Below are 56,349 nucleotides of genomic sequence, written 5' to 3'. Positions count from 1 at the left end.
CGGATTGGGCTTCAGGATCACCTGGTATTGGTAATAGTGCTGCAGCCGGTTCGGGTTCTCGCCATAGCGGCCGTCCTTGGGGCGGCGCGAGGGCTGGACATAGGCCGCGTTCCAGCGTTTTGGGCCGAGCGCGCGCAATGTCGTTGCCGGATGGAATGTGCCGGCGCCGACTTCCATGTCGTAAGGCTGGAGGACGACGCAGCCATAGTCCGCCCAATAATTATGCAACGTCAGGATCAGCCCCTGGAACGAGCGGCTGGGGTGCATGTGGGCAGGAATGGTCACGGCGGCCTCGGCGGGAAAGGCGGGATGCCGGCACGTCCTAGATGCCTGGCCAGCAAGCGTCAAGGCAGAGGGGGTCAGGCCTTTGAAGGTGTTCCCTTCTCCCCTTGTGGGAGAAGGTGGCCGAGCGAAGCTCGGTCGGATGAGGGGTGTTCCAGCTTGGCACCGACGGCAATCCGTCCGACACCCCTCAACCGTCTCGGCGCTGCGCGCCGATCCACCTTCTCCCACAAGGGGAGAAGGAAAGAAGGGTCACCCCTTAGGGGCGGGCGCCGGCAAGGGCTTTACGTTCGGGGTTTCCTGCGCCGTGTTGGATTCGATCGGCGGCAGGCCTTTCATCAGCTTTTGCTGCAAGGCGGCAAGCACATCCGGGTCCGGCTTCAGGTCGCGCGCCTGGTTCCACTGGAAGGTGGCTTCCAGCTTGCGGCCGACGCGCCAGTAAGCGTCGCCGAGGTGATCGTTGAGCACCGGATCCTCCGGCTTCAACGAAACGGCGCGTTCCATTTCGCGCACTGCATCGTCGAACTGGCCAAGGCGGTAATAGGCCCAGCCCAGCGAATCGACGATGTAGCCGTCGCTCGGCCTCAGGTCGACGGCCTTCTGGATCATCGCGAGGCCTTCCTTGAGGTTCATGTTCTTGTCGACCCAGGAATAGCCGAGATAGTTCAGAACCTGCGGCTGGTCGGGGTAGAGCTCCAGCGCCTTGCGGAAATTCGGCTCGGCCTTCGGCCATTCCTTCAGCCGCTCATAGGCGATGCCGCGCTGGTAGAAAATGTTCCAGTTGGCGGCGGTCGGCGTCTTCAGCACCTCGACCGCCTTGTCGTAAAGATTGGCGGCGGAGCGGAAATCGTCCTTCGAGGAATAGACGCCGCCGAGCGCCAGGTAGGCGCGCATGTCGTCTGGATGCGCATCGACGATGGCCTTGAGGTGAGCGATCGCCTCGTCGTTGCGGTCGAGATCGGCAAGGTTGAGGCCAAGCTGCAGGTCCGAAAGCTGCTTCAGCGGCGAGCCGGCGGGAATGCGGCGATAGAGCGCGATGGCGCCCTCGCCGTCTTTCAACTGCTCGGCAACGGCGGCAAGCTGAACGAGCGCCGCGTCGTTGTCGGGCCGCAGCGCCAGGGCATATTGCAGATAAAGCCGCACGAACGGCTCGCCGCCGCCGCGGTTGAGCGCGGTGGCGAGATCGAGCAGGATTTCCGAGGCGCCGTCCGACGGACCGGCAACGAAGGGCTCGATCTTTTCGCCCTTGTTGATCTTGTCGCGAAGGGCCGCAATCTCGACCTTGCCGGGCGCAAACGCCTCGGCCTTGTCGAGCACCGACAGCGCCTTGGCCTTGTCGCCTTTGCGGGCGAGGAAAGAGGCGTAGGCCTGCGCGTTGCGCATCCATGTTTCGGGGGCCGCACCGCCGGCGGCCGTGTCCTGCACGGTGGCGGTGTAGAGCGCATCCGCCCTGTCGGGCAGGCCGGAGGCGTCGGCAATCAAGGCGCGGTGGAAGGACTTGAACAGGCTGAACCAGTCGGGGCCTTGCAGCTTGTCGATGGAAGCCATGGCCTCGCCGGCGTCACCCGCACCCTGCTTGGCCCAGCCGGTCATGACGCCGGAGATCAGCCGGTCGAGATCGGACTCGAGCGACAGCTTGAGCCAGTATTCGGCCTTGGAGAAATCCTTCTTGTGGAAGGAATCGATGGCCAGCGCCAGGCGCGAGAAGCGCTCGACATCGGGAACCGCCTTGAGCTTGTCGGCATAGACCAGGGATTCGTCGAAGCGCCCCTGCGCGATCAGCGACAGCATCAGGCTCTGCTGCAGTCCCTTATCGTTCGGATCGAACGCAAGCGCCTGCTTGTAATAGGAAATGGCGCTGTCGAGGTCGTTGTCGCCGTCGGCAATCCTGGCGGCGAGATAGGCCCCCGAGAAGGATGTGATCCTGACCGGCTCGGCGGTCTGTTTGGCATGCGCCGGCAAAGCCGAGATCGCCATGCCCGTCGCGATTGCCAGCCCCGTCAGCCAGCGCGCATATCCTTGCCGCATCATATCCCTTTCAGCCAAACGCCATCTCCGCGTCAGCGGGATCGCCGTAGACTCGATTTTTACAGGTAAAGCATGGCCTTTTTGGGGTCGTGCTTCAACCCGGCCCGAATTCACAATCGGGTCAAGCAATTAATAAACCATGCCGAAAGGGCCTGAACTGCGACTCTTGACCGCGTGGCGTCCGCTTTGGCGGTGCCTGCGCGGTGCTATTTCCCGACGCCGTAAGCGATCCCTAAGCGCCAGCGGTTGAAAGCTTCCGCCATGCAACTTTGCGTGGCAGGATGAGATTTCAATTCTTGCTTCGCCAGCCATGGGGGCGCCGATGCTGGAAGTGCCGCGCGACGAAGAAGCCTTCGCCATCGTCGATCGTATCTACGAAGCAGCGTTCGCCGCCGAGCAGTGGCCGGGAGCGTTAGAAGCGACCAGTGCGATCACGCGCTCGGCAAGCGGCTCGATTTTCATGATCAGCGATCATTCCCCGCTTCGCGCCATCGGCGAGGCGCAGGCCGAGCCCTTGATCGACGCTTTCATGGCAGATTGGAAATTTTCCGAGAGCGTGCAGCGCATGTGCAGCACCCAGCCGGCAAGCTTTGTGCGGGTCGACGACTTCATGACCGGCGATGAGATCGAGCGGGACCCGATCTACGCATGGGCAAGAAATTTCGGCGTCGGATCGCCCGTCTGCACGTCGATTCCCATGCCGAGCGGAGAGCTGGTGCTGTTCGTCTTCCAGCGCTGGCTGAAGGACGGCAAGTACGATCAAGCGGCGATCGACCTGCTGAACGGACTGCGTCCGCATCTGGCGCGGGCCGGCCTTGTTGCCGCGCGTCTTGGCATGGAACGCGCCAGGACCGCCGCATCGGCGCTGGGCGAAATCGGACTGCCGGCCGCTGTCATGAGCGGATCAGGCCGTGTGCTGACGGTCAACCGCCTGCTGGAAGATATGAAGGACGTGTTCATCCCCCAGGCCGGCGGCGGCATGGTGCTTGCGGACCTATCTGCAAACGCGCTTTTCCGGCAAGCCATCATGCACAACGACGACCATCGCGTTGTGCGGTCCATCCCTGTCCCAGCCGTTGAGGGGCGGCCTGCGCTGATCGTTCACCTTTTGCCGTTGCGCCGTGCCGCACATGACATCTTTTCGGGCGCGGATATCCTTGTCGCGGCAACTGCCGTCAGCATCAGCGCGACGGTGCCGTCGCCCGATATCCTTTCGGGCCTGTTCGACTTGACGCCGGCGGAAGCCCGGCTCGCCGTCGTGCTTGCCTCAGGCCGTTCCGTACAGGAAGCCGCCCTCGAAATCGGTATCGCCGTCAAATCGGCCCGTACTTATCTCGAGCGAATTTTTCGGAAAACCGGAACCAGTCGCCAAAGCCAGTTCGTGGCGCTGCTGACGAGCGCGCGGCCGTTTTCGTGATTTCGGTCAGTCAACCGGCCCGACGTTGCAAGATTGCAACAGCCAGGACTGAAAACGCTGCAAGAACAGGGGGAATGCCGCGAAGTGTAGGCATTTGCCGACTGTCCGGCCGTTGCCGGCTTCATGCATGGTCCATCTCATCGGGGGCTTTGCGATCGGCCGGCGCCGTTCTGGAAAGAAGGGGATAATTCGATGAAGAGCCGTGTTGTAGAAGGCTTTGAGTGGTCGGCTGCATTGGGGGCTGCCGGCATCCTGATGTCGTCCCGCGTGCCGGTTCGCGGGGCCGGAGCTTTGGTGATAGCCGCGGCAGCCGGCCTGGTGGCCCTCGCGCCGACTCCGGCGGCTGCGTTTGTGTGTGAAGATATAAATTATGGCGCAGATGGCGCCGGGGCTTCGCCCACCGGTATGGCATGCGGAACTATCGCCCAAGCTGCGGGCGGATCCTCGACGGCGGTCGGCGGTAGAGCCGTTTCTGATGGAGACCTCAGTACCGCTCTTGGCGATGATGCGTGGGCCGGGGGAATCTCGGGTCCCATCAACCATAACAATGCAAGCACGACGGCTATCGGCGCCCGTGCTCAGGCTGGTGCGGGAGGCCCTAACCAGGCCAACGCTACCGCTCTTGGCGCCTCGGCCAAGGCGAATGCGGTGAATGCCACCGCCCTCGGCACCGGTGCGACGGCCAATTTTGCCGATTCAGTCGCCGTAGGCCAAGGTGTGACCACGACACGCGCCAATCAGGTGGCTATCGGCAACAGCAGCGCCACCTACACTCTGTCGGGCATCAACAGCGCAGCCAGCAGGGAGGCCCAGAGCGGACCGAAATACCTGGTGACGTCCGACGCCGCGGGCAATCTGGCGACCGCTTCCGTGAACATCGACGAACTCGAAGGACTGGCCGACGACGTTGCAGCCCATACCACCCAGATCGCCTCGCTCAACACCACGGTAAGCAGCCACACGATGCAGCTTGCCGATCACGAGACGCGCATTGTCAACAACACCAACCAGATCAACGCGCTCAACACGACGGTCGGCAATCATACGATCCAGCTTGCCGATCACGAGGCGCGTATCACCAACAATACCAACACGCTCAACCTGCACACCGCGCAGATTTTCAGCCTCGACAGTCGCACCACGATCAACGAGGCTAACATCGCCCTGCTCGACGGCCGCGTCAGCGCGCTGGAGGGCGGGTTGCAGAACCTTGGCGAGCAGGTCAGCGAAAACCGCTCGGAAGCCCGCGCCGGAACGGCGCTTGCGCTGGCGACGGCGGGATTGCGTTACGACGACAGGCCCGGCAAATTGTCGCTGGCCGGCGGCTTTGGCCATTTCAAGGGCCAGTCGGGCCTGGCGCTCGGCCTTGGCTATAGCACGAGCCTGGATTTCCGCCTCAACGCCGCCGTGTCGGCCTCCACCAACCGTGGCGATGTCGGCGTCAGCGTCGGCGCATCGTGGACACTCAACTGATGCAGCGGGCATGACCTCAATCTTGCCGGGATCGGTGCGGCCGACGGGCAGAATGTTGCTGGCCGCCTTGGTGCTGACGGCAGCCGTTCCGCAGCTTGTCCAGCCTGCCCTGGCGCAAACGTCGAAAATCCAGAAATCGGCCAAGCCCCAGGCGCCGAAGCCGGCCAATATCGACCGCAACGGCGTGCTGATCCTGGTGCGCGGCTCGCTGCTGGCGCTCGACCATGCCAACAAGACGGGGAATTACACGGTGCTGCGCGATCTCGGCGCGCCGGGCTTCCAGACCAACAATGCGGCCAAGCTTGCCGAGATCTTCGCCAGCCACCGCAATGACGGCTTCGACCTCGGCGGCGTCGCGGTGCTGGAGCCGCAATTGACGCTGCTGCCGCAGATCGAGTCCAACGGCATGTTGCATATGGCCGGTTTCTTTCCCTCGGTGCCGATGCAGGTCAATTTCGAGCTGTTGTTTGCGCCGGTCGAACGGCAATGGAAGGTGTTCGGCATCTCGGTCGCGCTCAGCAAGGCCGGCCCCGAAGCGCCGGCGACGGAGCCGCAACCGCCAAAGCCTGTCGCCACCGAAATACCCGACCCGCCGACGCCGGCGGTCAATCCCAGAAGGGCCGCCGAACAAGCCGGCAAGTGAGCATCACGGCCCTGAAACTCAGGACGTTTGCGAAAGGCTTGCGTCAAGCGCCTGCATGGCGACGGTGACAAGATCGTGCAGCCGCTTTTTCGGCACGCCGTCGCGTGCCTGCACCGAAAGGCCGTGCAGCAGCGTGGCGTAATAATCCCCCAACGTCTCGGCGTCGGTGTCCGGCTTCAATTCGCCATCGCGCACCGCCTGCTTCAACCGCTCGATGATCGATGCGGTACGCGCCAGCCGATGCTCCACCAGCCATTGCAGCACGGCGTCATTTTCGACGGCGCAATTGGTCGCGGCCGTCACCACCATGCAGCCCTGCGGCCGCCCGGGCCGCGTATAGATTTCGACGGCGTCGCGAAGCATGCGCTCGATGACGCGCCGGACATTTGGTTCTTCCTGCAGTGCGCGTGTGGCGAAGCCGCCCTCATTGGCCTCGTAAAGTGCCACCGCTTCGCGAAACAGATCCTCCTTCGAGCCGAAGGCGGCATAGATGCGCGCCGATGCGAGACCAAGCGCCGATACGAGATCGGCCATCGAGGTGCCCTCGTAGCCGCGTCTCCAGAAAGCGTCGCGGGCTTTCTCCAGCGCCTGGTCGCGGTCGAACTCCCTTGGCCTTCCCGCCATGGCGGTCTCCAATTTTTGTCGATCAACAAATAATCCGCTTGACTTCGGATTGCAAATCTCAATTCTTTGTCGATCATTAAATAATTGTCGACAAGGAGACCGGCATGAGTTCACTGGATCAAGGCGCGCCGCTCGGGGCGATAACGCAGGGAGCAAGCAGGGCGAAACATGGCGCAACGCTGGCGCTGCTCGCCTTCGCGCAGCTCATCATCTCGCTCGACCTCAACATAGTCTTCGTGGCGTTGCCGAAGATCGGCACCGGCCTCGGATTTTCAGGCCAGACCCTGCAGTGGGTGGTCAGCGCCTACACCGTCTTCACCGGCGGCTTCCTGCTGTTCGGCGGCCGGGCCGCCGACCTGATCGGCCAGCGCCGCGTCTTCATCTTCGCGCTCTGGCTCTACGCGCTCTCATCTCTGGTCGGCGGCCTCGCCTGGTCGCCGGAAATCATCATCGCGGCCCGCGCCGTACAAGGCATCGGCGCCGCGTTCCTGTTTCCTGCGACGTTGTCGCTGATCAACCGCCTGTTCGCCGAGGGACCGGAACGCAACCGGGCGCTCGCCGTCTGGGGCGGCGCGGGCGCCAGCGGCCTGACGCTCGGTTCGCTTGCCGGCGGGTTTCTGACCAGCGCCTTCGGCTGGCCGTCGGTCTTCTACGTCAACGTGCTGTTGGCCGGGATCGCCATCATCGCGGCTTTCGCCATCATCCCGCGCGATCGCAAGCGGCACGAGCAGCGCAGCTTCGATCTGCCGGGCGCGCTGACCGTCACCGCCGGCGCGACGCTGCTTGTCTTCACCCTGGTTCAGGGGCCCGAATATGGCTGGGGCTCTGGCGCAATCATCGCCAGCGCAGCACTGGCGGCATTCTTCCTGATCGCCTTCACCGTGATCGAGGCCAACAGCGCCGACCCGCTGATGCCGCCGCGCCTGTTCCACAACCGCAGCCTCGTCGCCGGCATGACGATAACCTTCCTCTACATGGGCACTTTCGGCGCGCTGCCCTACTTCCTCACCGTGCTGCTGCAGAACGTGCACGGCTTCACTGCCTTGCAGACGGGCCTCGCCTTTCTCGTGCCGTCGGTCGCCATCGCCACCGGCACGCAACTCGGCGAGCGTCTGGCAACGCACTTTTCGACGCGCCGAACCCTGGTCGGCGGCATGATCGTCGGCGCGGTCGGCACAGCATTGATGGTATCAGGCGCGACTGCCGACAGCAGCTATCTGCCCCTCGTACCCGGCCTGATCGTCTCCGGCGTCGGACAAGGCATCGTCTGGACCGCAATGTGGATTGCCGCCGGTTCCGGCGTTGCCCATGACCAGCAAGGCGTCGCCTCGGGGATGGCTTCGACGACGCTCAATGTCGGCAACGCCATCGGCATGGCCGTGCTGATTGCGATTGCGAACAGCCAAATCGGCGAATTGTCCGGCGATGCGTTGAAAATTGCCGTCGCCGACGGCATCCAGGTTGCCTTCCGGCTCGCGGCGGCGGGCATCGTCGTCAGTTTGCTGGCAGCAATAGTGCTTCCGGCAAAGGCTCGATGAGAGCAGGCGGCGTCCCGGCCTCGCGCCGCGACGCCTGTCAATTCACCCGGCTGATGCAGAAATCGATGACGTCGATCAGTGCAGACTTCTGCGGCGTCGCCTCGAGCGGCGCCAGCGCGTCGCGGGCTATCTCGCCGAAATGGCGGGCGCGCCCGATGGTGTCGGCAATCGCCCCGTGGCGGAGCATCAGGCCGATGGCCTTTTCCAGCCCGGCATCGTCGGCGGCATTGTCCTCGATGGCGCGTTTCCAGAAGCTGCGCTCGGCCTTGGTGCCGCGCCGATAGGCGAGGATCACCGGCAGCGTCACCTTGCCCTCGCGGAAATCGTCGCCGACATTCTTGCCGAGATCCTTGCTGGTGCCGCCGTAATCCAGCGCGTCATCGATCAGCTGGAAGGCAAGGCCGAGATTCATGCCGTAGGAGCGAAGTGCCGCGCGATCATTGCGCGTCGCCTGGGCGATGACCGGGCCGACCTCGGCGGCAGCCGAGAACAGCGCCGCGGTCTTGGCCTTGATCACCGCGAAATGTTCGTCCTCGGTGGTCTCGAGGTTTTTGGCGGCGGCAAGCTGCATCACCTCGCCTTCGGCGATGATCGAAGCAGCGCTCGACAGGATATCGAGCGCTTCCAGCGAGCCGACATCGACCATCATCCGGAACGCCTGGCCGAGCAGGAAATCGCCGACCAGAACACTGGCCTGGTTGCCCCAGATCATACGCGCCGTCTTCTTGCCGCGCCGCATGCCGCTTTCGTCGACGACGTCGTCGTGGAGAAGTGTCGCGGTATGCATGAATTCGACCGATGTGGCGAGCTTGACATGGCCGTCGCCGGAATAGCCGAACATCTGGGCGGCGGCGAGCGTCAGCATCGGCCGCAGCCGTTTGCCGCCGGACGAGATCAGATGGTTGGCAATCTCCGGGATCATCTCGACATCGGAGCCGGCCTTCGACAGGATCAATTTGTTGACGCGCCCCATGTCGGCCGCGGTCAGGTCGATGAGGTCCTTTATCGAGGCGGCTTCGCGCTTCCCGTTTTCAATGTTGAGAACGACACCCACGGCAAAACTCCCAACCTCGATATGCACGACGGCAACATGGTCCCTGGACAGACTCTAGGGTGTCACCCACTGCTGCGGCAAGAGGCGAATTGGCGCGCCGGCTCTGGTACATGATCACGCCTACGTTTACATCAACGCCGCAAACTGCGAGTTTAGGGCCATGATCTATCGATATGATCGAAATGGTGTGAGGCCATCTGTCCGGATACGCGGAGCGAAGGCGCAGGAAGCCATTCGGCTTTCAAGTCCTTCGCGACAAAGTAGCCGGGCAGATGGACCACATCCTCCGGACGCCGAAACGGCTGCAAGCTGCGTCGTCGAACCGCTCGGCCGGGGGAAAGACCCCGACCTTCACGCTTCTCCTCGCATCTTCTTGCCGTTTCAGGCGCCATTTCGACCATATCGATAGATCATGGCCCTAATCCGATGATAGAGCTCATCCGCACCAACGACGCCGTCATCATTTCGTTTGTCGAATCGCTCATGCGCGATGCCGGCATCGGCTGTTTCGTCGCCGACCAGAACATGAGCGTCCTCGACGGCTCGATCGGCATCCTGCCCCGCCGTGTCATGGTGGACGCCGACAAGGCCGATGCGGCGCGGCGCATCCTGACGGATGCCGGCATCGCTAACGAGATCCGCCAAAAATAATGTCCGCGTCGCCCGCTGCCCTTGTCCCGGACATGCCGGCTCATACGGTCGATGCCTTTCATCGCGGTCGCTTCTGGCTGGTGCAGCCGAGAAAGGCGGGCCACCGCGCCGGCATGGATGCGATGATGCTGGCGGCTGCCGTGCCGTCCTCCTTCGCCGGGCGGCTTGCCGATTTTGGCGCGGGCGCTGGTGCGGCCGGCCTGGCGGTCCTGTCGCGCTGCCCCGGGGCCGCGGCCGTGCTCGTCGAGCGTTCCCCGGAAATGGCGGCCTTCGCCACCACCACGCTTGCCCACCCCGGCAATGCGCATCTCAGCGACCGCGCCTCGGTGCTCGTCGCCGATGTCGCGCTGTCGGGCCGGGCGCGAACGGCCGCCGGACTTGAGGACAACAGCTTCGATTTCGTCATCATGAACCCGCCGTTCAATGCCGCCGAGGATCGCGCGACGCCCGATCCGCTGAGAAAGGCCGCGCATGTCTCGGAGGACGGGCTGTTCGACAGCTGGATCCGCAGCGCGGCCGCGGTGGTCAGGCCGGGCGGCGGGCTGGCCGTCATCGCCCGGCCGGAACAGCTCGGCGCCATCCTCGATGCCATCGCCGGCCGCTTCGGCGATGCCGAGATGCTGGCCGTCCATCCTCGCCCCGAAGCGGCGGCGATCCGCATCGTCGTCCGGGCAGCACTCGGCGCACGCGGCAAACTGTCGATCCAACCACCGCTGATGCTGCATGCCTATTCAGGCAATGGCCCTTCGGAGCGGGCAGAGCTGATCAATAACGGGCTGGCGTCGCTTTTCGGAGACTGATCCATTCTGATTGCCGGGGTGACGGCATTGCCGTTGGCCGGCGAATTCCTACATGCGTCAAGCAAATCGACCGGAGACCGCCCCCTCGTGAAACGCCTTTTCAACCGCCTGCTGCCGAAATCCTGGCGCTCCGCCGTCGTCACCATTCCGGTCATCCGGCTGCACGGCACGATCATGCCCGGCGGCGGCCAGTTCCGGCCGAGCCTGTCGCTCGCTTCCACCGCCGGCCTTCTCGAAAAGCTGTTTTCCTTCGACGCGCCGGCGGTCGCCATCTCGATCAATTCGCCAGGCGGCTCGCCGGTGCAGTCGCGGCTGATCTTCAGGCGCATCCGCGACCTGGCGAGCGAGAAGAACAAGAAGGTCCTGGTTTTCGTCGAGGACGTGGCGGCATCGGGCGGCTACATGATCGCGGTCGCCGGCGACGAGATCTTTGCCGACCCGTCCTCCATCGTCGGCTCGATCGGCGTGGTGTCTGCCTCGTTCGGCTTTCCGGAGCTGTTGAAGAAGATCGGCATCGAGCGCCGCGTCCACACCGCCGGCCAGAACAAGGCGGTGCTCGACCCGTTCAAACCGGAAAAGAAGGAGGACGTCGAGCGCCTGAAGGCGCTGCAGCTGGAGGTCCACGAGACCTTCATCGACCTCGTCAAGGACAGGCGCGGCAGCAAGCTCAAGGACGATCCCGACCTGTTCACCGGCCTGTTCTGGACGGCCAAGAAGGGGCTTGAACTCGGGCTGGTCGATGCGCTCGGCGACATGCGCAGCGTGCTGAAGAGCCGTTTCGGGCCAAAAACCCAGCTCAAGCTGATCACCGCGCCGCGCGGCCTGTTCGGCCGCTTCGGCCTGTTCGGCTCGAGCTTTTCGGCGCCCGATATCGCCGCCGCCGCGGCAAGCGGCGTCATCGATGCGGCGGAAGAGCGCGCGCTGTGGGCGCGCTTCGGGCTTTGAAAAGCCGGTGAAAGCGTCTAGCATAAATCATCAACCGACCCGACCGGCGGCCTTGCCGGCCTTGCGAGGGAGGAGTTTGACATGCCGCAGATCATTTTCTTCGCCGTCGTCGGCATTGCCGCCTATTTCGGCTACCGCTCCTTCGTCAGGGAAGCCGAGCGTGTGACCGCCAAGGTGCGGCGTACCGAAAAGCAGGCCGCCAACGGTACAATGGGAACATTGGTCAAGGACCCGAAGACCGGCGAATACCGTCTGGCCAAGGATTGACCGTCGTCCCCCTCGCGGCCGAGCCAGTGAACGCCGAGGCCAGCATCCGCGCGTCGCATGCGCACGCCAAGATAAATCTCGCGCTGCACGTCACCGGCCAGCGCGCCGACGGCTATCACACGATCGAAAGCCTGGCTGTGTTCACGCGCTTCGGCGACCGCATCGAAACGGAGCTTGCCGACAGCGATGGGTTTTCCGTGTCCGGCAAATACGCCTCCGCGGTGCCGGTCGACGACAATAATCTGGTGGTGAGAGCGCGCGACGCACTGCGGCGCGAGGCCGGTCCCCAGCACGCACCGGCTGTCGCCATCAGGCTCGAAAAGAACCTGCCGGTCGCGTCCGGTGTCGGCGGCGGGTCGAGCGATGCGGCGGCTGTGCTGCGCGCCTTGGTCCAGACCTGGAGCCTCGACATCGGCGATGCCGAACTGGCGCGGATCGGCCTGTCGCTCGGCGCCGACGTGCCGATGTGCCTCGCAGCCAGACCGCTGATAGCCCGCGGCATCGGCGACGAGCTGACGCTCGTGCCGGGTTTCCCGGCGCTGGGTCTGGTGCTCGTCAATCCCGGCACTGCCGTCTCGACGGCCGACGTGTTCGAGGCGCTTGGCCGCCGCGACAATGCGGGGCTGCCGCCGCTGCCGCGCAGCCTCGACTTCCACAGCATCCGCAACTGGCTGGAGATCACCCGCAACGACCTCGAGCCTGCGGCGCGCGCAATCCAGCCCGCCATCGGCAAGGCGCTTTCCGTGCTCAACAAGGCCGGAGCCGGTTTTGCCAGGATGTCCGGTTCAGGCGCCACCTGCTTCGGGCTGTTCGAGACCGGCAATGTGGCCAAGCGCGCGGCCATCGATATCCGCGGCCGCCATCCCGACTGGTTTGTCGCGGCGACGCGAAGCGTGACATCGGAGGCTGACGCCCATGGCCAGGATTGACGAGAGCCGCCCCTTCGTTCCCGTGCGCATCGCGGTACTGACCGTTTCCGATACGCGCAGCCTCGCCGACGACAAATCCGGGCAGACGCTGGCCGACCGCATTGCCGAGGCCGGCCATGTCCTGGCCGCCCGCGACATCGTTACCGACGACCGCGACAAGATCCGCGACAGGGTCCTGGGCTGGTCGAAGGACGATGCGATCGATGTCGTCATCACCACCGGCGGCACCGGCTTCACCGGCCGCGACGTGACGCCGGAAGCGCTGGAGCCGATCTTCGAAAAGCGCATGGACGGCTTTTCCGAAGTGTTCCACCGCATCTCCTACGACAAGATCGGCACTTCGACGATCCAGAGCCGGGCAACCGGCGGCGTCGTCAATGCCACCTTCGTCTTCGTGCTGCCGGGCTCGCCCGGCGCCTGCAAGGACGCCTGGGACGGCATCTTGAAGCCGCAGCTCGACTATCGGCACATGCCCTGCAACTTCGTCGAGATCATGCCGCGGCTGGACGAGCATTTGCGGCGCGGCTGAGAACCGAGGTATCAGCCAAGCGACGTCGGTTTAGCGAATGACCGGCTCGCCGTGAAAACGCCGGCGCGACGGCGGCGAGACGCCAAAGCCGACTTCCATCATCAGTCGTGGCGTGCGCGTCGGCACGGTGCCCATATGGAAGCCGAACGGATCCTCGACAAAGCCGAGGCCGGCCGGCCCAGTCAGCGTGACCGGGCTCTGCTCGCCGTAGACGCCCAGCACCTCTTCCGCCGAATGGCCGACCAGCAGCGTCAGCTGATGCTTCAGGATGCGGCGGTTGTGGGAGCCGCGGACATAGACATGCGGCCCAGTGTCGGCGTCGACCGGCACCAGGTAGAAAAAGAACTTCAGCATGCGCCAGTCGTCGAGGTCGAAATGGTATTTGCCGAGCGAGGCCATGTTCTTGTCGGCGTCCGAGACGCCACCGGTCGGAAAGCTCCACCAGACGCGGGTCGTGATCAGCTTGGCCTGGCTGCCGAGATAGTGCGCTGCGATATCGAGAAGCAGCGGATCGCGCTGCACGGCGACCGCAGCGTTGCAGTCGAGGACCCGTTCGAAATAGTGACCGCTGAGCAGCGGGCGGCCGAAATGCTTTTCGGCATCGGCGTGTTTTTCGGGCAGGAATTCCAGCCGGCGGTCGAAATTGCCGAAGCATGGCGTGAGCTCGGCGAAGCGGGCGATCTCGTCATGGATGGCGACCGGCAGCATCAGGCCCGAACAGAGCCCCTCGGTGCGCAGCGCGCCGACGACGGCATCGCGGTCAACGCCGGCGAACATCGTTTCACCGACATTGCGCGCCGGCGGAACGGGCTTTGCACCGCGCCAGTGCAGGCGCCGCGCCGGCATGGTGCGGGCCAGCATGAACATCGGCAGCCATGCCGGATTCTCGCGAAGGTCGGAAAGATAGGTCGGGATGCGGGCGGCGATGCGGCGCAGCGTGCCGCCGTTTCGTGCGATCGCCTCGAGGCTTGCAGCGCCGGACTTGTCAGGGCTTGAAAGGGTCATCGGGGTCCTCAAAATGTCGATGGAACAGCATCGACGTTAGTCGTCGCCGCTCCGGCACACCCCAAACCCTATTCGCCCATATCGCCGGGAATGGTAACCCCCGGCCAGATTTTGTGCAACGCACAATAAACGACGACCCGCCAGAAAATGTGCTTGGGCGGAGTTCCCATAACCGGGACGGTAAGCCGTCACTTGCGCGGCGCGACCCAGATCTCGGCGTGGAGCCTCCTGGTCGCCAGGCCGCGGGCGATCGCTTCGGCGCTGCGGGCGTTCTTCGACAGCGCCGCGGCCTGACGCTTGCTGATCACCAAGCCTTCGGCGAGAGCGCGATTTCCGGCAAAGACGCGCGACAGGAACGGCGCGCGGCTGCCGCGTGCCCGCGAGAACCGCGCCGCCATGGTTTGCCTGGCGGTATGGGCGACGACCTCGTCGATCCAGCCCTCTCCCAGCCGCGCGCCCGGTTCCAGCAAGAGCAGCCAGTCGCCCTTGGCCTGCCTGATGCCGGCGGCGATGCCGCCGCTGACATAGTGGCAGCCGGCATGTTCGGCGACGCGGTGCGTCTGATCGGTCGAGCCGGTGTCGCAGACGAGAACGTCGCGCACCACGCCTTCGACCGCGCCGCCGATCAGCGAGGCGAGCGTGCGGGCAAGGCCCTCCTCGTCATTCAGGGTTTCGATCAGGACGCTGAGCATGTTTAGCCGAATAGCGGAAAGCGGTGGGCAGCGCCAGTTTTTGCGGCGCGCCGCGAGAAAGTTCTTGCTTTGTTCTCATCAATGCGATAGGAATACATTCATGAGCAGAGCGATTCGACAGCGGGCGGACAGTCCCTGGGAAAGGGCCAAAATGGAACAGATCGTGCGTGCCGATATTGCAGCCTTCGGCGCTGGCAGGGCCGAGATGGCGAATGCGATGATCGAGCAGAGCGGCATGCGCGTTCGTCCCGACCGCAATCGCGGCAGGTCGGCGGGCATCAATCCGTCCGGCCGTTTCGAGCCGGTCAGCCGACACGTGTTTGACGATGGCTGGAATTCGCTGGAGGAGCTGCCGCCGTTCAGGACCGAGGTACAGGTCGAGAAGCCGCGCACCATCATCACGCGCAACGAATCGCCCGACATCTCCTTCGACCGCTCGATCAATCCCTATCGCGGCTGCGAACATGGCTGCGTCTATTGTTTCGCGCGGCCGACGCACAGCTTCATGGGCCTGTCGCCGGGGCTGGATTTCGAATCGAAGCTGTTTGCCAAGCCGGATGCGGCGCGGCTGCTCGACAAGGAATTGTCCAGGGATAATTACCAGCCGCGCACCATTGCCATCGGCACCAATACCGATCCTTATCAGCCGATCGAGAAGCAATACCGGATCATGCGCGAGATCCTCGAAGTGCTGGAGGCGCGCGGGCATCCGGTCGGCATCGTCACCAAATCGGCGCTGGTGACCCGCGATATCGACATTCTGTCACGCATGGCCGAACGCGGGCTGGCCAAGGTGGCATTGTCGGTGACGACATTGGACAGGATGCTGGCCAGAACGATGGAGCCGCGAGCGTCGACGCCGACCAAGCGGCTGGAGGCGATCAGGCAGCTTTCGGATGCCGGCATTCCGGCCTCGGTGATGGTCGCGCCGATCATCCCCGGACTGACCGACCCGGAGATGGAGCGCATCCTCGATTCGGCGCAGGCAGCGGGCGCGCGCGAGGCCGGCTATGTGCTGCTGCGCCTGCCGCTGGAGGTCGCGCCGATCTTCAAGGACTGGCTGCTGCGCCACTATCCCGACCGCTATCGCCACGTCATGTCGCTGATCCGTTCGATGCGCGACGGCAAGGACTACGATTCGGAATGGGGCAAGCGCATGAAAGGCTCCGGTCCCTATGCCTGGCAGATCGGCCGGCGTTTCGAGATAGCTGCCAAACGGCTCGGCCTCAACGCCGAGCGGCGCTCGCTCAGGACCGACCAGTTCGTCCCCGCCGCCAAGGCTACCGAGCAGCTGATGCTGCTGTGACAAAGCGTCTCGCGCCAGCCGCTTGAAGCGGCCGCAGCAGGCGAAAAATCCCGTCCGGCCTGTCCTGTCCCCGGGCTTGCAGACGGTAGCCCCCTCCTGGTCCGGTGCCCCGCCCGACCCGGAGGGGACTTGCGGAGAATCGGAGCCGATGCGAACCTCGCCGCACCATGGCTCGCCCGCGTTCCGATTCTCCGCTTCTCTTCGAAATCGTCGAGAAACCCGACTTCTCGTTCGAGACGAGGGCGATGGCCGAAGGCCTTTGGCCGGTGGCGGGGATGGACGAGGCCGGCCGCGGCCCGCTCGCCGGGCCGGTGGTGGCGGCAGCGGTGGTGCTCGATCCCGCCAACATCCCCGACGGCCTCGACGATTCCAAGCGGCTGACGCATTTGCAGCGTGAGGCGCTGTTCCTGAAAATCCTCGGCTCCGCGCTCGCCGTATCGATGGCCTCGGTCAGCGCCGAAGGCATCGATGCCTCCAACATCCTCAAGGCCAGCCTGGAGGCGATGCGCCGTGCCGTGGCCGCCCTGTCAATCCGGCCGAAGCTGGCACTGGCCGACGGCCGCGACGTGCCGCCCGGGCTGCCCTGCGAGGGCAAAGCACTGATCAAGGGCGACCAGCGCTCGCAGTCGATCGCCGCAGCCTCGATCGTCGCCAAGGTGATGCGCGACCGCATGATGTGCGGCTGCGGCAGCCATCATGCGCGTTACGGCTTCGAACTGCATATGGGCTACGCCACTGTGCGCCATCGCACGGCGATCGATCTGCACGGGCCAGTGGCACGGCTGCACCGCGCCTCCTTCGCGCCGTTCCGGTTCGGCGGCACCGAGGTGCTGGAGGAAGAGGGTTTTTCGGATTTGGATTGACATTGCGAAGGCGGCTAGGCGCGGATCTCCTCCCTCGAGGGGAGATGGCCGGCAGGCCAGAGGGGGTCGCCTCGCGTGAAGCGCCAACGTTCTCTTTCGTTCCATAGGGCGTCGCGCCAGGACGTGCCGACCCCCTCTGTCGCCTTTGGCGACATCTCCCCCTCGAGGGGGGAGATTACGCGCTCAGTCGCTTTCGCCAACAAAAAAGCCGCCAGGTTTCCCGGGCGACTTTCGATGAATTTCTCGTCGAAGTCGCTTAATTCAGCTTCGACTTCAAATCCTGCAGCGAGGCGTTGAACAGGTCGGCGCCGGCCTTGGCGTCGATCTTGCCGGCCAGCAGCGCCCGCGCGGCTTCGACCGCGATGTCGACAGCGCTGGCACGCACTTCGCCGATCGCTTCGCGTTCGGCCTGGCCGATCTTCTGCTCGGCCAAGGCGGTGCGCCGGGCGACATAGTCCTCGGTCTTCTTGTGCGCCTCGGCGGCAAGCATGTCGGCTTCACGCTTGGCGGCGGCGACGATGGCCGCCGCCTCCTGCTCGGCTTCCTTGCGCTTGCGCTGGTATTGGCCAAGCAGCTGCTGGGCTTCTTCGCGCAACCGGCGCGCTTCCTCGAGCTCGGAGCTGATCTTGTCGGCACGCGCATCAAGCGCCTTGGCGATCATGCCCGGCACCTTGATGTAGATGGCGATGCCGAGGAAGATTACGAGGGCAACAGTTGCCCAAAGCGTCGCGAGAGATGTGGCGTCCATGATGCGCTCCTCACCCGGCCACGGATTTGACCGCGGCCGCGATTTCGGCCTTGCTGGCCTTGCCGCCGACAAGCGCCTCGACGATGGCCGAAGCAGTGTCCTCGGCGATCGTGCCGACTTCCTTCATGGCATTGGCCTTGATAGAAGATATACGCGCCTCGGCCTCGCCAAGCTTCTGGTCAAGCGCTGCCTCGATCGTCTTGCGGGCAGCCTCGGCTTCCGCCTTGGCCGCATCGTTGGCCTGCTGGCCGATCGCATTGGCCTTGCCCTTGGCTTCCGCCAATTCCTGCTCATAGGCGGCAACGGCGGCATCGGCCTCGCTTTTCAGCCGGGCAGCATGGTCGAGATCCTGGGTAATGCGGTCGTTGCGCACGTCGATGATGCCGCCAACGCGCGGCATCACCACCCGTTTCAAGAAGAGATAAAACAGCCCGAAGGTGATTGCCAGCCATAGAAGCTGCGAGGGGTACGTCGCCGGATTGAATGGCGGGAACGTGCCGTGCGCCTCGGCAGGCACGCCGGTGCTAGCGCTGCCGCCTTCGACGGCGGGCGCGGACTCTTGCGCAAAGGCAGATGTCACGAACATGGACTATCCCCGAAATTCAGGCCCGCCGCAGGATCGCGGCCGACCTGTTCAATTCTTCCCAATGTTCAGCCGAACAAGCATTCAGCCGAACAAAGCGAGAAGCGCGATGAGAAGCGAGAAAATACCCAGCGCTTCGGTCACGGCGAAGCCGAAGATCAGGCGGCCGAACTGGCCGTCGGCTGCCGACGGGTTGCGCAGCGCGCCCGCCAGATAGCTGCCGAAAATGTTGCCGAGGCCAATGCCCGCGCCGCCCATGCCGAGGCATGCGATGCCGGCACCGATGTACTTTGCTGCTTCTGCGTCCATTTGTTCAACTCCTTTGGATCTAAAATTCCGTTGCAAAATCGATCCGGCGGCAATGCCGGAAACCTTGTCAGTGCCCGGGATGCAGGGCGTCGTTGAGATACATGCAGGTCAGCACCGCAAAGACGTAGGCCTGCAGGAACGCGACCAGCAGCTCCAGCGCCGTCAGCGCCACGGCCATCGCCAGCGGCAGAACCGAACCAGCCACGCCGACCGCGCCGAGCGCGCTCAGGCTGACGACAAACCCCGAGAACACCTTCAGCGTGATGTGACCGGCGAGCATGTTGGCGAACAGACGAACCGACAGGCTGACCGGACGCGAGACGAAGGAAATCACCTCGATCAGCACCACCAGCGGCAGCAGGTAGACCGGCACGCCATGCGGGACGAACAGCTTCAGGAAGCCAAGGCCGTGCTTGGTGAAGCCGTAGACGAGGACCGTTCCGATCACCAGCGCAGCGAGGCCGAAAGTGACGATGATGTGGCTGGTGATGGTGAAGAAATACGGGAACAGGCCAAGCAGGTTGGCGACAAGCACGAACATAAACAGCGAGAACACGAAGGGGAAGAACTTCATGCCTTGCGTGCCCGCGGCGTCCCTCAGCATATTGCCGACAAATTCATAGGCCATTTCCGAGACCGACTGAAGGCGGCCCGGAACCAGGCTGCGGCTCGACGTACTGAGGTAGAGAAACGCCGATGCGACAGCGACCGTCGCAAGCATGAACAGAGCCGAATTGGTGAAGGACAGGTCGTAGCCGCCGATGTGAATCGGAATGATCGGATGGATCTGGAACTGGTGGATCGGATCGACCTTGTCAGCAGCCACTTTAAATCCCCATCAAAGCCGCAGACGGCTTCAGCATTCTGTTCAATGCGCCGGCATGCGGCGCCTCAATTCATTCTTTCGGATCGCGCGGTTTGTCGCCCGTTCCGAATTCCGACACAAGCCCGGCTGAACGCAGGACGTTGAGCACGCCGGCGACAAAACCCAGCAGCAGACCGACTATCAGACCCCATGGCGATGTCCCCGCCACGCGATCGATAAACCAGCCGAGAGCCGCACCGACCACTATCCCGGCGATGAACTCGCTGGACAGCTTGAGCGCCTGGCCGTACCCGGCCACACTGCCCGTTTTCGCGTCGTCTTTCCCCTCGAGCCGGTCCGGCCGCCTTGTCGCAAGTGATGCTTCAAGGTCGCGCCGGCGGCGCTCAAGATCGTCGTCGCGGATGTCGGCTTCATGCTGCTTGCCGCGGCCGGTTTTGCCGGTTCCGTCTGGCCCATTCTTGTCGGCCACGCAACCCCCCTGCCCGGTCAGACCGTCACCGTCCGTCCGCTTCTTAAAGTCGCCGGCAACATAGTTAGAGGGTCCGCGCCCGTCAAGCCACGGGCGGACGTTCAAGCTCAAGTATTTTTTCGTTATAAATCAGCCACTTGCTCGGGTGCGACATCGTGCCCGACGCGGTCTCTGGCGGGCTGCGGCCGAATCCCCGCGGCGATGCGTCTTCGATCGGCCGCTCTCGCGCGAAAGACGCAAGGGCTGCCCGAGCGCTCAGCTCCAGCCGCCACCATAGGTGCGGTAGAAGATGTGCAGGCCGATCCTGGTCATTTTCTGCATCGTCCGCGCCCAGCCCGGATGGACGTAGTTGGCGTAATAATGGGTCGACGAGCCGACTTCCGGAATGAAGATCTTGCCGGCTGTGACTGCCATGGCGACATCCTGGGCGGTCTTGTAGGCAGCGGGGTTGTCGATGCGCTTCTTCCTGCCGTCGCAGGCGAAGGAAAACTGGCAGCGGTTGAACCAGTTGTCGTTCTGGTAGACGACGGCGCAGATCGAGTTCGGATAGGCGGGGTTGCGGACGCGGTTGAGGATGACCTGGGCGACGGCGGCCTGGCCGCGCACGGATTCGCCGCGCGCTTCGAAATAGATGCCGTTGGCGAGACAGGCCTGCTCCGGCTTGGAAAAGACGCTCGCCGGCAGCGGCGTCTGCATCCAGGAATGATCGCCCTTGCTCAGCGGCGGAATGAAGCGGCCGTCGTTCGGGTCCTCGTCCTGCAGCAAGGCCTCGAAGGGCGACGCCTGTGCATAATCGGGAGCGGACGAGGCGTAGGCGGTCGCCAGCACGTCAGGATGATCATTGTTGACCAGCGCGGCAAGCATCGCCGGTACGCCGGAATCCGGCTTCTTGTCGATGCGCGTGTGGAAGGCGGCGGCGATCTGGATTTCCTTGCCTTTGATCTCGGGCTTGGCGAAGGCCATCCTCAGGCCGCTGTCCATGCTTGGGCGGAGCAGCGAAGAGGTGCGCTCGAAGATCGAGCCGGCGTTGAAGTTCTTCGGCGGCGAGACGGGCGAGACCTGGATGATGCGGCCCTTCTTGTCGGCGCGCGTGATGCGGTCCTCGTCCGGCGTCGTGCCGGCGATGCTGCCCTTGCCGCGAAACGAAACGGCGCCGATGCCGGGCAGTTGAACGCCGGAGCCGGAGAGCGAGCCGGTGCTGCTGGAATCGAGGAAGGGCATTTCGGCGGCGTGAACGGAGCCGGCGACGGATTTCTCGACATAGGCGTTCCAGCGGACGCTCGGCGCCTCCAGGCCGGAGACCAGGCTGGTCATGTCCTGATAGGCAGCGACCGTCGGAAAGCCGATCCAGATGCCAAGGCCAATAACGAGGGGAGACAGGAAGGAACGCTTTTTCTCACCGGCGGCGGCGACAAGCCGCGTCAAAACACGTCGATGCACGGAACTCTCCAGAAACGCAACGGACCCCACTGGAGAGCTACAATGATGCATTAACCTTGATGGGGCGTTAACAGCTTAGAACGTTGTTTTCCCATCTCGTGTCGAAGTCAGGCGCTTTTGCGGCCGTCGCTTGACGGAAGAAAGATCGGCCAGGCGATCAGCGCGCAAATAGCCGCACCCAGCCAGACGCCTGCCCACGAGCAGAGCACGAGAAGCCCGGGAATGGCGATCGGCACCAGGAAGAAGGCGATGAAGACCAGGCTGTTGGCGAGGCCGAGCGCCGTTCCGGCCTGGCTGGCGCCGGCCAGCGTCGCAAGCTCGGTGTAGGCAACGCCGTGCCAGGAGGAGACGCAGACGCCGGCCACGACCAGCATCGCAACGATCGCCGGCGACAGCATCGGCGCTTGGCCTGACAAGAATTGGCCCGAAAACAAGACGAGCGCCGCAAGCACGGTGAAGGCGGCCACGCTCAGCATGCTGCACAGACGCAGGAACGACCGGCGGTTGCCGTGACGGTCGGTGTAGCGGCCGCTCCAGACGCGCATGACCATGGCGCCGACCTGCACGGCAGCGAGGCTGGCGCTGATCACGGCTGTTCCCATGCCGGCGAAATCATGCAGGAACACGGAAGCAAAGGTGAGCACCGCCACCTGCGGAAAGCAAAGCAGGCCAATGGCTGTCGCGATGCGCCAGACGGCCGGGTTGCGCAGCGGCGCCGGGCCGGCCGGCTTTGCCGCGCTGCTCGAACGGGCGTCGTCATGCGCCGGCGGCTGATGCAGCCAGCGCCAGGCGAGCGAGGTCGAGACCGCGGAGGCAGCCGCCAGCAGTCCGAAGACCGCCGTGAAGCCATGGGCCGAAGCGAGCGACGGCAGCACCAGCGCGCCAAGCCCGCCGCCAAGCGGCACCGCCGTCTGCCTGATGCTCATGGCAAAGCCGCGCTCGCCTTCGCCGAACCAGGCCATGATGGCGCGGCCGCTGGAGCCGTTGACGCTGCCGCCGAGCAATCCGGTGACCAGCAGGGCAGCGGCGAGAAGCGCGATGCCGGGAATATGGGCCGGTGACGGCACGACCAGCGCGGCCATGACAAGCAGCCAGACCGCGGTTGCGCCGAGCCCCGTCAGCAGCACGCGGCGGTCGCCCCAGCGATCGGTCAGCAGCCCCCACGGCAATTCGCTCAGCGCCACACCCAGGCCGAGAAGACCAAGCGCCAGGCCGAGCTCGCCATTGGAGAGATGATAGCCCGAGCGCAGGAACACCGCCGTGGCCGGAATGCCGGAGAAGGTCGCGGAAAAGCAGGCATTGGCGGCGACGCCGATGCCCAGCACCTTCCAGCGATGATTGGCTCGAAGCACCGCCGCCTCTGACGGGGTGGTAACGGCGGCCGGGCGAAGCGGTTTGCATTCTGCTCGTGTGGCGACAGCGGACATGGTTCAGCTCCTGCATGGGTCGGCTGCATTCGGTCTTGACGCGCTCTCTCTACCGCCATAGCTTCGTACTGAATATCAGGAAGTTTTTGACGTAATGTCCCGAATATCAGGATTATTGGCATGCGACGCGTGACATTCGATCTCGACGTTCTGCGCAGCTTCGTTACCGGCATGGAGCTGGGCAGCTTCGCCAAGGCCGCCGACCGGCTCGGCCGCTCGACCTCGGCAATCAGTGCGCAATTGAAGAAGCTGGAGGAGCAGGCGGCGATGCCGATCTTCCGCAAATCTGGGCGTGGCCTGGCGCTGACGGACGCGGGCGAGACCATGCTCGGCTACGCGAGGCGGCTGATCGAGCTCAATGACGAGGCCGCCTCCGCCATCCACGATGTCGAGCTGGAGGGTTGGGTGCGGCTTGGGCTACAGGAGGATTTCGGCGAGGCCGTGCTGCCGGAGGTGCTCGGGCGCTTCGCCCGCGCCCATCCCAAGGTCAAGATCGAGGCCAGGATCGCACGCAGCCATGAGCTTGCCGAACGGATCATTTCGGGCAGCCTCGATATCGCGCTTGCCTGGCACAATGGCGCGACGCTGCCCTACAGCCGGCATGTCGCCGACGTCCAGATGCGCTGGATCGGCCCGGCAAAACAGATCGAGATCAGCCTGCGTGATGGCGAGGCGTTGCCGCTGGTGGCGCTCGAAGCGCCGTGCCTGCTGCGCAGCGTGGCGACCGAAACGCTCGACCGCGCCGGCCTGGCATGGCGGATGGCCTTCTCCAGCCCGAGCCTTGGCGGCATCTGGGCAGCCGTCGCCGCCGGGCTCGGACTGACGATCCGCACCGATATCGGCCTGCCGGCCACCGTCAGGGCGATGACGCCGGAGATCGCCGGGCTGCCCGCCTTGCCCAAGATGGCGCTGTTCCTGCACCGCAAGGAGGCCGAGCCCGACCCCGTGGCAGCGCGGCTCGGCGACATCCTGCTGCAGGCAGCGCTCGAAGCGTTGCCGCAGACGCAATCGGCGCCTGTCTTGCGCAAAGTGGCGTAAAGGAGAAGTGGCGCCTAGCGGCGCTTCTTTGCCTTGCCGGCGAAAGGATTGTCCGAGGTGCGCAAGGCGATGCGGATCGGCACGCCGGGCATGTCGAAAGCCTCGCGCAGGCTGTTCGAGAGATAGCGGACGTAGGATTGTGGCATCGCATCCGGCCGTGAGCAGGAGACGACGAAGCCCGGCGGCCGCGTCTTGGCCTGCGTGACATATTTGATCTTCAGCCGACGCCCGGCGACAGCGGGCGGCGGATGATGCGCCAGGATGCCTTCCAGCCAGCGGTTGAGCTTGCCGGTCGACACACGGCTGTTCCAAACTCGATGCGTCCGGATGACGGCATCCATCAGCTTGTCGAGGCCACGCCCGGTCTCGGCCGACACCGGCACCGCCTGCATGCCGCGCGCCTGCGGCAGCAGCCGCTCGGTTTTTTCGCGCAGCTCGGCCAGCAACTCCTGGGGATGATCGACAAGGTCCCATTTGTTGAAGGCGATCACCGGGGCACGGCCTTCGCGGATGATCAGGTCGGCGATCTGCAGATCCTGCTTCTCGAAGGGAATGGTGGCGTCGAACACGATGATGACGATCTCGGCAAAGCGGATGGCGCGCAAGCCGTCCTGCACCGACATCACTTCGAGCTTTTCGTGGATCCTGGCCTTGCGGCGCATGCCGGCGGTGTCGAACAATTTTAAGCGGCGGCCATGCCAGTCCCAGTCGACCGAGATGGAATCGCGAGTGATGCCGGCCTCAGGGCCGGTCAACAGCCGCTCCTCGCCGATCAGCGCGTTGATCAGCGTCGACTTGCCGGCGTTGGGGCGGCCGACGACGGCGATGCGCATCGGCTTGGTGTCGTCATAGCTCGGCTCGGCGTCCGGGTCGGTGATGTCCTCGCCGATCAGCACCTCGCTGGCGGCGACCTCATCCTCGCCGGCCTCTTCGTCCTCGCCGAAGGCGCGCGCCTCGCCAAGCGCTGCGATCACCGCGTCGCGCAAATCGGGCAGGCCCTGGCCGTGTTCGGCCGAGACCGGGATCGGTTCGCCAAGGCCGAGCTCCCAGGCCTCCAGCATGCCGCCCTGGGCGCCGCGCGCCTCGGCTTTGTTGGCGACGACGACAACCGGCTTGCCGGACTTGCGCACGATCTCGGCGAAGGTCTTGTCGTCGGGCATCAGCCCGGACTTGGCATCGATCGTGAAAAAGATCAGGTCGGCCTCGCGGATGGCGATCTCGGTCTGGGCGCGCATGCGGCCGGGCAGCGTCGAGGCAGCCGCATCCTCGAAGCCGGCGGTGTCGATGACGTCGAAATGCAGGTCGTAGAGCTTTGCGGCATGGACGCGGCGATCGCGAGTGACGCCGGGGGTATCATCGACAAGCGCCAGCTTCCTTCCCACCAGCCGATTGAAAAGGGTCGATTTGCCGACGTTAGGCCGGCCGATGATGGCGACTTTGAAGGTCATGGACTATCACGACACGCCGCCCGAGCCGCGGATCAGCTCGGACATCAATGTCGCCCGCTCGCGCGTGTTGCGCGGGGCGCCGTCATCCGCGGCGATCTGGTCGAACAGCTTCAATGCATCCGCCGCCTTGCCTTCCTTCCAGGCGGCAAGGCCAAGCGCCTCGCGCGCCGTATGGCGCAGCGTGTTGGTGTCGGCGGTGAGCGCCTCGACGCGGCTGGAGACATCGGCGAAAGAGCCGTGGTCGACCAGAAGCAGCGCTGCCCTGAGACGCGCCATGTCGCGAATGCCGGAGGGGATCTTGGTATCGGCGGCGACCTCGTCGAAATCCTTGACGGCGGCGTCGACGTCGCCCTTGTCCGCCTTGACGGTTGCCGCGCGCATGCGGGCGAGCAGCGGATAGGCGCCGTAGCCGTCCTTCTCCAACGCCTCCAGAGCGGCAAGCGCCTCGTCGTTCTTCCCGTCATTGGCAAGCTTGAGCGCCTGCGAGAAGGCATCGCCGGAGCGGTTGGCGCGGGTCTCGTCCCAATAGCGGTAGCCAACGACAGCGGCAGTGCCGAGCACCACCAGCACGGCCAGCACAAGCAAGGCGGGACCGAAACGGTCCCACAGCGCATGCGCCTGGTCGCGACGAATCTCTTCGTTGACTTCGCGGATAAAACTGTCGTCCGACATGGATCAAAACCATTCATGCCCCGGCCGGGGCGGTTGATGAGCCCGCGTTTTAGCGAAATTTTGCCGGCATGGAAGGGGTTCGGCAGGAAAATCGCCTATTCACGAGGCAGTCGCCGCCAACGGCGGCCGACAGGTCGATCGTACCCGTGCCATATTTCACCGGTAGGCGTCGCTTCTACATTCCCTAAATCAAGTCAGATGCCTTTGCCCCATTTGTCCCGCGTTATTGCGTTTTCCATTGCCGTGTTTGCTGCCGGCGCGGCTTTTGCCGACCCGCCGGCGCCGCCCGCAAAACCGAAGCAGATCGTCATTATCTCATTCGACAGCGCCCGCGACATTTCGCAGTGGCAGCGCAGCCGGGCGCTGGCCGCACGCACGGGTGCGCATTTCACCTATTTCGTCTCCTGCGTGTTCCTGCTGTCGCCCGAGACACGCAAGGAATACACCGCGCCCGGCAAGACAGAAGGCAAATCGAACATCGGCTTTGCCGCCTCCAAACAGGAAGTCGCCGAGCGGCTCGAGCAGATCAACCTCGCCGCCTCGGAAGGCCACGACATCGGCAGCCATGGCTGCGGTCATTTCGACGGCAAGGACTGGAGCAAGGCCGACTGGCTGAGCGAATTTGGCGCCTTCAGGCATGTTCTCGAAAACGCCTATTCGATCAACGGCATTGCTGCTGAACCGAAGGGCTGGCGCGATTTTGCCCGTAAGTCGGTGGTCGGCTTCCGCGCGCCTTATCTGTCGGCAAACAAGGCGCTTTACGAGGCGCTGCCCGCGGCCGGCTTCCTGCTCGACGCAAGCGGCGTCTCGCGTGGGCCGGTTGAGCCACCGACCGTCAACGGCATCACGCGCTTTTCGCTACCGCAGATCCCGGAAGGGCCGAGCTCAAGGCGGGTGATCGCCATGGATTACAATCTCTATGTCAGGCATTCCGGCGGCTTCGAGCGGCCGAGCATGGCGGAAGAGTTCGCTGACCGGACCTATAACGCGTTCCGCGCCGCCTTCGATGCGCAATATCAGGGCAAGCGCATTCCGCTTGAGCTCGGCTTCCACTTCACGCTGATGAATGACGGCGCCTACTGGAACGCGCTGGAACGCTTTGCCGGCGAGGTCTGCATCAAAGCGGACGTCGAGTGCATCAGTTTTCGCGATTATGTTTCGCGGCGAGGCGAAAGGCGGGCGGCGGTGGGCGGCTGAGCCGCAAGCGCCCGCCGCCCGCCAGGCTTAGCTTGCCGGCTGGTCCTCAGGACGCAGCCCGGCTTGCCCGCGTTCCAGATAGCGCTGGTCGATTTCGGGCAGCGGCTCGCCTTCGAGCGTAGCCTCGAAGGCGCGCAGGCGTTTGTGCACCGACTGCAGCTCAACGATGGTCGACCACGAAGTGAGCAGGAACTGGAGCGATCCTGTTACTCGGCCAAACGCATTGGAAATCTGCTGGAAGGCTCCGAAAGTTATTCTGTGAGCCACAAAGGATGGTCCAAGGATCAGCATTGCGAAGATATTGTCGGCCTGCAGGTAGGTGTAACGTACAACATTGAAATAGATGTAATGAAAATAGAGCCGGAAATAGTTGTGGCGAACCTTTGAAAACAGCTCGGCAGTGGTTGCAGGCTGAGCTCGATCCTCGTGATCTTCGCCATAGACGAGTTCTTTACGATAAGCTGCCTCGACACGCTGGTTCCGGAACTGCAGGCCCGGCAGTTTCAATCCGGCAACCATGACTGAGATTGTTCCGAACAGACACCAGGCCAATGCGGCAACGACCAAAGGCTGAGGGATCGCACCGACGATCGGCAGTTCGCTGATATGGCTCTGCAACTGGATCATCACCGGCAGGAATGCAATCAAGGTCATGATCGACTGGACAAAGCTGGAACCCAGATCTTCCATGATCTGCGAGAACCGCATCGTATCCTCCTGAATACGTTGTGAGGCGCCCTCGATGTGGCGGAGCCTGCTCCAGTTCTCCACGAAGTAATTGTTCATCGCGGTGCGCCAGCGGAATATCCAGTGGCTCACGATGAAGGCATTGACGACCTGTACATTCATTCCTATCAGCGCGAGCCATGAAAAGCTCGCCAATCCGGCATAAAACTCTGCGTCGGTGGATTTAATAGTCCCCGACATCAATCCCTGGATATAGTCAAAGAAAGGCCCATACCAGGCGTTGACCGCGACACTGACCTGTACATTGAAATAGATGAGGAACAGGATGACCGCGCTGATCAATATCGACCAGTTTTGCCACGGATGCGGTGCATACCAACTCCAGAACGCATAGAAGACGGCAACGCAAAAAGCGAAATAGAGATAGAACCACAGAAACGGGTTCGACCAGAGCACGGCAATACCAATAATGGGCGGTGCATCAGCCGCAGCCGGCGGCAAGCCGAACACAGCGCCCAGCTGCTCGCCACCGAAAAACCAGAACAGGATAGCGGCAAGGCTCCAGACGGCCAAGGAACTGAAGAACAGCTTCGGCTGCGGAAAAAACGATACGAACACTGTGGCGAAATCCTCGGTCGGCGCAAATCAGCGGCGTTGGTCAGCGGGCATAAAGTCACACATTAGTGGGAAAGAAAATGCCCGTGCGCGATGCCCGCAACCGAGCAAGACCATAATCATGGCGATTTTGGCGCAGCCGACCAGGCGATCGCGCCGGAAGCGAGCAGGACGGCGGCAGCCACGATCGAGGCAAGGAAAAAGTTGCCCGAGGCCTGCGCAAGCAGCCCGGCGACGATCGGGCCGATGATCTGGCCGAGGCCGAAGGCGGCCGTCATCACCGCCAGCATCCGGCGTGGTGCTTGCGGAGCAAGCTGCCTGCCGGCCTGCAGGCCAAGCGCGGTGATGGCTATGAAGGTGCCGCCGACAAGAAGGCCGCCGAGCAGCGGCCCGGTGCGCCCGCCCATGACGACACTGGCGCTGACGCCGACCACCTCGACCAGGCACCCCAGGGCATAGGTGGCATAGAGCCCGATCCTGGCCGTAAGCTTCTGCCACAGCCAGACCGAGGGGGAACCGGCAAGGCCGGTGACCATCCAGACCACGGCCTCGAAGACGCGGCCGCCGCCGCCCTGGCGGACGATGGCGACCAGGAACGTTGCCGTGACGATGTAGCCGAAGCCGAACAGGCCGTAGGCGACGATGATCTTCACCAGCGACCGGTGCTTCGGCAAGGCCGGCTCGCTCCCGGTGGTGCTGTTCGCGGCCGAGGTGCCGCCGGCCAGCAAGGCGACGGCGGCAAAGCCGCAGGCAGAAATCACCGCCGACCACAGCCAGCCCGCCGCCCAGCCCGCATGTTCGGTGACGAGGAGCGCCAATAGCGCCGAGGACGCCGCGATGCCGAGGCCGACACCGCCGAAATACAGCGCCTGCAGGTCGTTTCGACCGGCCGCGGCGAGATGACCGAAAACGATGCTGGTCATGAAGACCAGGACAAAGGCGCTTGCAACGCCGGCAAGAAAGCGGATGAGGAGAAAGCCGGGCATGGTACCGGTCAGGCCCATCAGGCCGGCGAGGATCGCGGTGGCGGCAAGGCCGGCCAGCATCAGCTGGCGCTCGCGGCCTTGCGCCCAGCCGCCGGTGGCGGCAAGCGCGCCGACGAGGTAGCCGAGATAATTGGCCGATGCGATCCAGCCGGCATCGGCCGGCGACAGGCCGAGCTCTTCCATCATGCCGGGCAGGATCGGCGTATAGACGAAACGGCCGATGCCCATGGCGACGGCCAGGGCGATCATGCCGGCGATTGCCAGGCGCAAGGGCGAAGCGATGTTCATCGCGGTGCACCATAGGTGCGCCTGCCGGCGAGACAATCCGCCTTTTATTGGGCCAGAAGGGCTGCGCAGCCGCGTCGGCGGCCGGCTCACCTGAAGTGCCAGCAAGTCCTTGTTCAGCCGCAGCAGGTCCTTGGCGGGGCCGTCTCGAAGCGGGTACGACGCGCGGTCAGCCTGAACGGTATGTCGGCGAGTTCGCGCTCCGACATGGTGTCGAGCACCGGATGCGACAGCGGATCGGTCACCCAATTGATGGCCTCGCTGTCATGCCGGTGCGGCTGCGTTCCGATCGGGGAAAAGGCGCCGAGCCATGATAAGATCTTCATCGGATTTGCCTCCTCACTCTGCGTAACCCACTTAGAATCCGCCGTTCGTTAGCGTCTGGCAATTGAGATTTCCGCCGCTCCAGTTTAGAAAAACTGTATGGCTACTCTGAACCGCGTCCATCTCAACGGCTTGCGCGCCGTGGAAACCGTTGCCCGCCTGGGCTCGCTTGCGGCGGCGGCCGGCGAGCTCAACGTCTCGGTCAGCGCCGTCAGCCAGCAGATCAACCGGACAGAAAAGCAGCTCGGCCGGGCGCTGTTCGAACGAACGCCAGCTGGCCTGGTGGCGACCGAATTCGGCACCGTCTTTAGCGCCCGGCTCAGCGCAGGCTTCCGCGAACTCGCACAGGCGGTGGCGCTTGCCGACGAAAGCTCGGAGTGCACGCTCGTGGTTTCGGTGGCGCCGGCTTTCGCCTCGAAATGGCTGCTGCCGCGGCTGTCGCGGCATTTTGCCCGCCATCCGAACGTGCTCCTGCGCATCGATGCCTCGGTGCGGCTTGCCGATCTCGATCGTTCGGACATCGACGTCGCCATCCGGCTCGGCGACGGCAAATGGCCGGGCGGGCGGGCCGAATTGCTGCTGGCGCAGGAGGTGTTTCCGGTCTGCGCACCGGTGATCGCCAGCAAGCTGAAATCGATCGAGGACCTTGCTTTGACCTGTGCGATCACGGACGAAAGGTCGATGATCAGTTGGGAGAGCTGGTTCGAAGCGGCCGGAGTGGAGCCGGTCACCTTCATGAACGGCGCGCGCTTCACCGATCCGATGCTGTGCCTGGAATCGGCGATTGCCGGTCACGGCGTCATGCTCGGCTGGCATTTGCTGGCCGCCGACGCACTGGCCGACGGACGTCTCGTCGCGCCGTTCGGCATACGCGCCCAGAGCGGCCTCGGCTATTGGCTGGTGACTTCGGCCAGCAAGGGCGAAAGCCGCAAGGTCAGGGATTTCAAGACCTGGATCCGCGAAGAGATCGAGGCGACGATGGCGCAGTTCAGGTCGCTCGAGAGCGCCAGCTAGACCTGCCGGCGTCATCAGAGTGGAAAGGTCGGCAGCGCCGGTCTATGTAAGAAACAGTCCCCAATCACGGCAGGCAGGATCATGACCACACATTCGCGCGGCGTTTCCGCAAGCATCGACCCGGTGAAGCTCGACAGGCTGGCGGAGGTCGCCGTCAAGGTCGGGCTGCAATTGCAGCCGGGGCAGGATCTGGTGCTGACCTCGTCTATCGCCGCGCTGCCTCTGACGCGGCGGATCATCGAGCACGCCTACAAGGCAGGCGCGGGCCTGGTGACGCCGATCTTCAACGACGATGAGATCACTCTCGCGCGCTTCCGCTACGGCGCCGACGCCGGTTTCGACCGCGCCGCCGGCTGGCTCTACGAAGGCATGGCAAAAGCCTTCGCCAACAATGCGGCTAGGCTCGCCGTGCGCGGCGAGGATCCGTCGCTGCTTTCGGCGCAGGACCCGGCAAAGGTGGCGCGTGCCAACAAGGCGAATTCGATGGCCTACAAGCCGGCGCTGGAGAAGATCACCGGCTTCGACATCAACTGGAACATCGTCGCCTATCCCGATCAGGCCTGGGCCAAGCAGGTATTCCCGGACGACGCCGACGACGTCGCCGTGGCCAAGCTCGCCGACGCTATCTTTGCCGCCTCGCGGGTGGATGTCGAAGACCCGATCGGCAATTGGACGGCGCACAATGCGGCGTTGAAGAGCCGCACCGAATGGCTGAACGGCCACAATTTCCACGCGCTGCATTTCACCGGCCCCGGCACCGACCTGACCGTCGGGCTGGCCGACGGCCACGAGTGGATGGGCGGCGCCTCGACCGCCAAGAACGGCATCACCTGCAACCCCAACATCCCGACCGAAGAGGTTTTCACCACGCCGCATGCAAGGCGAGTCGAAGGCCATGTCACCAGCACCAAGCCGCTGTCCTATCAGGGTACCCTGATCGACGGCATTGCGGTGCGTTTCGAGGCGGGCCGCATTGTCGAGGCCAAGGCCACGAAGGGCGAGGATGTGCTGCAGAAGGTGCTCGACACCGACGAAGGCTCGCGCCGTCTCGGCGAGGTGGCGCTGGTGCCGCATTCCTCGCCGATCGCCAAGAGCGGGCTGCTGTTTTTCAACACGCTGTTCGACGAGAACGCCGCCTGCCACATCGCGCTCGGCCAGTGCTATTCGAAGTGCTTCGTCGACGGCGCCTCGCTCGGCCAGGACGAGATCGCGGCGCGCGGCGGCAACAAGAGTTTCATCCACATCGACTGGATGATCGGCTCGGACAAGATCGACATAGACGGCGTCCATAAGGACGGCAGCCGCGTGCCGGTGATGCGCAAGGGCGAGTGGGTTTAGGCCCGGGATCTCTAAACGAAGGGCAGCAAGCAGCGGCGCCTGCTGGCCCATGCGGAATTGGCAATGGAGCTCGCGGTAAAGCGCATCTATGAGCCGCCGGCGCCCGATGACGGGCAGCGGGTGCTCGTCGACCGCATATGGCCTCGCGGCGTCCGCAAAGAGGAAGCGGCGCTGACGCTATGGCTAAAGGACATCGCGCCAAGCAATGGGTTGCGCAAATGGTTCGGCCATGAGCCGGCGCGCTGGGCGGAGTTCCAGCGGCGATACCGCGATGAGCTCGACCGGAACGGCGAGGCGGTCGGCCAGCTGTGCGCTCTGCTCGACAAAGGCCGGGTGACGCTGCTCTACGGCGCGCATGACAAGAAGCACAATAACGCGGTGGCGCTGGCGAGCTATTTGCGTGGGAAAACCACAAGCGTTTGATACGATCAATATGCAGGCAGGCGGCATGTCGCCGGCTATCGCCAATATCCAAGGTTGCAGTGGTGAGCGGAGCGCCGAAGCTGCCAATCTCCACCCTTGTTGGGGGAGATGTCCGGCAGGACAGAGGGGGACGCGACGGATCATGGCGGGTCGGTCCTATTTCCCACTCACCGCCTGCTGATAAACATCAGGCTTGAAGCCAACGAGAACCCTGTCGCCAAGTTCCAGCACCGGACGCTTGATCATCGTCGGTTTGGCCAGCATAAGCGCCTTGGCCTTGTTCTCGTCCAAGCCCAGTCTGTCCTCGTCCGACAGTTCACGGAACGTTGTGCTCGCCTTGTTGAGCAGGATTTCCCAGCCGACCTTGCCTGACCAGCCGTTCAGCCGATCCGCTTCAAGCCCGTCTGCCCTGTAGTCGTGAAAGCGATAGGCAACATCATGGCTCGCCAGCCAGGAACGCGCCTTCTTGACCGTATCGCAATTGGTAATGCCGTACATGGTGATCGTCAAAACGGATCCTCGGACCGGTCGATTCTAGCGGCACCGTAAAACCGCGCCTCTGACTTTTCCAGCGGCCTCGCCGGCCGTCGGCGATTTTCACGCTTGCCACGAGGAGATGGGCTTTCACGACGGCTGGGGCACGGTGGCGGATCAGTTGGCCGGCTATCTCAAGACGATCTGAGGCGACCCTGCTTCGCACTCACATTGCGGCCACGGAGCCGTCGTGGCCGTTCAACCGAACGCCGGTGCCGAGGCACCAACGCTCGCAACAAACTTGACGGTTGGCGTAATGCCAATGTTGAACGCTCAGGCGCCGTAGCCGATGATGCCCTTGATCTCGAGGAAGTCGTGGATGGCCCAGTCGGCGTATTCGCGGCCGTTGCCGGACTGCTTGTAGCCGCCGAAGGGCGCGAACGTGTCCCATTCCGGATAGTTGATCGAGACCTGCCCGGCGCGTAGCCGGCTGGCAATCTTGCGGGCGTGGTCGATATCCCCGGACTGCACATAGGCAGCCAGGCCATAGACGGTGTCGTTGGCGATCTTCACCGCATCATCATCGTCATCGTAGGAGATGACCGACAGGACCGGCCCGAAAATCTCCTCCTTCTCGATGGTCATGCCAGGCCTGACGTGGCCGAAAACGGTCGGTCGCACATAATAGCCACGGTTGAGGTGTTCCGGCCGGCCGGGGCCGCCGGTGACCAGCGTCGCACCCTCGGCGATACCTGCCTCGATCAACCGCTGGATCTTGTCGAACTGGATGTTGCTGACCACCGGCCCGAGCTTCGTCTCCTCCGAGCGCGGGTCGCCGACCTTGTGCCGTTCGGCGGCCTTCCTGGCGATCGTCAGCGCCTCGTCGTGACGGGCGGCCGGCACCAGCATGCGAGTCGGCGCATCGCAAGACTGGCCGCTATTGCCGAAGCAGGCGTTGACACCCTTGCGCACCGCCGTCTCGAAGTCAGCGTCGGGCAGCACGATGTTGGCCGATTTGCCGCCGAGCTCCTGCGCGACGCGCTTTACCGTCTCGGCCGCCGTCTTGGCGACGATGATGCCGGCCCGGGTCGACCCGGTGAACGAGACCATGTCGACGTCGGGATGGCCAGCCATGACCTGGCCGACATCCGGACCAGTGCCATTCACCATATTGTAGACGCCCTTCGGCGTGCCGGCGGCGTCCATCACCTCGGAAAAGATGATGCCGCTGATCGGCGCGATTTCGGAAGGCTTTAAAACGACGGTGCAGCCGGCGGCGATGGCCGGCGCCACCTTGCAGACTATCTGGTTGAGCGGCCAGTTCCACGGTGTAATCAGCGCGCAGACGCCGATCGGCTCCTTGACCACCATGGTGGTGCCGCGCTTCTCGCTGAATTCGTAATCCTCCAGCGCCTTGATGGTAGCTTCCATGTGCGCCCTGCCCGCCCAGGCCTGCGCCTCGCGCGCCCACCTGATCGGCGCGCCCATTTCCTGGCTGACCGCCTGGGCGATGTCCTCGTAGCGCTCATTGTAGACGTCGAGGATACGCTTCAGCAGCTTCAGGCGCTCGGCCTTGGTCGTTTGCGAAAAGGCCGGGAATGCCGCCTTGGCTGCAGCCACGGCCTTGTCGACATCGGCTTTCGAGCCGACCGAGAGTTTGGTGTAGGCCTCTTCAGTGGACGGATCGATCACATCCAGCGTTGCCGGAACCACCGGGCCGACCCATTTGCCGCCGATGAAAAAATTGAGATGATTGCTCATGGGTCGTGCTCCGGTTTTCTGGAAATGAGTGAGACTAGCTAGGCAGCATAGGGCAGTTGGCACCACGGCGCAGGCTGATATGCGCCACGTCGCCGACGCTGAATTGAAAACCCTCTGTCCGGCGCGGCGCGTCGATCACCACCTGTGTCCCCTGCCCCAACTCTGCATGAAGGCGCAAGGTGCGGCCGTGAAAGACGATGCTGTTCACCCGCACCGGTGCAGTACCGGCCGCCGCCTCGGTCGTGGCCAAAAGGTCCTCCGGACGCACGCCAATGGTGCGCACCGTGCCCTCGCCAGGCAGCTCGCCTTTATCCGAAATCGCTTCCAGCGGCAGAGCGCCGGCGATGAACCGCAAGCGCTCGCCGTCACGGCCGACAAAGCGCGACTGCAGAAGATTCATGGTGCCGATGAAGCTGGCGACGAATTTGGTGGCGGGGCGGTCGTAAAGGGTCGCCGGCGGCGCAATCTGCTCTATGCGGCCCTTGTTCATCACGACAATGCGGTCTGAGATCGACAGCGCCTCGGTCTGGTCGTGCGTGACCATGACGAAAGTGGTGCCAAGCCGCGACTGCAGCCGCTTCAGTTCGACCTGCATCTGCTCGCGCAGATGCGCGTCGAGCGCCGACAGCGGCTCGTCGAGCAGCAGCACACGCGGCTCGCAGACGATGGCGCGGGCAAGCGCGACGCGCTGGCGCTGGCCACCCGACAATTCGGACACGCGGGCGCCGAGCTTCTCGGCAAGGCCGACCATGTCGAGCGCTGCGCCGACGCGCTTTGCCTGTTCGGCACCGGAGAGCTTGCGCAGCGACAGGCCGAAGCCGACATTTTCGGCAACGTTCATGTGTGGGAACAGCGCGTAGTCCTGGAACACGGTATTGACAGGACGGTCGAAGGGCCTGAGCGCCGTGATGTCGCGGCCTTCGAGCAGGACCTTGCCGTTCGACGGGCTCTCGAATCCGGCGATGACCCGCAGGCTGGTGGTCTTGCCGCAGCCGGACGGTCCGAGCAGGGTCAGGAACTCGCCGCGCGAAATATCGAGATCGACGGCGTCGAGCCCGATGATGCCGCCGGGGAAAATCTTGGAGACCTTGTCCAGCCGGACGAGCGGATCAGGCGCCATCGCGAACCTCGGACGGTTTGGTCGTGTTGACCCACAGGATCTGGCAGCGCTCGCTGCCCGGATTGCGGAAGGCATGCAGCAACGTGCTCTTGAAGGCGAAGCTGTCTCCGGCCTTCAGCCCGTATCTGGTCGAATCGACCACCAGCTCGACCTCGCCCGACAGGACGAAGCCGAATTCATGGCCGGCATGAGCATAGGCTTCGGCGGTGCCGCCACCGGCTTCCACGGTCACCAGCATGCCGGTCAGCGTGGCGGCCGGCGGCGACAGCAGCGCCTTGGCGATGCCTTCCGACTTGACCGGGATCTGACGCCGGCTGTTGGCGCGCACGCAATAAAGATCGTTGCCGACATCATTGCCGTCGGCGATCAGCGCCGACGGCTCTATATCGAGGGCGGCCGCAAGCGGCCAGATCACGCGGACCCGCAATGACGACATGCCGCGCTCGATCTGGCTTAGCGCACCTATCGAGACACCGGCTTTGGCGGCAAGTTCGGCCAGCGAGAGATTGCGCTCCAGCCTGAGCGCCCGCACGCGCCGGCCGACCCTGACGTCGGCGTCGTCCTTCGGCTTCTCAGCCGCTTCGTCCAGCATGTCCATTCGTTCGTCCTTGTTTGGTTAGGTTTTCCCTTCTCCCCTTGTGGGAGAAGGTGGATCGGCGCGAGGCGCCGAGACGGATGAGGGGTGTTGGCCGGAGTGCTGTCGGTGCCATCTGGAACACCCCTCATCCGTCGCCTTCGGCGACACCTTCTCCCGCAAGGGGAGAAGGAAGAACCAGGCTCAGCCGCCTGCCTTGACCTTCTCGAACATCTTGGCGAGTTCGTCATTCTGCTTCATCGGTCCGGTGAAGATCGTGGTCTTCAGCATCACCTCGGGATCGGAAGGCAGCTGCAGTTTCTCCAACTCCTCCTTCGGCACAGCGGCGAAAGCCGAGCTGGTCGAGCTGCCATAGCCGTAGGCCTGGATCAGATACTTTCCGGAATCCGTTTCCAGCCGGCTGTTGATGAAGTCATAGGCTAGGTCGACGTTCTTGGCGTCCTTGAGCATGACGAAGCCGCAGGCCCAGGTCAGCATGCCTTCCTTCGGCTTCATGAACTCGACAGGCACGCCCTGCTTCTTCAGCGAGGTGGCCGAGGCGTTCCAGGTCATGGCCGCGACCAGCTGCCCGCTCGCCAGTGCCTGTTCGACCGAGGTCATGTCGGTGGTATAGTTCGAGAGCAGCGGGCGCTGCTCGCGCAGTTTTTCCGCCACCTTGTCCATCTGTTCCGGTGTCATGTCGAATGGATTGACGCCGGCCAGAAGGGCCGCCACCACCGGTGTGTCGTGGACGGCATCGATGGTCGCCATGCGCCCGGCATATTGCTTGTCCCAGAGCAGGTTCCAGCTGGCTTGCGGGTTCTTCACCAGATCGGTGCGGTAGAGGATCGAGGTATTGCCCCAGTCCCACGGCACCATCCAGACCTTGCCGTCGCCGGCCTGCAGGTCGGGCAGGTTCTTGAAGACCGGGAAGATCGAATCCCAGTTCTTGATGCGCTTGGTGTCGATCGGCTGCAGCAGGCCTTCCTTGTTCCAGCGCGCCACCTTGTCATAGCAAGGGTGCGCGACATCGGGGCGGAAGCCGGCCTTGACCTTGGTGAAGGCGTCATCGTCGTCGCCGAACATCGAGGCTTCGACACCATCGGGGTGCGCGGCGAGGAAGCTCTTGTTGAAGTCGGGCAGTTCATAGCCCGACCAGGTGAAATATTGCAGCTTGTCGCCGGCAAAGGCGACAGTCGACGCAAGCGCCAGCGCCAGCGCGAAAGCAGCCAGTCCGGTTTTCGTTGTCTTTGCCGTTATCGATTTCAGGTCGAATGCCATTGCAGTTCTCCTCTTTCGGTTTCTTCTGGTTTTGACAGGCTGGCGGGCGCTGGCCGCCGGGTGGCGGCAAGCCCGCGATGGCGCAGGATTTCGGCGAGTGCGGCGATGACGAACGACACGGCCAGGATCGCCGTGCCGAGCGCCATGACGGTCGGCAGCGATTTCGGGAAGCGCAGCTGGCTCCAGATATAAAGCGGCAGCGTCGGCTCGGTGCCGGCAAGGAAGAAGGCGACGATGAACTCGTCGAACGAGGTCAGGAAGGCCAGCATGAACGCCGAAATAATGGCGGGCAGGCTGAGCGGCAGCATCACCCGTCTGAAGGTCGTCCAGTCCGAGGCGCCGAGGTCGAGCGCTGCCTCACGGACGGTCTTCGGGATGGCGGCGAAGCGGCTGCGCATGACCACCACCGTCGTCGGCAGCGCCACCAATACGTGGCCGAGCACAATGGCAACGCGCGACGGCCCGAAACCGGCGAGATTGACCAGGATCAACAGCGAGATGCCGACGATGACGCCGGGGATCAGGATCGGCAGCCGCGCAATGGCACTGATCGTGGCGGCCAGCGGCGAGCGACCGTAGAGGTCCATATAGGACACGGTGATGCCGCAGAGTGTTGCGCCGGTGGCGGCAATGGCGCCGATGACGAGGCTGGTGGCAAGCGCACCGGACAGCGCCGAATTGCCGACCAGCGTGCCGTACCATTCCAGCGTGAAGCCTTGCAGCGGAAATGCCGCCTGGATCGAATTGTTGAAGGAAAACAGCGGGATCAGCAATATCGGCAGATACAGGAACACCAGATAGGCAAGGACATAGACACCCAGCCAGCCGCCGCCCTGCCTTGCATCGATACGCGCCGTGTTCATGTGCGGCTGCCGTATCGCCGGTCGGCGAAGCGCACCACCAGCACCACGGCGAGAATGACCAGCATGACGGCGACGGCGAGTGCGGCGCCGAACGGCCAGTCATTGGCCTTGCCGAACTCGGCCTGGATCAGTGTGCCGATCATTGTACTGGCAGGGCCGCCGACCAGCGCCGGCGTCACATAATCGCCGACGGTCGGCACGAAGACGACGAGAGCGGCCGCCAGCACGCCCGGCATCGAATTGGGCAGCACGATGCGGCGGAAGCTGGTGAATGGTTTTGCGCCGAGATCGGAAGCGGCCTCGAGCAACGACTTCGGGATGGTGTCCAGCGCCACATAGATGGGCAGGATGGCGAACGGCGCATAAGCGTGGGCGAGCGTGACGACGACCGCTGCCGGCGTATTAAGGAAGGCCAATGTCGGCTCCGACCAGATGCCGCTTTCGATCAGCGCCGAGTTGAGCACGCCATTATAGGCAAGCACGATCTTCCAGGCGAAGACGCGCAGCAGATAGCTGGTCCAGAACGGCAGGGTCAGCAGGAACAGCAGCAGCCCGCGCCGCCGCCCGGCATGGAAAGTCAGATAGTAGGCAACGGGATAGGCGGTGACGACGGTTGCCAGCGTCACCAGGCCGGCGATGCCCAGCGAGCGCAGCGTCACCGTCCAGTACAGCGGATCGGTGGCCACGGTGACGAAATTCGCAAGGGTGAAACCAGCCCCCAGCAGCGAGCCGTCATTGCCGCGAAAGGCGAGAAAGAACACCAGGCCAAGGGCGAAAAGGATCAGCAAGAAGGTGACCAACCCGCCGGGCAGCAGCATGGCGAAGCGAAAACCCGGCGAAGACCGGGTTTCCGGCAGCGACTGCGTTAGGACGATGGTCGACATCGGCTCTCCATCGAAATTTGAAATCGATTAAGCTTTTTTCATGTTTGTGAAATTGTCAAGCTGTTTCATGCTTGGGCATGAACGTCAGCGTTCGAACGCGTCCAGCATCCGGTACCAGGCGATGGTCGCGGCGACGCCGACCTGCCGAAACGCATGAAACGGAATCGGCCGGATCGGCGAGACCGGGAACGGCAATTGCCTGGTGTCGCCGCTCGACAGGTAGGAGGCGATGCGCTCGCCAAGCGCGGTCATCAGGCCGATGCCGCGGCCCTGGCAACCGACGACCGCCAGCAGACCCTTCTCTGGCTCGTGGATATGCGGGAGATGGTCCGGCGTCATTGCCACCCGGCCGAACCACCGCTTTTCAATGGCCACATCGGACAGCGCCGGGTAGAGCCGCAGCAGCGCGCGTTCCAGATGCGCCCAGTCGGCCGGGCCGTTCGGCAAGGCCATGCGGCCGCGTCCGCCGAGCACCAGCCGACCATCGGAACTCTTGCGGTAATAGACGAGGATGCGGCGCGAATCCGACACTGCCTGCCCTTCCGGCAGGATCGCCGCCGCGAGATTGGACGATAGCGGCGCTGTCGCGATCTGGAAGGAATGCAGCGGGACGATCGTCTCGGCGAGGCCGGGAAGCAGGCCGCCGGTATAGGCGTTGGTCGCCAGGACAATCGCCTTGGCCTTGAGTTCGGCGCCGCTTTCCGTAGAAACATGCCAAATGCCGGCATTCTTGCTGATCTGCATCACGTTCTGGCGCTCGGCGATCTTTACGCCCGCCGCTGCAGCGACGCGCGCCAGTTCCGACGTGTAGGCGAGCGGATCGATGGCACCGGCGCGGCGATCGAGCAAGCCGCCGAGATAGCCTTGCGCGCCGGTCATCGTCGCGATCTCCGTCCCGCTCAGCAGCCGGACATCGGCGCCGCGCGCCCGCCACTGCCGATCCCGGTTCGCCGACGCTTTCAGCGCGGTCTCGGTATGCGCGGCCTGGATCCAGCCATTGCGGACGAACGGCACCGCCAGTCTTTCGTCGCGGATCAATTCGAAGACGGTGTCAGCGGTCGAGGCGGCAAAGTTGACGAGCGCTTCGCCGCGTTCGAGACCAAAATGCTCCAGCAGCCAGTCCGGATCGTATTTCAGGCCGGGAATGACCTGACCGCCGTTCAGGCCGGATGCGCCATTGCCAATTTCGCCGGCCTCCAGCACCTGGACGGCAAGGCCGAACCGGGCAGCGTGCAAGGCTGTCGACAGCCCCATGATACCGCCGCCGACGATAACGACATCGACGCATCGGCCGGCTGGAAAAAGCGACTGGAACGCGGTGGCCGTCCGCGGCTTCTGCCAGATTGGATCGGAAAACCGTACGGGCAAGCGTCACCTGGAGATTTCAGTAGGTGAAAACCCTAGCGACGGTTTCATTATTTTGAAAGAGCGTTTTCCGTCGCCGTTGGCGCACGTCAGGCTCGATCAAGGTCCAGCGATGCGAAGACCGCTTGAAAGAATTGACAAAGCTCGTCCTGCAGGCGGGATAGACCTTTGGCGGGAATTTGTTGAAAGTGCCGCAGCCGAAGGACAAGCCAACAGGAAATGTAAGCCATGACGAACGCCACACATTTGCCCGCCGAAGGCCTGTTCGTGGGCCGCGCCCGGGCGAGCGATGCTTCCCATCCGCTGGTGGTCACGGTGCGTGACGGCACGGTCTTCGACATCACGTCAAATGTGGCACCGACCGTGCGCGACGTTTGCGAATTGCCGGATCCGGCGGGGCACGTCCGCTCGGCCAAGGGGCGGCCGATCGGCCCGCTCGATGCCATTGCCGCCAACAGTTTCGAGACAGCGCGCGATCCGGGGAAACCGTACCTGCTGTCTCCTGTCGACCTGCAGGCGATCAAAGCGTCTGGCGTCACCTTTGTCGTCAGTCTGCTCGAACGGGTGATCGAGGAGCAGGCGCGCGGTTCGGCGGAAAAGGCCGACGCCATTCGCGCCGACATCGCCGGGCTGATCGGCCACGATCTGTCGAAGCTCAAACCCGGCTCGCCGGAAGCGATGGAGATCAAGGCCAAGCTGATAGCGCGCGGCGCCTGGTCGCAATATCTGGAAGTCGGCATCGGCCCCGACGCCGAGATCTTCACCAAGTGCCAGCCGATGGCCTCGGTCGGCTTCGGCGCCGATGTCGGCCTGCATCCGGTTTCGACATGGAACAATCCGGAGCCGGAGATCGCCATGATTGCCGCCAGCAGCGGCAGGATTGTCGGGGCGACGATCGGCAACGACGTCAATCTGCGCGACGTCGAGGGGCGCTCGGCGCTGCTGCTCGGCAAAGCCAAGGACAACAACGCTTCGGCAGCACTTGGCCCCTTTATCCGGCTGTTCGATGAGACATTTTCAATTGGCGACGTAAAACAGGCGATCGTACGCCTGAAAGTCGAGGGCGAGGATGGGTTCTCGCTGGAGGGCGCCAGTTCGATGGCCGAGATCAGCCGCTCGCCGGAAGAGTTGGTCGCCGCCGCCATGGGGCCGCATCATCAATACCCCGACGGGCTGGCGCTTTATCTCGGCACCATGTTCGTGCCGTCGAAGGATCGCGGCGAAACAGGCAAGGGCTTTACCCACAAAGTCGGCGACATCGTCACCATCTCGTCGGAGAAATTCGGCGCCTTGGTCAACCGCGTGCGGCTGTCGCCCGACTGCCCACACTGGACCTACGGCGCCAGCCACCTGATGCGCGACCTCGCCAGGGCCGACCTCATCTAGTCCCGCAGCCTAACATCCGATAGTTTCTAGAATTCTCTGATTGGAAATTACCTGCTCGTCGGCATTCGGGAGAGTCCATTGATCGTCGCTCTTGAGGGCAAGACCCTTGTCGTTACCGGCGGAACGCAAGGCCTTGGCGAGACCATCGCCCGGCTGGCCTCAGCCGACGGCGGCGAAGGGATCGCCATTGTCGGCCGCAATGCCGAGCGTGGCAGACGCATCGCCGAAGAGCTTTCACGACCAAGCCGGCCCGTCGTCTTCATCCAGGCCGATCTTGGAGATCCGGCCGCGCCTGCAGCTGTCATGGCGGAAGCGATCAAAAGACTCGGCCGCATCGATTGTCTGGTGAACGCCGCGGCCCTCACCGACCGGGCCTCGCTGGAAACTGGCACAATCAACGACTGGGACAGGTTATTTTCCGTCAATGCGCGCGCGCCGTTCTTCCTCATGCAGGCGGCCGTAGCCGACATGAAGACACGGCGGGCGGCGGGGGCCATCGTCAACATACTGTCGGTGAATGCGCATTGCGGTACGCCGGACCTTGCCATCTATTCCGCAACCAAGGGCGCGCTTTCGACGCTGACCAGAAACATTGCCAACGCGCATCTTTCCGATCGCATCCGCGTCAACGGCATCAACATGGGCTGGGTAGCGACGCCGGCCGAACAAGAGATGCAGGCGCGCACGCTGGGCAAGGGCGAAAACTGGGCAAAGATTGCCGCCGCCGGCCTGCCGCTTGGTCGATTGCTGACCATGGACGAAGTCGCCCAGCTAACGCTGTTCCTGCTCAGCGACGCCTCCGGGCTGATGACCGGGACGCTTATCGACCTAGAGCAATCCGTGCTCGGCGCGCCGCCGCGCAGCATTGCATGACGGTCGCAAGGCCGATCGTCGCCCGCCTGGAAAATATCAGCCAAACTGATGCAATCTGATGGGATTGCTGATGGCGCGGTGCCTTGCGCCAACGTCCATTGGCAATCGAGGCTTGCCATCGATCGAAAAAGGGAATGCTCTAATGCGCCCAGGTCGACGCTGGCAAATGCGATCACGGCTTTGGCCGCGCACGGTTTTTGGCCGCGATCGTCGTCGGAGGAGGAGTTCGGTTCAAATGGGAGGAAATCAAATGCTGACGAGGCTAAGACTGCTTGTACTTGGCTTGGTGGTGGCCCTGGCCATTCCGGCCGCGGCACAGGCCAAGACGTTCTACTGGATTTCGCATGGCGGCCCGGCCGATCCGGTCTGGACCTACTTCCTTGCCGGCGCCAAGCAATGGGCGGCGGACACCGGCAACACCGTCAACACGTCGTTCCACAATGGCGACGTGGCGTCGCAGCAGGAGGCTGTTCGCGCCGCGATTTCCGCCAAGGCCGACGGCATCACCACGACCAGCCCTGATCCGGGCAGCCTTGTGGAGATCGCCAAGGAAGCGCGGGCGGCGAACATCCCGATCATCAACTTCAACACGCCCGACCCGAAGGCGGACTTCAACGCCTATGTCGGCGGCGACAACGTCACCTTCGGCAAACATTGGGCGCAGTATCTGGTCGACAAGGGCCTTGTGAAGAAGGGCGACTTCGTCTGGATGCCGGTCGAGATTCCCGGCGCCACCTATGGCGTCCAGGAAGAGGAAGGCATCAAGAGCGTGTTCGAGCCGCTCGGCATCACCTACGAAATCACCGAAGCGACGCTCGACCAGGCCGAAGTGATCAACCGCATGGTCGATTACCTCACCGCCAACAGGGCCAAGGTCAAGGCGGTTATCGGTCTCGGCGACCTTGTCACGGGTTCGATCAAGCGGGTGTTCGACCAGGTCGGCGTCAAGCCGGGCGAAATCCCGGTCGTCGGCTGGGGTAACTCGCTCGACACCACCCAGGAAGTGCTGAACGGCTACGTCAATGCCGCGCAGTGGCAGGATCCGCAGGCGACCAGCTACGTCGCGCTGTCGCTCGCCAACATGGCGGCGAGCGGTATTCCGCCCGGCTTCGACGTGATCACCGGCGCGCTCTACGAGAAGGACACCGCGGCAGTCTACGACAAGATCCTGTCTGGCAAATAAATCCGCGATCGAGTTGGTCACGGCCGCTTCGGCGGCCGTGACCTTCTCATCATTCCGCCGAAGCCGGTTGCGGTCGCGGCCAAATCCAATCCTATCGCGGGTCCAAGGTGGAAAATCGTTCTGTTATCCAACGCTCGATCGCGCGGCCCGAGTTCGGGCCGTTTGTGCTGCTCGTCGTCGAGATCGCCGTGTTCTGGGGCATCAACCACGACTTCCTGTCGCCGCAAAACATCTCGAACACGCTGGCCTTCACGGTCGAGCTCGGGCTGATCGCGCTGGCGATGACGCTGTTGATGACATCAGGCGAATTCGATCTCTCGGTCGGCTCGGTGTTCGGCTTCTCGCCGGTCCTGATGTGGACGTTGTTCAACAGCGGCGTCGCCTCGCTGGAAGCCGCTTTCGTCGTTGCGCTGGTGGTCGCTGCGTTCATTGGACTGGTCAATGGCTGGTTCGTGACGCAGCTCAAGATCCCGTCCTTCCTGGTGACGCTGGGCATGCTGCTGGTGGTGCGCGGCACCGCTTTGTTCGTCACCAACGGGTTTCCGCAGCGGACCTGGAGCGCCGAGGGCAGCTGGCTGGCGGAAGCGCTGGTCGGCGATTTCTTCATCGGGCCGTTCCGTATCTACATGTCGCTGTTCTGGTTCATCGCCGCCGCAATCGCGCTCGGTTACGTGCTGACGCAGAGCCGGACAGGCAACTGGATCCAGGCAGCCGGCGGCAACCCGAGTGCTGCAAGGGCGCGCGGCGTCAATGTCAGCGGTGTCAAGATCGGCCTGTTCATCCTGTCGTCGATCCTGGCCTCGCTTGCCGGGGTCATCTCCTCGCTGCGCACCTCGGCGGCCAACCCCAACAGCGGCACCGGCTACGAGCTCGAAGTCATCGCCATGGTGGTGATCGGCGGCACGGCGCTGACAGGCGGGCGCGGCACAATCATCGGCACGGTGCTCGGTATCCTGATCCTGCGCGTGATGCGCAACGGCATCGTGCTGATCGGTGTGCCGGGCCTTGCCTATAATATTTTCATCGGTGCCATCATCCTCGGCATGATGGCGCTCCATTCATGGCTGGAACGCCGGCATCAGGCAGGGACTTGAACCATGGCCGAACCGCTTGTCCGAATGGAAAATATCCGCAAGTCCTATGGCCGCGTGCAGGCGCTGGTTGATGCCAATTTCCATGTCAACGAAAGGGAGATCGTCGGCCTGCTCGGCGACAACGGCGCCGGCAAGTCGACGCTGATCAAGGTGCTGTCGGGCGCGGTCCCGCTGACCAGCGGCGACATCTTCATTCGCGGCAAGAAGGTGAATTTGCGCAGTACCAGCGACGCCATCGCGCATGGCATCGAGACGATCTACCAGGATTCGGCGCTGGTGACGCAGCTGTCGATCGCCCGCAACCTGTTTCTCGGGCGCGAGCCGATCAAGCCGCCGCGCTTCCTCAATCGGATGGACCGGGAGGCAATGAACGTGGTTGCCCGCGACCTGCTCAAGCAGGTCGGCATCTCGAAGAACATCCCGCCGACGACGCCGATCGGCTCGCTCTCCGGTGGCGAGCGGCAGGCGGTGGCGATTGCGCGCGCCATGCATTTCGACAGCGACCTCATCATCCTCGACGAGCCGACCAACAATCTCGGCGTCGCCGAAACGCAAGGCGTGCTGAGCTTCGTGCGCAGCGCCCGCGATTCCGGCCATTCGTGCATCTTCATCGCCCACAACATCCATCATGTCTTCCAGGTGGTCGACCGCATCGTCGTCATGCGCCGCGGCAAGGTGGTCGCCGACGATATTGACCCGAAGAAGACCAGCGTCGCCGAAGTCGAACGCGTCATCACCGGCATGTCGGACAAGGAGATCCATGACGCGCTGGTCGAGGGCACGCAACGGCCCGGCTGAGCAGCCGGGGGTCCGCCTGATCGTCGAGGCACTGGATCGCATCGCCACATGGTTGCGACATGAAAGCCACCGTTTCGGATATTGCCAGGAGCTGCGGCCTGTCGACCGCGACGGTCGACCGCGTGCTCAACAACCGGCCGGGGGCCAGTGCCGCCAACCGGCAGCGCGTGATGGAGGCGGCCAAGCAGCTCGGCTATCTGCCGGTCGTCGACCAGGTCGCGTTGCCATCGCGGCCGGCGCATCTCGAATTCTTCCTGCCGATCGGCAGCAATGCCTTCATGGCCGATCTGGCCAGGCACATCGAGGATTATGCGGCGCGCCTGCCGCTGGTCGCCTCCTGCCGCATCCACAAGCTCGCCGGCATCTCGCCGAGCGCCTTGCAGGCGGCCGTCGAAAACCTCTCGCTCAAGGCGAACGGCGTCGGCGTCATCGCCATCGATCATCCGAGAACGCGCAACATCTTGCGCGAGATCGTCGAGGCCGGCATACGCCTGGTCACGCTGGTGTCCGATGTTCCGGGTGCGCCCCGCTCAGCCTATGTCGGCATCGACAACCGGGTGGCCGGCCGCACCGCGGCGCTGCTGATGGGACGGTTCCTCGGCAGCCGCCAGGGCCATCTGGCGATGGTCGTCGGCTCACGCTCCTACCGCGGCCATGAGGAACGCGAGATGGGCTTTCGCTCCGTGCTCGGCGAGGAGTTCCCCAATCTGACGGTCACAAGCGCCGTTGAGATCAACGATGAGCCGGAGGCCAGTTATACCGCGACCATGAAGGCGCTGCACAGCGAGCCGGAGCTGCTCGGCATCTACTGTATCGGCGCCGGGCGCTCGGGCGTGGCAAAAGCATTGCTCGAAGTCAGGCCGCAGACGAAGCCGGTGTTCATCTGCCATGATCTGACGCGCGAGACGCGCGGCTATCTGGTCGACGATCTGCTCGACGTCGTCATCGACCAGAATGCGCGGCTGATCGCCGAACAGTCGGTCATTCGCCTGCTCGGCTCGATCGCCTCGTCGGCGCCCTATCTGACGCGGAAATTCATCGAGCCGCGCCTGATCTTCAAGGAAAATGTCCCGGTGCAGTGATGTCGCGCGAGGGCGATGGTCGCTCGGGCCTCGATGGTTAAAATTCGGTTGATACCGCAAATCTGCACATCACCTATGCAACTTTTGTGGTTGCCGAATCATTGGGCAATCGATAGTTTCGCAGGTGTCGGCCATCTACTCCTCCCAGATGCGATGCCGACGCTGAGTGCGGCACACCTCCTCCCGTGCCGTATTCGAAATCGAGCCCGCTGCCACCTCCTCCCGGCAGCGGGCTTTTTTTGTTCCAGCTCCGGGATAGCGGCCAATGCTTGCGGTCGGGACAGCACCGGACACGTTTGCTGATCCGCGCATCGATGAGCTTCGCTGCGACCGCCGCGGCTTATCGGGCGGAATCCTGTCACACTTGTCACTCTCACCGGTTCGCCGGCGGCCCTATCCTGCCTCACGACCAGCAAACAACGCCGCGCCGGCAATGGTGCGGAGGATCGGCACAGGAGACGCGAGATGGCACATCGCGATGGGACGAGACATCACCCGGCGGCGCGGCGCGCAATCGAAACGCCACGGGTCGCTTCGCCGCTTGCGAGATTATCTTGCCCTGAAAGACGTGATCAGGCCTTCCGCCATGCGGACGAACTGCGCGCTCGGGCCCTCGGCGCCGACGCTTTGCAGGCTGACGCGGGCGCCCTCGAGCAACAGCGACAGCGTGTCCGCAAGAAGCTCGGCCTGTCCGATGCCGGCATCGCGACACAGCGAGACCAGCCGCTCGCGCTGCGCTTCCTTGAGTTCCTTGATCACTTGCCTTGCCGGATGATCCGCCTCGCTCAGCTCGATGGCGGCGTTGGCCATGTCGCAACCGCGACGGTCCGACATCAGGCAATCGGCCGCCATCCGGACCCAGGCATGCAGCTGCGCCAGCTTGTCGCCCGGATTCTCAGCCTCGAACTTTTCCCACATCGCGTTGGCGCTGCAGGCGGTCGCCCGCAGACATTCGATGATCAGGTCGTCCTTGGACTCGAAATGCCGGTAGAGCGTCATCTTGTTGGTGCCGGCGGCCTCGGTGATGGCATCGATGCCGACGCCGCGAATGCCATGCTTGTGAAACATGTCCCGTGCCGTCTCCAGGATCCTGTCCCGGGGGCGAACACGCTCCACAACACCGTCTGTCATCAAAACCTCCGTGATTGCGTTTCCCGAAATTCCCTCGGTGCACCTCTTGACTAGGGTGTTACCGGTCTGTAACGTTAGAGATGTTACTTACCTGTAACACCCGCATTGCATCATGTCAAACTCGCAAGTGCCGGCCACCAGCCCCGCCCCGATCGGCAAGGGGACGAACCGCACCTTACGGCCTCGGCCGGCGAGCAAGAAAACACCCGATCCGCGGCTTGCCGCGGATCACCAATAACCAGGAGCCGCTTCGATGTCGCAGCGCAATGATCTGACGATCGATGAAGTCGTGAGGGATCCGATGATCCGCATGCTGATGAAGGCCGACCGCGTCGACCCGCGGTCTTTCGAGGCGATGCTGCGTGCGCTGGCGGATGAGCAGGCCGAGCGCCGCAATGCGCCGCGCCACCTTGAAGATTTCGGCTTTCTCGAAGATTCCGGCTCAACACGCAGCCGGCGGCTGTCCAGGGTAGCCAGGGCGTTTGGCCGGGCCAGAGCATCGGGCGAGGCGTGCATCTCATGGTAAACTTCTTCATTCATCGTCCGATCTTTGCGTCGGCGATCGCCATCATCATGGTGCTCGCCGGAGGGATCTGTTATTTCCTCCTGCCCGTCTCGCAGTTTCCCGACATCACGCCGCCCCAGGTCGTGGTCAGCGCCCATTACCCGGGCGCCAGCGCGCAGGTCGTCGCCGACACGGTGACGACGCCGCTCGAACAGCAGATCAACGGCGTCCAGGGGATGACCTATATGTCGTCGTCGAGCTCCAATGACGGCTCCTCGACGATCACCATCACCTTCGACGTCGGCTACGACCTGAGCACGGCGGCCGTCGACGTCCAGAACCGCGTTTCGCAGGCGGCTTCCTCGTTGCCGGCCATCGTCAATCAGGGCGGCGTGACGATCAAGAAGCAGAACCCGAACTTCGTCCTGATCGTCGACCTCACCTCGCCGGACGGTTCCGTCAACCCGGTCGCGCTGAGCAATCTCGCCTATCTGCAGGTGGTCGATCCGCTGAAGCGCCTGCCCGGCGTCGGCGACGTGCAGATCTTCGGCGAGCGGCGCTATTCGATGCGCATCTGGCTCGACCCCGACAAGCTCGCCAATCTCGGCATTACTGCCGTCGACGTGCAGAACGCCGTCGCCGAGCAGAACGTCCAGGTAGCGGCCGGCAAGATCGGGCAATCACCGGCTCCGGCCGGCACTGCCTTCGAGATGCAGGTCAACGCCGTCGGCAGGCTGAGCGATCCCAAGGAGTTCGGCGAAATCGTCGTGCGGGCCAATACCGCCAACGGCTCGCTGGTCAGGCTGCGCGACGTTGCGCGCATCGAGCTCGGTGCGCTGCAATATTCGTCGTCGGCCTTCTTCGGCAAGGACCCGACGGTGGTGCTCGCGGTCTACCAGATGCCGGGCTCCAACGCGCTCGATCTGCAGCAGCGCGTCAAGGACAAGATGCAGGAGCTGTCGGCCCGTTTCCCGAAGGGCGTCAGCTACGCCATGCATTACGATACGACACGTTTCGTTTCGGCCTCGATGCACGACGTGCTGATCACGCTCGGCGAGGCGCTGGTCCTGGTCGTCGCCGTGGTGTTCATCTTCCTGCAAAGCTGGCGCACCACGATCATCCCGACGATCGCAATTCCGGTGTCGCTGGTGGCGACGCTGGCCGTCATGCATATGCTTGGCTTCTCACTGAACATGCTCAGCCTGCTCGGCATGGTGCTGGCGATCGGCCTCGTCGTCGACGACGCCATCGTCGTGGTCGAGAATGTCGAACGCCAACTTGAGGCCGGCCTCAAACCGCTGGCTGCCACGCGTACCGCGATGGCAGAGGTTACCGGCCCGATCATCGCCACGACCGCCGTGCTGATGGCTGTGTTCGTGCCGGTTGCCTTCATTCCCGGCGTGTCCGGCCGGCTCTACAACCAGTTCGCCCTGACTGTGGCGATCTCCTTCGGCATCTCGGCCTTCGTCTCGCTGACGCTTACCCCGTCGCTCAGCGCTGCCTTCCTGCGCCACCGGCCGGAAACACAGTTCGTGCTGTTCCGCTGGTTCAACATGGGCTTCGAACGGCTGGCGCATGCCTATGCGAATGGTGTGCGCATTCTCATCCGCCTGCGCTGGATCATGCTTGGCGTGTTCGCGGCCGGACTTGTCGCGACCTATTTCGTCTGGCAGCGCCTGCCCTCGACCTTCCTTCCGGTCGAGGACCAGGGCTATTTCTTCGTCGTCATCCAGCTCCCCGACGGGGCCTCGCTGGAACGCACCGACGCGGTGGCGCAAAAGGCACGCGACATCCTGCAGAACACGCCCGGCGTCGACATCGTCGGCTCGATCAGCGGCTTGAACTTCCTGACCAGCGCCGCGCAGTCGAACTCGGCGGTCGAATTCGCCATCCTGAAGCCATGGGACGAACGCGGCCCCGACCAGAGCGCCTCGAAGCTCGTCGCCGATGTGCGCAACAAGCTGCTGCAAATTCCGGAGGCTTTTGCGCTGAGTTTCGACCCGCCGTCGATCCCGGGCATCGGCACCACCGGTGGCTTCGAGTTCCAGGTCGAGGACCTGACCGGCCGCGGCAGCGTGGCGCTCAACGATGCGACGCAAGCGGTGATTGCCGAGGCGCGCAAGCAGCCCGAGCTCAACCCGCAGCAATTGTTCTCGTCGTTCTCGACCTCGACGCCGCAGTTCAACTACGATCTCGATCGCGCCAAGGCGAAGCTGCTCGGGCTCAACCTGCCGGACGTGTTCAATACGCTGCAGATCTATCTCGGCTCGCTCTATGTGAACGATTTCAACCTGTTCGGCCGCACCTTCCGGGTGACGATCCAGGCCGACAAGGACTCTCGCGCCGGTCCGGCCGACATTTCGCGGCTCTATGTCCGCAATGCCTCGGGTGGGATGGTGCCGCTGAGCACGCTGGGCAAGCTTGTGCCGATCGTCGGCCCCGAGACCGTGCCGCATTACAATAACAATGCGTCGGCCCTGATCAATGGCGGCGCCGCGCCCGGCTTTTCGTCCGGCCAGGCGGTGGCGGCGATGGAACGTGCCGCTGCCACGGCGTTGCCGAGAGATTTCGGCTACGAATGGACCGGCATCACCTATCAGGAGCTCAAGGCGGGATCGATCGCATCCGTGGTCTTTGGTCTCGCGATCGTCTTCGTCTTCCTGATCCTCGCCGCGCAATATGAGAGCTGGGCGATGCCGTTCATGGTGCTGCTGGCGGTGCCGCTCGCACTGTTCGGTGCGTTCGTCGTGCTTTGGCTGCGTGGCATGCAGATCGATGTCTATTCGCAGATCGGCTTCGTCATGCTGATCGGACTGGCGGCCAAGAACGCGATTCTGATCGTCGAGTTTGCCCGGCGCCGGCGCGAAGAAGGCCTCAGCATCGTCGACGCCGCGATGGAAGCGGCGCGGCTTCGGCTGCGACCGATCCTGATGACCGCCTTCGCCTTCATCCTCGGCGTGCTGCCGCTGATGTTCGCTACAGGTGCAGGTGCCGCAAGCCGGCAGTCGATCGGCACCACCGTCTTTGGCGGCATGGTCGCGGCGACGATCCTGTCGCTGGTGTTCGTGCCGGTCTTCTATGCGGTGATCGAGCAGCTGCGCGAGCGCCGCAGCGAGAGCGAACCGGTTTCCGAAGCGACCGAACAACCAACTGCCGAACCCGCCTTCGAGCCATTGGCCGAAGCCGCCGAATAGGACTGGAGAATTGATCATGCGTAAATGGAAAATCGCGCTGGGAACGGCCGTCGCCCTTGGGGCGATTTCGGTGGCGAGCGTTCACCTGCTCGACATGGGCAGCCTCAGCCTCAACGCGGGCACAGCCGGGGCGGCGACACCCAAGCCGGAAGCCTTTGTCATGCCGGTGCCGGTGGTGAGCGTCGTCAAGAAGACGATCCCGATCTATCTCGACTACGCCGCCCGGGTGGAGCCGATCCGCAGCATCACGCTGCAGGCGCGCGTGCCGGGTTATCTGCAGGAGCAGGTTGCCACCGACGGCAGCGACGTGGCGAAGGGCGACCTTCTCTACAAGATCGCGCCGGAGGATTTTCAGGCTGCCCTCGAGCAGGCGAAGGCGCTTATCCAGCGCGACACGGCGACGCTCGACTATGCGCGCTCCAATCTCGGGCGCGGCAGCGAACTCGCCAAGAGCGGCTATCTCGCCAAGGACGTGTTCGACCAGCGCACCAGCACCTTGCGTGAGGCTCAGGCCTCGCTCGCCGTGAACCAGGCCGCCTTGCGGACCGCCGAGCTCAATTTGAGCTATACCGAAATCCGAGCCCCGTTCGCGGGACGCATCGGACGCAGCCAGGCTTCCGTTGGAACGCTGGTCAGCGTTGCCGGCACCGTGCTCAATTCGCTGGTGCAGCTCGATCCGATCTACGTCACCTTCAATCCGAGCGAAACGGACCTGACACAGATCGAGGAAGCCCGGGCCGCGGGACCGATCAGTGTCGACGTCCTGCTTCCCGGTGAAACGGAACCGCGCCAGAAGGGCGATCTTACCTTCATAGACAACACGATCGATCGCTCGACCGGCACGATCACGGCACGGGCGACGATCGGCAACGGCAAGTTCACGCTGCTGCCCGGCCAATATGTCCGCGTCCGGCTGCACGTCAAAGAGCAGCCCGATGCGCTGATGGTACCGCAGACGGCACTCGGCTCAGGCCAGCTCGGCAAATACCTCTATGTCGTCGGCAAGGACAACACGGTCGACCAGCGTATCGTTTCGCTCGGACCGACCAATGGCGATCAGGTCGCCATCTTGAGCGGTGTGGCCGAAGGCGACCGGGTGATTACCGGGAATCTGCAGAAGATCGGCCCGGGAATGCCGGTCTCGCCGCTGCCCGAGAAACCGGCCACCTGATAACCCCCATCAGGTCCGGTTCCGCGGCGCCCTCGGCTCCCACGCCAAGGGCGCCGTTTTGCTATGTTTCGTTCTACGCAATTCCTTGGGGAAAGCGCTACATACGCCGGCTTCGAGAAGCCGGTGTGATGTTCAGCGATGAAGAACGGGTCGGTCTTTGCGGCCGTGCGGCCTGACGGCCTTGCCGGCGCCGCAAGCCAGCCGGCCAAGCGGAAGTCAAGAAATCCACAACCCGCCTCTTGTTAGATTGTCGACAATCTGCTTGTCTTGATTTCGGTTCCCTGGAGCAGCCGAATGGCAAAGCTGGATTTCAGTCCGATCGCCGATACGACACGCAGGGCCGAGATCGTAGGGCTGCTCCGGCGGGCGATCCTGACCGGCCAGCTGGAACCTGGACAGAAGCTCAACGAACTCAGGATTTCCGAGCAGATGCGGGTGAGCCGCGCGCCGCTGCGCGAGGCGATGCGCGAGCTGGTGCAGGAAGGCATCCTGACCAGCATCCCCTACGCCGGAACCTTTGTCATCGACGTCACCGCCAAGGACATCGACGACGCCTATTCGCTCAACAAGGTGCTCGACGAGTTCGCCATCGCGCGGACCTGGCCGCTTCGCGACCAGCGCTTCTTCGACGAACTCGACCGGCGTCATGCGGCGGTGAAGCAGGCGACGCGCGAACTGGACACGACGCGGCAGATCGAAACAGCGCTGCAACTGCATGGCCTGATCCACGAATGGGCCGACAATTCGGTGCTGCTTGAAACGTGGCAACGGCTGACCAGCCGGCTGCAGATGTATTTCGCGTTGCACCAGCGGGCGCGCAACGAGCCGGTGCCTGCCGAAGATGCTCACGAGACCTATGTACGGCTGCTCAAGGGCAGCGACATGCGCGCCGCACAGCGCCACGCCAAGGAGCATATCGACCTGGATTTCGAAGAACTGCTCGCCTATGCGCGCGGGCTGGAACAGCGCGGCTCAAAGGGCGCCGGCGCCGATCGTGCCGGCCGACCTAGAGGCGGCTGAGCCCTACAAATTTGACGGACATCCCGGAACACAGACAACGGACAGAAAACGTGCAGATCAAAACCATCAAAGCCTACCATGTCGTGCAGCCCTTCGTTGACGGGCTTTACCGTATGTCCAAGGGGCGCGTCGCCGATGCGTTCGACGCGGTGATCGTCGCCGTCACCGCCGATAGCGGGCTCACCGGCTGGGGCGAGATGGCGCCGCTTGGCAACTTCTATTCGGCTGCCTTCGCTGCGGGTACTCGCGCCGGTGTCCTCGAGATCGCGCCGCATCTCATTGGCCATGACCCACGCGGGCTAGCCAGTATCAACAGGCTGATGGACACCGTGTTCAAGGGCCATCCCTACATCAAGTCGGCGCTCGACATGGCATGCTCGGATCTCGCGGCGCGCGCCGTCGACGTGCCGCTGGTCACCCTGCTCGGCGGACGCGAAAGCGAGACGGCCGAACTCTACAAGGTCGTCACCCACGGCACGGTCGACGCGATGGCCGCGCTCGCCAAGCACATCGTCAAGGACGGCTTTCATCGGCTGCAAGTCAAGGTCGGCGGCAACGTCCATGACGACATCGAACGCGTCACAGCCGTCGCCGCCGCCGTGCCGAAGGGCACCGTCATCTTCTGCGACGCCAATGCCGGTTGGACGCCTTACCAGGCGCGCCAGTTCGTGGATGCGACGCGCACGATCGACTACACGTTCGAGCAGCCCTGCACGACGATCGACGAATGCCTGTCGGTGCGCCGCTCGCTCGACAAGCCGATGGTGCTCGATGAATCCGTCGCCTCGCTTGATGATATGCTCGATATCCATCGCAAGGGCGCGGCCGACGGGCTGACGCTGAAGATCTCACGCCTCGGTGGCGTCACCAAAACGCGCCAGATCCGCGACCTTGCCGTCGACCTCGGCTTCATGATCACGGTCGAGGACACTGGCGGCGCCGAGATCGACACATCGGCCATGGCGCATCTGTCGCTGTCGACGCCGGAGGAGCGCCGGCTGCACGCCATCGCCTTTCACGAATGGGTGACGGTGCGCACCGCATCCAACATGCCGCCGGTTTCGGGAAGCCGTATGGGCATTCCGGATGGGCCGGGCCTCGGCATCGATGTCGTTCCCGGCCTGCTCGGTGCGCCCTTCTTCGAAATCGGCAGCTGAGCTGCAACAAGGCTGCACCCAATCAAGCTGAATATGCCGCGTCCTTCTGACTGTCGTGCGGATTGACCGCTCATCCAATCGTCTTCGGCCGATTGCAGAGCGACAATGCCCAATTGCCGGTTGAAATATTTTTCATTTGCAAATAGAAATGTTCAAAACGCTGATTTGGACGCTGCGGCGCGTCAGGAACTGGAGGAAACGACATGTCCCATCCGCAATTTGCAGCGGAACTTCTGCAGCGCGCTGAACAGCAGGGGCCGATCACCATCGGGCTTGCCGGCGCCGGACAGATGGGCACCGACATCGTCGTCCAGGTCGCGCTGATGCCGGGCATGCGGATCGGCGCTATTTCCGAAGTCAGGCCGCAGGCAGCGATCGACGCGGCGCTGCTCGCTGGCCATGACCATTCGGACATCGTCCAGGCCGGCAATGCGGCCGCGATCGACCGCGCCATCGAGGCCGGCAAGATCGCGGTGACCGAAGATTTGCATGCACTGGCGGCGGCCGGCCGGATCGACGTCATCATCGACGCGACGGGCAATCCCAATATCGGCACGC

General features: G+C 63.8%; 55 protein-coding genes and 1 pseudogene (2 of these 56 running past the window's edge). 29 read left to right on the top strand and 27 right to left on the bottom strand.

The window, feature by feature from the left end; translation table 11 throughout:
• Both NKI41_RS01965 and NKI41_RS01960 read right to left on the bottom strand, forming a co-directional pair.
• Positions 1–267, bottom strand: a pseudogene (locus NKI41_RS01965) (glycine--tRNA ligase subunit alpha); its annotated part reaches 447 nt to the left of the window's first position; the annotation flags it as partial.
• Between the two features lie 267 nt (positions 268–534).
• The gene (locus tag NKI41_RS01960) at positions 535–2,310 is read right to left on the bottom strand and encodes a tetratricopeptide repeat protein (protein WP_352681217.1); all 1,776 of its coding nucleotides are present in this window, start codon (positions 2,308–2,310) and stop codon (positions 535–537) included.
• 322 nt (positions 2,311–2,632) lie between these two features.
• Here NKI41_RS01960 and NKI41_RS01955 point away from each other — a divergent pair, with 322 nt between their 5' ends.
• The 3 genes from NKI41_RS01955 (at position 2,633) to NKI41_RS01945 (ending at position 5,843) form a co-directional block, all read left to right on the top strand.
• Positions 2,633–3,727, top strand: coding sequence for a helix-turn-helix transcriptional regulator (locus NKI41_RS01955; RefSeq protein ID WP_352681129.1), 1,095 nt, complete (start codon positions 2,633–2,635; stop codon positions 3,725–3,727).
• Between the two features lie 123 nt (positions 3,728–3,850).
• Entirely contained in the window at positions 3,851–5,200 is a 1,350-nt protein-coding gene (locus tag NKI41_RS01950; RefSeq protein ID WP_352681127.1) for a YadA-like family protein, read from the top strand.
• Positions 5,201–5,210: 10 nt separating this feature from the next.
• A complete protein-coding gene (locus NKI41_RS01945) occupies positions 5,211–5,843 on the top strand; it encodes a hypothetical protein (RefSeq protein WP_352681126.1) in 633 nt (210 codons plus the stop codon).
• Positions 5,844–5,861: 18 nt separating this feature from the next.
• Here the strand turns inward: NKI41_RS01945 and NKI41_RS01940 are convergent, their stop codons facing one another.
• Positions 5,862–6,467 carry a TetR/AcrR family transcriptional regulator gene (locus NKI41_RS01940; protein ID WP_352681124.1) on the bottom strand — a complete coding sequence of 202 codons (606 nt, stop codon included), beginning with the start codon at positions 6,465–6,467 and terminating at the stop codon, positions 5,862–5,864.
• 104 nt (positions 6,468–6,571) lie between these two features.
• Between NKI41_RS01940 and NKI41_RS01935 the strand changes: the two genes are divergently transcribed.
• Entirely contained in the window at positions 6,572–8,005 is a 1,434-nt protein-coding gene (locus tag NKI41_RS01935) for an MFS transporter (RefSeq protein ID WP_352681122.1), read from the top strand.
• A gap of 37 nt (positions 8,006–8,042) precedes the next feature.
• Here the strand turns inward: NKI41_RS01935 and NKI41_RS01930 are convergent, their stop codons facing one another.
• The gene (locus NKI41_RS01930; RefSeq protein ID WP_352540118.1) at positions 8,043–9,059 is read right to left on the bottom strand and encodes a polyprenyl synthetase family protein; all 1,017 of its coding nucleotides are present in this window, start codon (positions 9,057–9,059) and stop codon (positions 8,043–8,045) included.
• 426 nt (positions 9,060–9,485) lie between these two features.
• Here NKI41_RS01930 and NKI41_RS01925 point away from each other — a divergent pair, with 426 nt between their 5' ends.
• The 6 genes from NKI41_RS01925 (at position 9,486) to moaB (ending at position 13,180) form a co-directional block, all read left to right on the top strand.
• Positions 9,486–9,710, top strand: coding sequence for a putative signal transducing protein (locus NKI41_RS01925; RefSeq protein WP_023674082.1), 225 nt, complete (start codon positions 9,486–9,488; stop codon positions 9,708–9,710).
• Positions 9,710–10,510 carry a tRNA1(Val) (adenine(37)-N6)-methyltransferase gene (locus NKI41_RS01920; protein ID WP_352681120.1) on the top strand — a complete coding sequence of 267 codons (801 nt, stop codon included), beginning with the start codon at positions 9,710–9,712 and terminating at the stop codon, positions 10,508–10,510. Before NKI41_RS01925 ends, NKI41_RS01920 begins: the two co-directional genes overlap by 1 nt.
• 87 nt (positions 10,511–10,597) lie before the next feature.
• On the top strand, positions 10,598–11,455 hold the full coding sequence (locus tag NKI41_RS01915) for a S49 family peptidase (protein ID WP_352501988.1): 858 nt from the start codon (positions 10,598–10,600) through the stop codon (positions 11,453–11,455).
• An 81-nt stretch (positions 11,456–11,536) separates the two neighbouring features.
• Positions 11,537–11,722, top strand: coding sequence for a membrane protein (locus NKI41_RS01910; protein WP_023674078.1), 186 nt, complete (start codon positions 11,537–11,539; stop codon positions 11,720–11,722).
• A 26-nt stretch (positions 11,723–11,748) separates the two neighbouring features.
• Positions 11,749–12,651: a 4-(cytidine 5'-diphospho)-2-C-methyl-D-erythritol kinase gene (locus tag NKI41_RS01905; protein ID WP_352681215.1), complete on the top strand. Its 903-nt coding sequence runs from the start codon at positions 11,749–11,751 to the stop codon at positions 12,649–12,651.
• Positions 12,638–13,180 (top strand): molybdenum cofactor biosynthesis protein B, encoded by a 543-nt coding sequence (moaB, locus tag NKI41_RS01900; protein WP_352681118.1) that lies wholly within the window; start codon positions 12,638–12,640, stop codon positions 13,178–13,180. The genes NKI41_RS01905 and moaB overlap by 14 nt, the downstream gene beginning before the upstream one ends.
• A 30-nt stretch (positions 13,181–13,210) precedes the next feature.
• On the opposite strand, the gene NKI41_RS01895 is transcribed toward moaB, so the two are convergent.
• Complete coding sequence (locus tag NKI41_RS01895; RefSeq protein ID WP_352681116.1) at positions 13,211–14,185, bottom strand: phytanoyl-CoA dioxygenase family protein; 975 nt, start codon at positions 14,183–14,185, stop codon at positions 13,211–13,213.
• A gap of 188 nt (positions 14,186–14,373) precedes the next feature.
• Positions 14,374–14,877, bottom strand: a complete 504-nt coding sequence (locus NKI41_RS01890; RefSeq protein ID WP_292664385.1) for a glycosyltransferase — start codon at positions 14,875–14,877, stop codon at positions 14,374–14,376.
• Positions 14,878–15,028: 151 nt separating this feature from the next.
• Between NKI41_RS01890 and NKI41_RS01885 the strand changes: the two genes are divergently transcribed.
• Both NKI41_RS01885 and rnhB read left to right on the top strand, forming a co-directional pair.
• On the top strand, positions 15,029–16,183 hold the full coding sequence (locus tag NKI41_RS01885; RefSeq protein WP_352540123.1) for a PA0069 family radical SAM protein: 1,155 nt from the start codon (positions 15,029–15,031) through the stop codon (positions 16,181–16,183).
• 167 nt (positions 16,184–16,350) lie between these two features.
• Positions 16,351–17,046: a ribonuclease HII gene (gene rnhB / locus NKI41_RS01880; protein ID WP_352681114.1), complete on the top strand. Its 696-nt coding sequence runs from the start codon at positions 16,351–16,353 to the stop codon at positions 17,044–17,046.
• Positions 17,047–17,302: 256 nt separating this feature from the next.
• Here rnhB and NKI41_RS01875 read toward each other — a convergent pair whose 3' ends face one another.
• The 7 genes from NKI41_RS01875 to NKI41_RS01845 all read right to left on the bottom strand — a co-directional run bounded on the left by NKI41_RS01875 (position 17,303) and on the right by NKI41_RS01845 (position 22,848).
• Entirely contained in the window at positions 17,303–17,794 is a 492-nt protein-coding gene (locus NKI41_RS01875) for a F0F1 ATP synthase subunit B (RefSeq protein ID WP_023674071.1), read from the bottom strand.
• A gap of 10 nt (positions 17,795–17,804) precedes the next feature.
• Positions 17,805–18,380, bottom strand: coding sequence for a F0F1 ATP synthase subunit B (locus NKI41_RS01870; protein WP_352501992.1), 576 nt, complete (start codon positions 18,378–18,380; stop codon positions 17,805–17,807).
• Positions 18,381–18,461: 81 nt separating this feature from the next.
• The gene (locus NKI41_RS01865) at positions 18,462–18,686 is read right to left on the bottom strand and encodes a F0F1 ATP synthase subunit C (protein ID WP_006206606.1); all 225 of its coding nucleotides are present in this window, start codon (positions 18,684–18,686) and stop codon (positions 18,462–18,464) included.
• 67 nt (positions 18,687–18,753) lie between these two features.
• Positions 18,754–19,512 carry a F0F1 ATP synthase subunit A gene (locus NKI41_RS01860; protein WP_352501993.1) on the bottom strand — a complete coding sequence of 253 codons (759 nt, stop codon included), beginning with the start codon at positions 19,510–19,512 and terminating at the stop codon, positions 18,754–18,756.
• A gap of 70 nt (positions 19,513–19,582) precedes the next feature.
• A complete protein-coding gene (locus NKI41_RS01855; RefSeq protein ID WP_352501994.1) occupies positions 19,583–19,981 on the bottom strand; it encodes an AtpZ/AtpI family protein in 399 nt (132 codons plus the stop codon).
• Between the two features lie 255 nt (positions 19,982–20,236).
• Positions 20,237–21,421 (bottom strand): cell wall hydrolase, encoded by a 1,185-nt coding sequence (locus NKI41_RS01850; RefSeq protein WP_352681112.1) that lies wholly within the window; start codon positions 21,419–21,421, stop codon positions 20,237–20,239.
• 107 nt (positions 21,422–21,528) lie between these two features.
• The gene (locus NKI41_RS01845; protein ID WP_352681110.1) at positions 21,529–22,848 is read right to left on the bottom strand and encodes an MFS transporter; all 1,320 of its coding nucleotides are present in this window, start codon (positions 22,846–22,848) and stop codon (positions 21,529–21,531) included.
• A 120-nt stretch (positions 22,849–22,968) separates the two neighbouring features.
• Here NKI41_RS01845 and NKI41_RS01840 point away from each other — a divergent pair, with 120 nt between their 5' ends.
• A complete protein-coding gene (locus NKI41_RS01840; protein ID WP_352681108.1) occupies positions 22,969–23,886 on the top strand; it encodes a LysR substrate-binding domain-containing protein in 918 nt (305 codons plus the stop codon).
• 14 nt (positions 23,887–23,900) lie between these two features.
• Here NKI41_RS01840 and der read toward each other — a convergent pair whose 3' ends face one another.
• Positions 23,901–25,334 carry a ribosome biogenesis GTPase Der gene (gene der / locus NKI41_RS01835; RefSeq protein ID WP_352681106.1) on the bottom strand — a complete coding sequence of 478 codons (1,434 nt, stop codon included), beginning with the start codon at positions 25,332–25,334 and terminating at the stop codon, positions 23,901–23,903.
• 6 nt (positions 25,335–25,340) lie between these two features.
• On the bottom strand, positions 25,341–26,006 hold the full coding sequence (locus NKI41_RS01830) for a tetratricopeptide repeat protein (protein ID WP_023674063.1): 666 nt from the start codon (positions 26,004–26,006) through the stop codon (positions 25,341–25,343).
• A 204-nt stretch (positions 26,007–26,210) separates the two neighbouring features.
• Between NKI41_RS01830 and NKI41_RS01825 the strand changes: the two genes are divergently transcribed.
• Positions 26,211–27,203 carry a polysaccharide deacetylase family protein gene (locus NKI41_RS01825; protein ID WP_352681213.1) on the top strand — a complete coding sequence of 331 codons (993 nt, stop codon included), beginning with the start codon at positions 26,211–26,213 and terminating at the stop codon, positions 27,201–27,203.
• 27 nt (positions 27,204–27,230) lie between these two features.
• On the opposite strand, the gene sbmA is transcribed toward NKI41_RS01825, so the two are convergent.
• The 3 genes from sbmA to NKI41_RS01810 all read right to left on the bottom strand — a co-directional run bounded on the left by sbmA (position 27,231) and on the right by NKI41_RS01810 (position 30,102).
• Positions 27,231–28,508, bottom strand: coding sequence for a peptide antibiotic transporter SbmA (gene sbmA / locus NKI41_RS01820; protein WP_352681104.1), 1,278 nt, complete (start codon positions 28,506–28,508; stop codon positions 27,231–27,233).
• A 116-nt stretch (positions 28,509–28,624) separates the two neighbouring features.
• On the bottom strand, positions 28,625–29,779 hold the full coding sequence (locus NKI41_RS01815; RefSeq protein WP_352681102.1) for a YbfB/YjiJ family MFS transporter: 1,155 nt from the start codon (positions 29,777–29,779) through the stop codon (positions 28,625–28,627).
• A 113-nt stretch (positions 29,780–29,892) separates the two neighbouring features.
• Entirely contained in the window at positions 29,893–30,102 is a 210-nt protein-coding gene (locus NKI41_RS01810) for a hypothetical protein (protein ID WP_352681100.1), read from the bottom strand.
• Positions 30,103–30,199: 97 nt separating this feature from the next.
• Between NKI41_RS01810 and NKI41_RS01805 the strand changes: the two genes are divergently transcribed.
• The 3 genes from NKI41_RS01805 (at position 30,200) to NKI41_RS01795 (ending at position 32,875) form a co-directional block, all read left to right on the top strand.
• On the top strand, positions 30,200–31,114 hold the full coding sequence (locus NKI41_RS01805) for a LysR substrate-binding domain-containing protein (RefSeq protein ID WP_352681098.1): 915 nt from the start codon (positions 30,200–30,202) through the stop codon (positions 31,112–31,114).
• Between the two features lie 81 nt (positions 31,115–31,195).
• Positions 31,196–32,452, top strand: a complete 1,257-nt coding sequence (locus tag NKI41_RS01800; protein WP_352540132.1) for an aminopeptidase — start codon at positions 31,196–31,198, stop codon at positions 32,450–32,452.
• Positions 32,453–32,509: 57 nt separating this feature from the next.
• Positions 32,510–32,875: a DUF488 domain-containing protein gene (locus tag NKI41_RS01795; protein WP_352540133.1), complete on the top strand. Its 366-nt coding sequence runs from the start codon at positions 32,510–32,512 to the stop codon at positions 32,873–32,875.
• Positions 32,876–33,031: 156 nt separating this feature from the next.
• On the opposite strand, the gene NKI41_RS01790 is transcribed toward NKI41_RS01795, so the two are convergent.
• The 8 genes from NKI41_RS01790 to NKI41_RS01755 form a co-directional block, all read right to left on the bottom strand.
• Positions 33,032–33,385 carry an ArsC family reductase gene (locus NKI41_RS01790; RefSeq protein WP_352502008.1) on the bottom strand — a complete coding sequence of 118 codons (354 nt, stop codon included), beginning with the start codon at positions 33,383–33,385 and terminating at the stop codon, positions 33,032–33,034.
• 297 nt (positions 33,386–33,682) lie between these two features.
• Positions 33,683–35,110: an aldehyde dehydrogenase family protein gene (locus tag NKI41_RS01785; RefSeq protein ID WP_352681095.1), complete on the bottom strand. Its 1,428-nt coding sequence runs from the start codon at positions 35,108–35,110 to the stop codon at positions 33,683–33,685.
• A gap of 34 nt (positions 35,111–35,144) precedes the next feature.
• Positions 35,145–36,230: an ABC transporter ATP-binding protein gene (locus NKI41_RS01780; RefSeq protein WP_352502010.1), complete on the bottom strand. Its 1,086-nt coding sequence runs from the start codon at positions 36,228–36,230 to the stop codon at positions 35,145–35,147.
• Entirely contained in the window at positions 36,220–36,828 is a 609-nt protein-coding gene (locus NKI41_RS01775) for a cupin domain-containing protein (protein WP_023674050.1), read from the bottom strand. Before NKI41_RS01775 ends, NKI41_RS01780 begins: the two co-directional genes overlap by 11 nt.
• A 180-nt stretch (positions 36,829–37,008) precedes the next feature.
• Positions 37,009–38,085 carry an ABC transporter substrate-binding protein gene (locus NKI41_RS01770; protein ID WP_352681093.1) on the bottom strand — a complete coding sequence of 359 codons (1,077 nt, stop codon included), beginning with the start codon at positions 38,083–38,085 and terminating at the stop codon, positions 37,009–37,011.
• Positions 38,070–38,948 carry an ABC transporter permease gene (locus NKI41_RS01765; RefSeq protein ID WP_352681091.1) on the bottom strand — a complete coding sequence of 293 codons (879 nt, stop codon included), beginning with the start codon at positions 38,946–38,948 and terminating at the stop codon, positions 38,070–38,072. Before NKI41_RS01765 ends, NKI41_RS01770 begins: the two co-directional genes overlap by 16 nt.
• Positions 38,945–39,832 (bottom strand): ABC transporter permease, encoded by an 888-nt coding sequence (locus tag NKI41_RS01760; protein ID WP_352681089.1) that lies wholly within the window; start codon positions 39,830–39,832, stop codon positions 38,945–38,947. The genes NKI41_RS01765 and NKI41_RS01760 overlap by 4 nt, the downstream gene beginning before the upstream one ends.
• Before the next feature lie 84 nt (positions 39,833–39,916).
• Positions 39,917–41,200 carry an NAD(P)/FAD-dependent oxidoreductase gene (locus tag NKI41_RS01755; protein WP_352681087.1) on the bottom strand — a complete coding sequence of 428 codons (1,284 nt, stop codon included), beginning with the start codon at positions 41,198–41,200 and terminating at the stop codon, positions 39,917–39,919.
• Positions 41,201–41,425: 225 nt separating this feature from the next.
• Between NKI41_RS01755 and NKI41_RS01750 the strand changes: the two genes are divergently transcribed.
• From NKI41_RS01750 to NKI41_RS01725, 6 genes are all read left to right on the top strand, one after another.
• On the top strand, positions 41,426–42,583 hold the full coding sequence (locus tag NKI41_RS01750; RefSeq protein ID WP_352452558.1) for a fumarylacetoacetate hydrolase family protein: 1,158 nt from the start codon (positions 41,426–41,428) through the stop codon (positions 42,581–42,583).
• Positions 42,584–42,661: 78 nt separating this feature from the next.
• Entirely contained in the window at positions 42,662–43,456 is a 795-nt protein-coding gene (locus NKI41_RS01745; RefSeq protein WP_352681085.1) for an SDR family oxidoreductase, read from the top strand.
• Between the two features lie 250 nt (positions 43,457–43,706).
• Positions 43,707–44,639 (top strand): substrate-binding domain-containing protein, encoded by a 933-nt coding sequence (locus NKI41_RS01740; RefSeq protein WP_352473388.1) that lies wholly within the window; start codon positions 43,707–43,709, stop codon positions 44,637–44,639.
• 107 nt (positions 44,640–44,746) lie between these two features.
• Positions 44,747–45,733 (top strand): ABC transporter permease, encoded by a 987-nt coding sequence (locus NKI41_RS01735; RefSeq protein ID WP_352579431.1) that lies wholly within the window; start codon positions 44,747–44,749, stop codon positions 45,731–45,733.
• Between the two features lie 3 nt (positions 45,734–45,736).
• A complete protein-coding gene (locus tag NKI41_RS01730; RefSeq protein ID WP_352681082.1) occupies positions 45,737–46,531 on the top strand; it encodes an ATP-binding cassette domain-containing protein in 795 nt (264 codons plus the stop codon).
• 59 nt (positions 46,532–46,590) lie between these two features.
• On the top strand, positions 46,591–47,613 hold the full coding sequence (locus tag NKI41_RS01725; protein ID WP_352681080.1) for a LacI family DNA-binding transcriptional regulator: 1,023 nt from the start codon (positions 46,591–46,593) through the stop codon (positions 47,611–47,613).
• 549 nt (positions 47,614–48,162) lie between these two features.
• Here NKI41_RS01725 and NKI41_RS01720 read toward each other — a convergent pair.
• Positions 48,163–48,744 carry a TetR/AcrR family transcriptional regulator gene (locus NKI41_RS01720; RefSeq protein WP_031211029.1) on the bottom strand — a complete coding sequence of 194 codons (582 nt, stop codon included), beginning with the start codon at positions 48,742–48,744 and terminating at the stop codon, positions 48,163–48,165.
• A 253-nt stretch (positions 48,745–48,997) separates the two neighbouring features.
• On the opposite strand from NKI41_RS01720, the gene NKI41_RS01715 reads away from it, so the two are divergent.
• From NKI41_RS01715 to NKI41_RS01690, 6 genes are all read left to right on the top strand, one after another.
• Positions 48,998–49,270, top strand: a complete 273-nt coding sequence (locus NKI41_RS01715; protein WP_352681078.1) for a hypothetical protein — start codon at positions 48,998–49,000, stop codon at positions 49,268–49,270.
• Positions 49,264–52,443 (top strand): efflux RND transporter permease subunit, encoded by a 3,180-nt coding sequence (locus NKI41_RS01710; protein WP_352681076.1) that lies wholly within the window; start codon positions 49,264–49,266, stop codon positions 52,441–52,443. The genes NKI41_RS01715 and NKI41_RS01710 overlap by 7 nt, the downstream gene beginning before the upstream one ends.
• A gap of 16 nt (positions 52,444–52,459) precedes the next feature.
• The gene (locus NKI41_RS01705) at positions 52,460–53,614 is read left to right on the top strand and encodes an efflux RND transporter periplasmic adaptor subunit (RefSeq protein ID WP_352466107.1); all 1,155 of its coding nucleotides are present in this window, start codon (positions 52,460–52,462) and stop codon (positions 53,612–53,614) included.
• A 294-nt stretch (positions 53,615–53,908) separates the two neighbouring features.
• On the top strand, positions 53,909–54,634 hold the full coding sequence (locus tag NKI41_RS01700) for a GntR family transcriptional regulator (protein WP_352473393.1): 726 nt from the start codon (positions 53,909–53,911) through the stop codon (positions 54,632–54,634).
• Between the two features lie 50 nt (positions 54,635–54,684).
• Positions 54,685–55,791 (top strand): mandelate racemase/muconate lactonizing enzyme family protein, encoded by a 1,107-nt coding sequence (locus tag NKI41_RS01695; protein WP_352681074.1) that lies wholly within the window; start codon positions 54,685–54,687, stop codon positions 55,789–55,791.
• A 203-nt stretch (positions 55,792–55,994) separates the two neighbouring features.
• Positions 55,995–56,349: the beginning of an NAD(P)H-dependent oxidoreductase gene (locus tag NKI41_RS01690; RefSeq protein ID WP_352473396.1), read on the top strand. Its footprint extends 968 nt past the window's final position; only the first 355 of its 1,323 coding nucleotides appear in the window; the start codon lies at positions 55,995–55,997; its stop codon lies off the right edge, out of view.

It is taken from the genome of Mesorhizobium sp. M0601, assembly GCF_040320845.1.
In the GTDB taxonomy this organism is placed as follows: Bacteria; Pseudomonadota; Alphaproteobacteria; order Rhizobiales; family Rhizobiaceae; genus Mesorhizobium.
The sequence above is the reverse complement of the archived record's forward strand: the minus strand, read 5'-3'. Positions and strand labels throughout refer to the sequence as shown.

Excerpts from the sequence above, each read along its gene's own strand:
- NKI41_RS01895 (WP_352681116.1), bottom strand. The coding sequence starts at position 14,185 with ATGACCCTTTCAAGCCCTGACAAGTCCGGCGCTGCAAGCCTCGAGGCG.
- NKI41_RS01740 (WP_352473388.1), top strand. The coding sequence starts at position 43,707 with ATGCTGACGAGGCTAAGACTGCTTGTACTTGGCTTGGTGGTGGCCCTG.
- NKI41_RS01765 (WP_352681091.1), bottom strand. The coding sequence starts at position 38,948 with ATGAACACGGCGCGTATCGATGCAAGGCAGGGCGGCGGCTGGCTGGGT.
- NKI41_RS01865 (WP_006206606.1), bottom strand. The coding sequence starts at position 18,686 with ATGGACGCAGAAGCAGCAAAGTACATCGGTGCCGGCATCGCATGCCTC.
- NKI41_RS01710 (WP_352681076.1), top strand. The coding sequence starts at position 49,264 with ATGGTAAACTTCTTCATTCATCGTCCGATCTTTGCGTCGGCGATCGCC.
- NKI41_RS01700 (WP_352473393.1), top strand. The coding sequence starts at position 53,909 with ATGGCAAAGCTGGATTTCAGTCCGATCGCCGATACGACACGCAGGGCC.
- NKI41_RS01730 (WP_352681082.1), top strand. The coding sequence starts at position 45,737 with ATGGCCGAACCGCTTGTCCGAATGGAAAATATCCGCAAGTCCTATGGC.
- NKI41_RS01875 (WP_023674071.1), bottom strand. The coding sequence starts at position 17,794 with ATGGACGCCACATCTCTCGCGACGCTTTGGGCAACTGTTGCCCTCGTA.
- NKI41_RS01800 (WP_352540132.1), top strand. The coding sequence starts at position 31,196 with ATGACCACACATTCGCGCGGCGTTTCCGCAAGCATCGACCCGGTGAAG.
- NKI41_RS01925 (WP_023674082.1), top strand. The coding sequence starts at position 9,486 with ATGATAGAGCTCATCCGCACCAACGACGCCGTCATCATTTCGTTTGTC.
- NKI41_RS01950 (WP_352681127.1), top strand. The coding sequence starts at position 3,851 with ATGCATGGTCCATCTCATCGGGGGCTTTGCGATCGGCCGGCGCCGTTC.
- NKI41_RS01885 (WP_352540123.1), top strand. The coding sequence starts at position 15,029 with ATGGAACAGATCGTGCGTGCCGATATTGCAGCCTTCGGCGCTGGCAGG.
- NKI41_RS01725 (WP_352681080.1), top strand. The coding sequence starts at position 46,591 with ATGAAAGCCACCGTTTCGGATATTGCCAGGAGCTGCGGCCTGTCGACC.
- NKI41_RS01705 (WP_352466107.1), top strand. The coding sequence starts at position 52,460 with ATGCGTAAATGGAAAATCGCGCTGGGAACGGCCGTCGCCCTTGGGGCG.
- NKI41_RS01960 (WP_352681217.1), bottom strand. The coding sequence starts at position 2,310 with ATGCGGCAAGGATATGCGCGCTGGCTGACGGGGCTGGCAATCGCGACG.
- NKI41_RS01935 (WP_352681122.1), top strand. The coding sequence starts at position 6,572 with ATGAGTTCACTGGATCAAGGCGCGCCGCTCGGGGCGATAACGCAGGGA.
- NKI41_RS01940 (WP_352681124.1), bottom strand. The coding sequence starts at position 6,467 with ATGGCGGGAAGGCCAAGGGAGTTCGACCGCGACCAGGCGCTGGAGAAA.
- NKI41_RS01785 (WP_352681095.1), bottom strand. The coding sequence starts at position 35,110 with ATGAGCAATCATCTCAATTTTTTCATCGGCGGCAAATGGGTCGGCCCG.
- NKI41_RS01870 (WP_352501992.1), bottom strand. The coding sequence starts at position 18,380 with ATGTTCGTGACATCTGCCTTTGCGCAAGAGTCCGCGCCCGCCGTCGAA.
- rnhB (WP_352681114.1), top strand. The coding sequence starts at position 16,351 with ATGGCTCGCCCGCGTTCCGATTCTCCGCTTCTCTTCGAAATCGTCGAG.
- NKI41_RS01780 (WP_352502010.1), bottom strand. The coding sequence starts at position 36,230 with ATGGCGCCTGATCCGCTCGTCCGGCTGGACAAGGTCTCCAAGATTTTC.
- NKI41_RS01775 (WP_023674050.1), bottom strand. The coding sequence starts at position 36,828 with ATGGACATGCTGGACGAAGCGGCTGAGAAGCCGAAGGACGACGCCGAC.
- NKI41_RS01840 (WP_352681108.1), top strand. The coding sequence starts at position 22,969 with ATGCGACGCGTGACATTCGATCTCGACGTTCTGCGCAGCTTCGTTACC.
- NKI41_RS01770 (WP_352681093.1), bottom strand. The coding sequence starts at position 38,085 with ATGGCATTCGACCTGAAATCGATAACGGCAAAGACAACGAAAACCGGA.
- NKI41_RS01805 (WP_352681098.1), top strand. The coding sequence starts at position 30,200 with ATGGCTACTCTGAACCGCGTCCATCTCAACGGCTTGCGCGCCGTGGAA.
- NKI41_RS01955 (WP_352681129.1), top strand. The coding sequence starts at position 2,633 with ATGCTGGAAGTGCCGCGCGACGAAGAAGCCTTCGCCATCGTCGATCGT.
- NKI41_RS01845 (WP_352681110.1), bottom strand. The coding sequence starts at position 22,848 with ATGTCCGCTGTCGCCACACGAGCAGAATGCAAACCGCTTCGCCCGGCC.
- NKI41_RS01720 (WP_031211029.1), bottom strand. The coding sequence starts at position 48,744 with ATGACAGACGGTGTTGTGGAGCGTGTTCGCCCCCGGGACAGGATCCTG.
- NKI41_RS01945 (WP_352681126.1), top strand. The coding sequence starts at position 5,211 with ATGACCTCAATCTTGCCGGGATCGGTGCGGCCGACGGGCAGAATGTTG.
- NKI41_RS01715 (WP_352681078.1), top strand. The coding sequence starts at position 48,998 with ATGTCGCAGCGCAATGATCTGACGATCGATGAAGTCGTGAGGGATCCG.
- der (WP_352681106.1), bottom strand. The coding sequence starts at position 25,334 with ATGACCTTCAAAGTCGCCATCATCGGCCGGCCTAACGTCGGCAAATCG.
- moaB (WP_352681118.1), top strand. The coding sequence starts at position 12,638 with ATGGCCAGGATTGACGAGAGCCGCCCCTTCGTTCCCGTGCGCATCGCG.
- NKI41_RS01760 (WP_352681089.1), bottom strand. The coding sequence starts at position 39,832 with ATGTCGACCATCGTCCTAACGCAGTCGCTGCCGGAAACCCGGTCTTCG.
- NKI41_RS01815 (WP_352681102.1), bottom strand. The coding sequence starts at position 29,779 with ATGAACATCGCTTCGCCCTTGCGCCTGGCAATCGCCGGCATGATCGCC.
- NKI41_RS01920 (WP_352681120.1), top strand. The coding sequence starts at position 9,710 with ATGTCCGCGTCGCCCGCTGCCCTTGTCCCGGACATGCCGGCTCATACG.
- NKI41_RS01890 (WP_292664385.1), bottom strand. The coding sequence starts at position 14,877 with ATGCTCAGCGTCCTGATCGAAACCCTGAATGACGAGGAGGGCCTTGCC.
- NKI41_RS01750 (WP_352452558.1), top strand. The coding sequence starts at position 41,426 with ATGACGAACGCCACACATTTGCCCGCCGAAGGCCTGTTCGTGGGCCGC.
- NKI41_RS01810 (WP_352681100.1), bottom strand. The coding sequence starts at position 30,102 with ATGAAGATCTTATCATGGCTCGGCGCCTTTTCCCCGATCGGAACGCAG.
- NKI41_RS01830 (WP_023674063.1), bottom strand. The coding sequence starts at position 26,006 with ATGTCGGACGACAGTTTTATCCGCGAAGTCAACGAAGAGATTCGTCGC.
- NKI41_RS01910 (WP_023674078.1), top strand. The coding sequence starts at position 11,537 with ATGCCGCAGATCATTTTCTTCGCCGTCGTCGGCATTGCCGCCTATTTC.